At 69.5% G+C, this 56809-nt stretch carries 53 protein-coding genes and 1 pseudogene (2 of these 54 running past the window's edge); 29 read left to right on the top strand and 25 right to left on the bottom strand.

All coding sequences use genetic code 11. The features are described 5' to 3' along the window. The 5 genes from J2Z30_RS05890 to J2Z30_RS05870 all read left to right on the top strand — a co-directional run. A protein-coding gene (locus J2Z30_RS05890; protein ID WP_044578359.1) for a type 1 glutamine amidotransferase domain-containing protein crosses the window boundary here: on the top strand, positions 1–623 show its 3' portion. 82 nt of this gene lie to the left of the window's left edge; the window shows 623 of its 705 coding nt (coding positions 83–705); the start codon falls outside the window, past its left edge; it ends in the stop codon at positions 621–623. Positions 624–801: 178 nt separating this feature from the next. After that, entirely contained in the window at positions 802–1287 is a 486-nt protein-coding gene (locus tag J2Z30_RS05885) for a VOC family protein (protein WP_044578361.1), read from the top strand. Then, complete coding sequence (locus J2Z30_RS05880; RefSeq protein ID WP_044578362.1) at positions 1284–2303, top strand: YncE family protein; 1020 nt, start codon at positions 1284–1286, stop codon at positions 2301–2303. Before J2Z30_RS05885 ends, J2Z30_RS05880 begins: the two co-directional genes overlap by 4 nt. A 49-nt stretch (positions 2304–2352) precedes the next feature. Continuing rightward, on the top strand, positions 2353–2706 hold the full coding sequence (locus tag J2Z30_RS05875; RefSeq protein ID WP_044578364.1) for a nuclear transport factor 2 family protein: 354 nt from the start codon (positions 2353–2355) through the stop codon (positions 2704–2706). A 75-nt stretch (positions 2707–2781) separates the two neighbouring features. Continuing rightward, positions 2782–3687 (top strand): LysR family transcriptional regulator, encoded by a 906-nt coding sequence (locus tag J2Z30_RS05870; RefSeq protein ID WP_044578366.1) that lies wholly within the window; start codon positions 2782–2784, stop codon positions 3685–3687. 89 nt (positions 3688–3776) lie between these two features. Here the strand turns inward: J2Z30_RS05870 and J2Z30_RS05865 are convergent, their stop codons facing one another. Continuing rightward, a complete protein-coding gene (locus tag J2Z30_RS05865) occupies positions 3777–4352 on the bottom strand; it encodes a CGNR zinc finger domain-containing protein (protein WP_044578368.1) in 576 nt (191 codons plus the stop codon). Between the two features lie 291 nt (positions 4353–4643). After that, positions 4644–4844, bottom strand: a complete 201-nt coding sequence (locus J2Z30_RS49355; RefSeq protein WP_044578372.1) for a hypothetical protein — start codon at positions 4842–4844, stop codon at positions 4644–4646. On the opposite strand from J2Z30_RS49355, the gene J2Z30_RS51645 reads away from it, so the two are divergent. Further along, a complete protein-coding gene (locus J2Z30_RS51645; protein ID WP_372453238.1) occupies positions 4767–5114 on the top strand; it encodes an ATP-binding protein in 348 nt (115 codons plus the stop codon). The two genes, J2Z30_RS49355 and J2Z30_RS51645, sit on opposite strands and share 78 nt — an antisense overlap. Here J2Z30_RS51645 and J2Z30_RS05855 read toward each other — a convergent pair. The 5 genes and pseudogenes from J2Z30_RS05855 to J2Z30_RS05835 form a co-directional block, all read right to left on the bottom strand. After that, positions 5082–5771, bottom strand: coding sequence for a hypothetical protein (locus J2Z30_RS05855; protein WP_044578374.1), 690 nt, complete (start codon positions 5769–5771; stop codon positions 5082–5084). The genes J2Z30_RS51645 and J2Z30_RS05855 overlap by 33 nt on opposite strands. A gap of 163 nt (positions 5772–5934) precedes the next feature. Further along, complete coding sequence (locus J2Z30_RS05850) at positions 5935–7341, bottom strand: MFS transporter (RefSeq protein ID WP_078957036.1); 1407 nt, start codon at positions 7339–7341, stop codon at positions 5935–5937. A gap of 151 nt (positions 7342–7492) precedes the next feature. Further along, positions 7493–7573 (bottom strand): annotated as a pseudogene (locus tag J2Z30_RS05845) (RidA family protein); the annotation flags it as partial. A 21-nt stretch (positions 7574–7594) separates the two neighbouring features. Beyond that, the gene (locus J2Z30_RS05840; protein WP_245387597.1) at positions 7595–8818 is read right to left on the bottom strand and encodes a MalY/PatB family protein; all 1224 of its coding nucleotides are present in this window, start codon (positions 8816–8818) and stop codon (positions 7595–7597) included. Then, the gene (locus tag J2Z30_RS05835) at positions 8815–9279 is read right to left on the bottom strand and encodes a DinB family protein (RefSeq protein WP_044578384.1); all 465 of its coding nucleotides are present in this window, start codon (positions 9277–9279) and stop codon (positions 8815–8817) included. The genes J2Z30_RS05840 and J2Z30_RS05835 overlap by 4 nt, the downstream gene beginning before the upstream one ends. 419 nt (positions 9280–9698) lie before the next feature. Between J2Z30_RS05835 and J2Z30_RS05830 the strand changes: the two genes are divergently transcribed. Beyond that, positions 9699–10997: an HAD family hydrolase gene (locus J2Z30_RS05830; protein ID WP_044578386.1), complete on the top strand. Its 1299-nt coding sequence runs from the start codon at positions 9699–9701 to the stop codon at positions 10995–10997. A 49-nt stretch (positions 10998–11046) separates the two neighbouring features. Here J2Z30_RS05830 and J2Z30_RS05825 read toward each other — a convergent pair whose 3' ends face one another. Both J2Z30_RS05825 and J2Z30_RS05820 read right to left on the bottom strand, forming a co-directional pair. Beyond that, positions 11047–12213 carry an acyl-CoA dehydrogenase family protein gene (locus J2Z30_RS05825; RefSeq protein ID WP_044578389.1) on the bottom strand — a complete coding sequence of 389 codons (1167 nt, stop codon included), beginning with the start codon at positions 12211–12213 and terminating at the stop codon, positions 11047–11049. Beyond that, a complete protein-coding gene (locus J2Z30_RS05820; RefSeq protein WP_044578391.1) occupies positions 12210–13460 on the bottom strand; it encodes a CaiB/BaiF CoA transferase family protein in 1251 nt (416 codons plus the stop codon). The genes J2Z30_RS05825 and J2Z30_RS05820 overlap by 4 nt, the downstream gene beginning before the upstream one ends. A gap of 138 nt (positions 13461–13598) precedes the next feature. Between J2Z30_RS05820 and J2Z30_RS05815 the strand changes: the two genes are divergently transcribed. The 3 genes from J2Z30_RS05815 to J2Z30_RS05805 all read left to right on the top strand — a co-directional run bounded on the left by J2Z30_RS05815 (position 13599) and on the right by J2Z30_RS05805 (position 16486). Beyond that, positions 13599–14552, top strand: coding sequence for a LysR family transcriptional regulator (locus J2Z30_RS05815; RefSeq protein ID WP_044578394.1), 954 nt, complete (start codon positions 13599–13601; stop codon positions 14550–14552). 240 nt (positions 14553–14792) lie between these two features. Beyond that, the gene (locus J2Z30_RS05810; protein ID WP_044578396.1) at positions 14793–15662 is read left to right on the top strand and encodes an HTD2 family dehydratase; all 870 of its coding nucleotides are present in this window, start codon (positions 14793–14795) and stop codon (positions 15660–15662) included. Next, positions 15659–16486 carry an HpcH/HpaI aldolase/citrate lyase family protein gene (locus J2Z30_RS05805; protein ID WP_044578398.1) on the top strand — a complete coding sequence of 276 codons (828 nt, stop codon included), beginning with the start codon at positions 15659–15661 and terminating at the stop codon, positions 16484–16486. The genes J2Z30_RS05810 and J2Z30_RS05805 overlap by 4 nt, the downstream gene beginning before the upstream one ends. Positions 16487–16521: 35 nt before the next feature. On the opposite strand, the gene J2Z30_RS05800 is transcribed toward J2Z30_RS05805, so the two are convergent. Next, positions 16522–17439: a polysaccharide deacetylase family protein gene (locus J2Z30_RS05800; RefSeq protein WP_044578400.1), complete on the bottom strand. Its 918-nt coding sequence runs from the start codon at positions 17437–17439 to the stop codon at positions 16522–16524. A 27-nt stretch (positions 17440–17466) separates the two neighbouring features. Then, positions 17467–18792 carry an MFS transporter gene (locus J2Z30_RS05795; protein ID WP_308279779.1) on the bottom strand — a complete coding sequence of 442 codons (1326 nt, stop codon included), beginning with the start codon at positions 18790–18792 and terminating at the stop codon, positions 17467–17469. 331 nt (positions 18793–19123) lie between these two features. On the opposite strand from J2Z30_RS05795, the gene J2Z30_RS05790 reads away from it, so the two are divergent. Further along, entirely contained in the window at positions 19124–19921 is a 798-nt protein-coding gene (locus J2Z30_RS05790; protein ID WP_044578403.1) for an alpha/beta fold hydrolase, read from the top strand. A 43-nt stretch (positions 19922–19964) separates the two neighbouring features. Here the strand turns inward: J2Z30_RS05790 and J2Z30_RS05785 are convergent, their stop codons facing one another. Next, complete coding sequence (locus J2Z30_RS05785; protein WP_052701696.1) at positions 19965–20780, bottom strand: IclR family transcriptional regulator; 816 nt, start codon at positions 20778–20780, stop codon at positions 19965–19967. A 152-nt stretch (positions 20781–20932) separates the two neighbouring features. Between J2Z30_RS05785 and J2Z30_RS05780 the strand changes: the two genes are divergently transcribed. From J2Z30_RS05780 to J2Z30_RS05770, 3 genes are all read left to right on the top strand, one after another. Next, positions 20933–22075 carry a CapA family protein gene (locus tag J2Z30_RS05780; RefSeq protein WP_209468571.1) on the top strand — a complete coding sequence of 381 codons (1143 nt, stop codon included), beginning with the start codon at positions 20933–20935 and terminating at the stop codon, positions 22073–22075. Positions 22076–22143: 68 nt separating this feature from the next. Further along, the gene (locus tag J2Z30_RS05775; protein WP_044578407.1) at positions 22144–23037 is read left to right on the top strand and encodes a polysaccharide deacetylase family protein; all 894 of its coding nucleotides are present in this window, start codon (positions 22144–22146) and stop codon (positions 23035–23037) included. A 69-nt stretch (positions 23038–23106) separates the two neighbouring features. Further along, positions 23107–24270, top strand: coding sequence for a M20 family metallopeptidase (locus tag J2Z30_RS05770; RefSeq protein WP_044578410.1), 1164 nt, complete (start codon positions 23107–23109; stop codon positions 24268–24270). A gap of 24 nt (positions 24271–24294) precedes the next feature. Here J2Z30_RS05770 and J2Z30_RS05765 read toward each other — a convergent pair whose 3' ends face one another. After that, complete coding sequence (locus tag J2Z30_RS05765) at positions 24295–24930, bottom strand: GntR family transcriptional regulator (protein ID WP_209468570.1); 636 nt, start codon at positions 24928–24930, stop codon at positions 24295–24297. Positions 24931–25127: 197 nt separating this feature from the next. Here J2Z30_RS05765 and J2Z30_RS05760 point away from each other — a divergent pair, with 197 nt between their 5' ends. The 3 genes from J2Z30_RS05760 to J2Z30_RS05750 all read left to right on the top strand — a co-directional run bounded on the left by J2Z30_RS05760 (position 25128) and on the right by J2Z30_RS05750 (position 28958). Then, on the top strand, positions 25128–25550 hold the full coding sequence (locus J2Z30_RS05760) for a carboxymuconolactone decarboxylase family protein (protein ID WP_308279777.1): 423 nt from the start codon (positions 25128–25130) through the stop codon (positions 25548–25550). A 121-nt stretch (positions 25551–25671) separates the two neighbouring features. Further along, on the top strand, positions 25672–26574 hold the full coding sequence (locus tag J2Z30_RS05755; RefSeq protein WP_044578416.1) for an NAD(P)-dependent oxidoreductase: 903 nt from the start codon (positions 25672–25674) through the stop codon (positions 26572–26574). Positions 26575–26708: 134 nt separating this feature from the next. Then, the gene (locus J2Z30_RS05750; protein ID WP_078957037.1) at positions 26709–28958 is read left to right on the top strand and encodes a SpoIIE family protein phosphatase; all 2250 of its coding nucleotides are present in this window, start codon (positions 26709–26711) and stop codon (positions 28956–28958) included. Positions 28959–29003: 45 nt separating this feature from the next. On the opposite strand, the gene J2Z30_RS05745 is transcribed toward J2Z30_RS05750, so the two are convergent. Then, on the bottom strand, positions 29004–29792 hold the full coding sequence (locus J2Z30_RS05745; protein WP_044578419.1) for an AraC family transcriptional regulator: 789 nt from the start codon (positions 29790–29792) through the stop codon (positions 29004–29006). 84 nt (positions 29793–29876) lie between these two features. On the opposite strand from J2Z30_RS05745, the gene J2Z30_RS05740 reads away from it, so the two are divergent. After that, on the top strand, positions 29877–30689 hold the full coding sequence (locus J2Z30_RS05740; protein ID WP_209468568.1) for a sulfite exporter TauE/SafE family protein: 813 nt from the start codon (positions 29877–29879) through the stop codon (positions 30687–30689). 38 nt (positions 30690–30727) lie between these two features. Here the strand turns inward: J2Z30_RS05740 and J2Z30_RS05735 are convergent, their stop codons facing one another. From J2Z30_RS05735 to J2Z30_RS05725, 3 genes are all read right to left on the bottom strand, one after another. Beyond that, positions 30728–32221 carry an ATP-binding protein gene (locus J2Z30_RS05735; protein WP_052701698.1) on the bottom strand — a complete coding sequence of 498 codons (1494 nt, stop codon included), beginning with the start codon at positions 32219–32221 and terminating at the stop codon, positions 30728–30730. A 280-nt stretch (positions 32222–32501) separates the two neighbouring features. Further along, entirely contained in the window at positions 32502–33824 is a 1323-nt protein-coding gene (locus J2Z30_RS05730; RefSeq protein WP_063791002.1) for an ROK family transcriptional regulator, read from the bottom strand. 110 nt (positions 33825–33934) lie between these two features. Then, on the bottom strand, positions 33935–34852 hold the full coding sequence (locus J2Z30_RS05725; protein ID WP_063791004.1) for an alpha/beta hydrolase: 918 nt from the start codon (positions 34850–34852) through the stop codon (positions 33935–33937). A 181-nt stretch (positions 34853–35033) separates the two neighbouring features. On the opposite strand from J2Z30_RS05725, the gene J2Z30_RS05720 reads away from it, so the two are divergent. The 3 genes from J2Z30_RS05720 (at position 35034) to J2Z30_RS05710 (ending at position 40485) form a co-directional block, all read left to right on the top strand. Beyond that, complete coding sequence (locus tag J2Z30_RS05720) at positions 35034–35975, top strand: helix-turn-helix transcriptional regulator (protein ID WP_245387595.1); 942 nt, start codon at positions 35034–35036, stop codon at positions 35973–35975. Positions 35976–36038: 63 nt separating this feature from the next. Then, entirely contained in the window at positions 36039–37187 is a 1149-nt protein-coding gene (locus tag J2Z30_RS05715; protein WP_044578421.1) for an EstA family serine hydrolase, read from the top strand. 166 nt (positions 37188–37353) lie between these two features. Next, positions 37354–40485 carry a discoidin domain-containing protein gene (locus tag J2Z30_RS05710; protein ID WP_044578424.1) on the top strand — a complete coding sequence of 1044 codons (3132 nt, stop codon included), beginning with the start codon at positions 37354–37356 and terminating at the stop codon, positions 40483–40485. Between the two features lie 99 nt (positions 40486–40584). Here the strand turns inward: J2Z30_RS05710 and J2Z30_RS05705 are convergent, their stop codons facing one another. From J2Z30_RS05705 to J2Z30_RS05695, 3 genes are all read right to left on the bottom strand, one after another. After that, complete coding sequence (locus J2Z30_RS05705) at positions 40585–42000, bottom strand: amidase (RefSeq protein ID WP_044578427.1); 1416 nt, start codon at positions 41998–42000, stop codon at positions 40585–40587. A gap of 64 nt (positions 42001–42064) precedes the next feature. Then, positions 42065–42811 carry a hypothetical protein gene (locus J2Z30_RS05700; RefSeq protein WP_078957039.1) on the bottom strand — a complete coding sequence of 249 codons (747 nt, stop codon included), beginning with the start codon at positions 42809–42811 and terminating at the stop codon, positions 42065–42067. Positions 42812–43087: 276 nt separating this feature from the next. After that, complete coding sequence (locus tag J2Z30_RS05695; RefSeq protein ID WP_308279775.1) at positions 43088–43528, bottom strand: MmyB family transcriptional regulator; 441 nt, start codon at positions 43526–43528, stop codon at positions 43088–43090. Between J2Z30_RS05695 and J2Z30_RS05690 the strand changes: the two genes are divergently transcribed. Continuing rightward, the gene (locus J2Z30_RS05690) at positions 43472–44428 is read left to right on the top strand and encodes an aldo/keto reductase (RefSeq protein ID WP_044582231.1); all 957 of its coding nucleotides are present in this window, start codon (positions 43472–43474) and stop codon (positions 44426–44428) included. The two genes, J2Z30_RS05695 and J2Z30_RS05690, sit on opposite strands and share 57 nt — an antisense overlap. 63 nt (positions 44429–44491) lie before the next feature. Here J2Z30_RS05690 and J2Z30_RS05685 read toward each other — a convergent pair whose 3' ends face one another. Next, the gene (locus tag J2Z30_RS05685) at positions 44492–45142 is read right to left on the bottom strand and encodes a GntR family transcriptional regulator (RefSeq protein WP_044578431.1); all 651 of its coding nucleotides are present in this window, start codon (positions 45140–45142) and stop codon (positions 44492–44494) included. Between the two features lie 302 nt (positions 45143–45444). Here J2Z30_RS05685 and J2Z30_RS05680 point away from each other — a divergent pair, with 302 nt between their 5' ends. Both J2Z30_RS05680 and ilvD read left to right on the top strand, forming a co-directional pair. Beyond that, the gene (locus J2Z30_RS05680) at positions 45445–46821 is read left to right on the top strand and encodes an MFS transporter (RefSeq protein ID WP_044582232.1); all 1377 of its coding nucleotides are present in this window, start codon (positions 45445–45447) and stop codon (positions 46819–46821) included. Between the two features lie 59 nt (positions 46822–46880). Beyond that, the gene (gene ilvD / locus J2Z30_RS05675) at positions 46881–48536 is read left to right on the top strand and encodes a dihydroxy-acid dehydratase (protein WP_044578434.1); all 1656 of its coding nucleotides are present in this window, start codon (positions 46881–46883) and stop codon (positions 48534–48536) included. A gap of 62 nt (positions 48537–48598) precedes the next feature. On the opposite strand, the gene J2Z30_RS05670 is transcribed toward ilvD, so the two are convergent. Further along, positions 48599–49507, bottom strand: coding sequence for a LysR family transcriptional regulator (locus J2Z30_RS05670; protein ID WP_044578437.1), 909 nt, complete (start codon positions 49505–49507; stop codon positions 48599–48601). Positions 49508–49615: 108 nt separating this feature from the next. Between J2Z30_RS05670 and J2Z30_RS05665 the strand changes: the two genes are divergently transcribed. Next, a complete protein-coding gene (locus J2Z30_RS05665) occupies positions 49616–50704 on the top strand; it encodes a YeiH family protein (protein WP_245387594.1) in 1089 nt (362 codons plus the stop codon). A gap of 9 nt (positions 50705–50713) precedes the next feature. On the opposite strand, the gene J2Z30_RS05660 is transcribed toward J2Z30_RS05665, so the two are convergent. Then, positions 50714–52381 (bottom strand): tetratricopeptide repeat protein, encoded by a 1668-nt coding sequence (locus tag J2Z30_RS05660; protein ID WP_245387682.1) that lies wholly within the window; start codon positions 52379–52381, stop codon positions 50714–50716. Positions 52382–52426: 45 nt separating this feature from the next. Beyond that, positions 52427–53311 (bottom strand): NAD-dependent protein deacetylase, encoded by an 885-nt coding sequence (locus tag J2Z30_RS05655; RefSeq protein WP_044578440.1) that lies wholly within the window; start codon positions 53309–53311, stop codon positions 52427–52429. 92 nt (positions 53312–53403) lie between these two features. On the opposite strand from J2Z30_RS05655, the gene nthB reads away from it, so the two are divergent. Genes nthB through J2Z30_RS05635 form a run of 4 tightly spaced genes read left to right on the top strand, consistent with a single transcriptional unit; the run spans position 53404 to position 55755 of the window. Then, positions 53404–54075 carry a nitrile hydratase subunit beta gene (gene nthB / locus J2Z30_RS05650; protein WP_044578444.1) on the top strand — a complete coding sequence of 224 codons (672 nt, stop codon included), beginning with the start codon at positions 53404–53406 and terminating at the stop codon, positions 54073–54075. Further along, positions 54072–54674: a nitrile hydratase subunit alpha gene (gene nthA / locus J2Z30_RS05645; protein ID WP_044578448.1), complete on the top strand. Its 603-nt coding sequence runs from the start codon at positions 54072–54074 to the stop codon at positions 54672–54674. Before nthB ends, nthA begins: the two co-directional genes overlap by 4 nt. Continuing rightward, positions 54671–55060 (top strand): nitrile hydratase accessory protein, encoded by a 390-nt coding sequence (locus tag J2Z30_RS05640; protein ID WP_044578451.1) that lies wholly within the window; start codon positions 54671–54673, stop codon positions 55058–55060. The genes nthA and J2Z30_RS05640 overlap by 4 nt, the downstream gene beginning before the upstream one ends. 32 nt (positions 55061–55092) lie before the next feature. Then, positions 55093–55755 (top strand): O-methyltransferase, encoded by a 663-nt coding sequence (locus J2Z30_RS05635; RefSeq protein ID WP_044578452.1) that lies wholly within the window; start codon positions 55093–55095, stop codon positions 55753–55755. Here J2Z30_RS05635 and J2Z30_RS05630 read toward each other — a convergent pair. After that, positions 55733–56809, bottom strand: the 3' portion of a protein-coding gene (locus tag J2Z30_RS05630; RefSeq protein ID WP_209468567.1) for an HAD-IIIC family phosphatase. 45 nt of this gene lie beyond the right edge of the window; the window shows 1077 of its 1122 coding nt (coding positions 46–1122); the start codon falls outside the window, past its right edge; the stop codon is at positions 55733–55735. The genes J2Z30_RS05635 and J2Z30_RS05630 overlap by 23 nt on opposite strands.

Here is a 56809-nt window from a genome sequence, read left to right as displayed (position 1 = left end):
CGGAGGAGGTCGCCGCCTCCCACGAGGTGCTCGCCGCCGAAGGCGGGGACGTCGACCTGGCCACCCCGGGCGGGGTGCGCCCCACGGTCGACGTCCTCAGCCTCGACGAGCGCGGCGGCGTGAGCGACGAGGACGCGCAGAGGTTCCGCGGCTACCTCGACGGCATCGCCGATCGGTTGGCGGCGCCGCTCGCCCTGGCCGACGTGCGGGCGGCCGACTACGACGCGATCTACATCCCCGGCGGTCACGGCCCCATGGCGGACCTCGTCGACGACGACGACCTCGGCCGTCTGCTCAACGAGGCGGTTGCCCAGGGCAAGATCGTGGTCGCGCTGTGCCATGGAGTCGGCGCGCTGCTGAGCGCGAGCACGCCGGACGGCGGTTTCACTTTCGCCGACCGCGAGCTGACCGCCTTCTCGGATGAGGAAGAGCGCCAGGGCGGCCTGGGCGACAACATCCCCTTCTCCGTCGAGGGCCGCCTGCGCGAGCGCGGTGCGCGTGTCACGCCCGGCGCCCCGTGGAGCAGCACCGTGATCCAGGACGCCACCCTGATCACTGGCCAGAACCCGCAGTCCAGCGTGGCCACGGCCCGCAAGGCGCTGGCCGCCCTGGCCGCTCGGTAAGCCACCGCCCATATGTCCGGGCACGTATCGCGGTGCTGTCGCCCGGACATGCCGTACCGCCCCCGACTCGCGGCCCGTGGGCACCGCAGGTGCACAACCGGCCGTCCGCGGGCCGCGGAGTTCGGGAGCCGGTGGGCTCCCGCGGGCCCTCCAGTCGCGCATCCCCCAAGGAACACATATGACCAGCCCCGTTTTGAACCGTGGTCTCGACCACGTCGCCGTGCATGTCTACGACCTCGATGCCTCGGTGGACTTCTACACCCGCGCCCTGGGTTTCCGCTTCGTTCGCGAATGGAGCGTCCCGGCCGGCGGAGTGCACCGTGCCGTCTTCCTCGACGCCGGTGACGACCGGCTCGTCGAACTCTTCGATGCCGCTTCGACCCCGCCGGGCGGCTCGCCGCAGGGGCTCGACCCCGCGCGACGTCATGACGATGACGAACGCAGCCGCGTGGCCGCTCTGGTGCACTTCGCCGTCCGTACCGATGACGTCGTCGGCCTCTTCGACCGGGCGGTCGCCGCGGGCGCGCGTCCGCTGGCAGCCCCGAAGAAGATCACCACCGCTGGGGACGATCCGATGACCCTCCAGGTGGCGTTCGTCTACGGGCCCAACGACGAGGTCATTGAGTTCATCGACCGCGAGACCACGAACGGAGACCGGCGGTGAACCAGACCCCGGCCCGGCGACCGGTTCTGGCCGTGGTCACGTCCACCGGCGAGGCGATCCGCTTCTTCGACGGTCTGAACTACGAGCCGCTCGGCACCCTCCCAGTGGCCGCCCAGCCCCACGAGATCGCCGTCGACCACACGGCAGAGCTGTTGTACGTCTCGCACACCTACCGCTCCGGTGTCTACACCGACCCCGGCGAGAAGGCACACGAGATCTCGATCGTCGACGCGTTCCGCCGCGAGCTGGTCGACGTCATCCCGCTCGCTCCCGAGGAGGCACCCCACGGCCTCGCCCTCGACGCCGGCCGCGGACTGCTCTACGTGACCGTCGAGGCCGGCCCCGCAGGCGGGGGAGCGGTCGTCGTGCTCGACACGGCCAGTCGCAGGCCGGTCGGCCGCATCGAGGTCGGTGCCCATCGACCCCACTGGTTCGCCATCACTCCTGACGGACGTAAAGGCTATGCCACCAACAAGGCAGACCCCTTCATCTCCGTCCTCGACCTCGCCCGGGGCGAACTCGCCGGACGTATCCCCGCTCCTTACGGGACCGAGGAGGTCGCCGTCTCCCCGGACGGTGTCCACGCCTACGCCGCGGGCATGGCCCTCCACTACGACGGCGGTCCCGCGGGCCGGCCCCCGGCCACGCTGATGGTGATCGACACCGGCTCCGGCGAAGTGGTCCGCCACGTTTCGCTGGCCGCGCCCGGCTGCCCGGTCCACGTGGCCGCGGACGGCCGCGTCCTGGTCGGTCTCGTGGCCACGGACGCCGCCGGACACTCCGCGGCCGGGCGGCTGTCCGTCCACGGATCAGGGGGCCTTGAGCACCACTTCGACGCGCCGGTCGGAAAGGTCCCCATCACCATCCGCACCACCCCGGACGGCGCCCGTGCCTTCGTCGCCAACCTGTACTCGGGCACTCTCCATGTGATCGATCTCAACACCGGCACGGTCGAACGGGAGCTGGACATCGACCCCGGCGACCAAGGCGCCCACGGCATCGCCTACCTGGCGTGAGTCGCGGACCGTGCCACAGTTGTCCCGCCGACGAAAGGATCCGCACAAGATGGAACGCACCCCCGAAGAGACGTTTCAGGCTCATGTCCGCGCATTGAGCTCAGGGGACCTCGACGCCATCGCCGCCAATTTCGCCCCGGACGCCGTGTTCATCACTCCATCCGGGATCCTGTGTGGCCGCGACGGCGTGAAGCGGGGCATCGGGGCGGTCCTCACCGACCTCCCGAACGCCCGATGGGAGCCCAGGAACCCGAAGTTCGCCGATGACGTCCTGTTCCTGGAATGGGCTGCCACCGCCGACTCCACCCATGTGGACGACGGCGTGGACACCTTCGTCTTCCGCGACGGCCTCATCCATGCCCAGACCGTGCGCTACACGCTGCTCACCAGCACCGCCTCCTGACGCACGTCCGGCGTCTTCACCCTGCTCGAGGATGTCTCCTCCCCCTTGGTAACGCTCTCTGAAAAGTGCGGTCGCGTGCCGAACCTTGATCTGTTGTTGACGTTTCTGGAGATCTATCGGACCGGATCGCTGTCCGCGGCGGCGCAACGCCTCGGTGTGACGCAACCCGCGGTCACCGGACAGCTCGCGCGCCTGGAGCAGCAGATCGGCGAGCCGCTGTTCGTGCGCTCTCCCAAGGGGGTCTCTCCCACACAGCGGGCAGCCGCTCTCGCTTCCCGCGTCGGCCTCCACGTGGACGAGCTGCGCGGCGCCCTGGACTCCGCCGACGCGCCACCCGCGCTGCGGGGCACGGTGAGAGTCGGAGGGGCGGCCGAGGTGATGAGCCTGCGGGTCCTGCCCGCACTGAGTCCACTGACCCGCCGGGGACTGTGTGTGCACGCGACGCTGGGGCTGGCCGACGACCTGTTGTCCCTGCTGGTCTCCGGTCGGCTCGACCTCGTCGTCTCGGCGGTGCGACCCGCCCGTGCGGCGCTGCTGGCGGTCCCCCTGATCGACGAGGTATTCGTGCTCGTCGCGCCTCCCGCAGTGGCTCACACCGTGGACCCGGAGCGCCTCAAGACCGACCCGGTGGAGGCGCTGGCACATATCCCCATGGTCGGATACGCCGAGGAGCTGCCTATCGTGCGCCGCTATTGGCGCACCGAGTTCGGCCGCCGACCGCCCAACCCCGTCGCGATGATCGTGTCCGATCTGCGCGCCGTCCTGGCCGCGGTGGCCGCGGGAGCCGGGATCTCCGTTCTGCCGCGCTACATCGCCGACCCGGCCCTCGCCGCGGGGGAGGTTGTGCAACTGCACCGGCCCGAGGTAGCGCCACTCAACACGCTCTATCTGGCCACCCGGCGCGGGGCCCCCGCCAACCCGGCCCTCACGGTGCTCCGGGACCACCTTCAGCGGGTCGCGGGGGAGTGGAACGACCTGTGACCGCCGCTCATGTCGTCCGGTGACAGCCTTCGCGACCAGTACGCGAAGGCGGCCGCCCGGCGCTCTTCAACACGCCCCCACGTCTGCCCTCAGACAGCGGCTTCGACCGTGGCCTGCTTCTTCTTCCGCCTCCGGTAGCTGGCGGCCTTGTGTTTGTTCCCGCACTCGGCCATCCCGCACCATCGTCGGGCACCGGAGTGGGACAGATCGACGAAGAGACGCGTGCAGTCCGGGTTGGCGCACTCCCTCATCCGCGCGAAATGGGCCGAGCTCAGCAGGTCCACCGTGTCGCGGGCCACCGCACCGAGTACCTCGTCCACACTGCCCGTCCGGGTCAGCCGACCCGACACCTCGAGCTGATGCTTCGGCAGCGGCAGCCGGGCCGCTTCGTTCACTTCCGCGAGGACTTCACCGACATCGGCATCCGGGTGGTCGCCCGGAGGCCAGGAAGTGGCGAGCGTGTAGACCGCCTCACGCAGACGACGCAGCCGCTCGAACGCGCGGGCGTCCACCGGGCCCGGATCATCCAGGAGCTCCGCCTGGCGAACCCAGCGCCGCATGTCATCCGGGGAGTTCAGCAGCTCCGTGTGAAGACTCCGACGCCACAGCCTGGTGCCCGCCAGATCGAGGCACAGCCGACCACTCACAAAGACGAACTCATCCACGCGTCCATACTGACAGGTGACGCCTCCCGTGTCGATAGCGGGCCGCGGACGAGGCACCCCGCAAACAGGCTCAGTCTCTGGCTTCTTCCCCTTCAACCCGCTTCGCCTTCGTCACCCTATTGACAGGTGACAAATCGGGAGGAAGGATGGCACCCAGAAGTAACTGCACAAGCTGGTGACGTAGAGGTTGTCGATCGATCCGGCTGAGCTGTCGAAAGTCCCTGGAGTTCGGCTCCGTTCCGAATCGGATTTCCCATGTTTGTTCTTTCAGCCCCCGGCGTGACGCATTCGTCACCCCACGTATCCGATGGTCGGGGTCAGCTCCGCGGGGAACCCCAGCAGGCGGCGATGACCCTGCCGGCCGAGCCCTGCCGGGTTCCGGAGGCGCGTCGGTTCGTCGGTGTTCAGCTCGACCTGTGGGGCGTGGCCGACGACGACCTGCACTCCGCGGTCCTCGTGGTGAGCGAGCTCGTCGGTAATGCGGCCGTGCACGGAAGGGCCAGCATGTGCGTCTCCCTGCGTCTGGACGCCCGGCGGCTGAGTCTCGAAGTCATTGACTGGGGCGCGCCAGCCGCCCGCCCACCGTCCGCGACGGGCCGATCCGACGAGTGCGGAGACGAGCACGGACGGGGGCTGTCCATCGTCGAGCACCTGACCGAATGGATCGAGTGCCGCGAGACGGCCGACTCCCACACGGTCCGCGTCGGCCTTCGCGTATCGGGCCGGAACTCAGGGCGTCCAGACGAAGATCTCTTGGGCTGAGCCGGGCTTCCGCGACCGCCGTCCCTGGCCGGCTGACCGCTGCGCGTCGTCGTCCGACCGATGGCCGGTGTCGGTCGTCGGCTCCTTGTCGGCTGACGGCCGCACGAGGAAGGTCAGGACGTCCGCCCCGGACAGGCCGGCCACGATGTCGCGGGCGAGGCAGGCGGCCTCCTCGTCGGGTTCGGTCAGTGCCGCGGCGGCGAGCGGTCGTACGAACTCGGGCCACGCCGCCATCCTGACGACCCGCAGTGCTGCCGACCGGACCATTGCTTCGGGTGCGAAGAGCGCCGGAATCACGACTTCTCCCACCGCGCGGGAGTAGCGGTCGGGTACCACGGCGGCTAGGCCGTTCAGCGCCCGGACCGTCGCCCCACCGCTTGAGCCCCGCGCCAGGTCGAGGCAATCCGCGACCGAGAAGCAGGGGAAGGCCCGGACGGCGGCGGCCTCCGCGTCGGCCATCGCGCGCTGACACATCTCCGGCTCGTCCGCGCTCACCTCGGCGAACGGCACGGGCACCGGACCACCGGTGTAGAACCGTACGACGAGACCTTCCACCGTGTCCCACGTGTGAGCGGAGCCGAACCACTCGTGTTCCTGTGAGCCCGAGTACCACCATCCCTCCCGCGAGGCGAACTGGGCGAACTCGGCCTGGCTCACCCTTCCCTTGAAAGCCACCCTTCGCCAGCGCCACCAACGCCCCACAGTGCCCACCCTCCGATGTCGTCGATTGTCAGCACAGACGAGCGCCGGACCCCCGCGAGCAAGGTGGCTGTGCCGTGCTCGCGGGGCGGCGTCACGTCGGTCTTCGGATCCGGTGTCCCTATCCGGAGATGTCTTCCAGGACGGTGTGCTTGGTCTCGGGCAGCAGCGCCACGACCACCGACGCGGCGATGAGGAAGAGGGCCGCGCTGACGGTGAAGACAGCAGTGGCTCCGGCCGCGTTCAGGATGATCGGAACGAGAGTCGGGCCGAGTACCGCGCCGAGCCGGCCGGCGGCCGTCGCGGTTCCCATCCCGATGCCCCGGCTGCGGGTGGGGAACAGTTCCGGGGTGTAGGCGTAGAGCGCGGACCACATTCCGAAGAAGAAGAACTGGAGGATCGAGCCGGTCAGGATCAGCTCGGTCCGGTCGCTCGCCTGTCCATAGGCATAAGCGGCCACCGCGGAGGCCACGGTGTACCCCGCGAGGCAGAACTTCCGTCCGACGCGTTCGACCAGATAGGCCGCGGACAGGAAGCCGGGGATGCCCCACAGGGCCATGAGCAGGACGTATTGAATGCTGTGAACGACGTCGAGGCCGCGTTCGGTGAGGAGGTTGCCGAGCCAGGTCGTCAGTCCGTAGTAGCCGAGGAGAACGCAGAACCAGACGGCCCACAGGGACAGCGTGCGCCGTCGGTACGAGGGGGAGAACAGGTCGCGGATTCCGCCGCGTTCCGGGCCGGACGCGGTGGTGGTGACGGGGCCCGCCGGTTCCGGCAGGGGCTTGCCGGTGGTGGCCTCGACGGCTCTCTCGATATCCGTGATGATCTGCTCCGCTTCGGCGTACCGGCCGTGAGTGGCCAGCCAGCGCGGCGACTCGGGGATGAACCGCCGGATCACCAGGGCCCAGAGGGCCAGAGACGCCTCGATGACGAACATCGCGCGCCAGCCGAGTGGCTCAACGATGAAGTACGCCAGCGTGCCCGCCAGTACGAAGCCGACCGGCCATGCGCCTTCCAGGATCGCCGCACCGCGTCCGCGCCGTTCGGCGGGCAGGAACTCGGCCATCAGCGCCGCGGCGACGGGGAATTCGGCCCCCATGCCGAGGCCCAGCAGGAACCGGAATGCCAACAGGCTGGAGAAGTCCCACGACAGAGCGAGGGCGATGCCGGCGACGCCCCAGACGACGATGCTCCACTGGAAGACTCGCCGGCGGCCCACCCGGTCCGCCAGTGCTCCGGCCACCACCGCTCCGACGAGCATGCCCAGGAAGCTCGTGCTGCCCACGAGGCCGGCCTGCGCGTGGTCGAGCGAGAATTCGGTGCTGATCGGCGACAGCATGAAGGTGAGCGACGCAAGGTCGATGGAATCGAAAAGCCAGGCCGTGGCCACCACCAGAAGCAGCTTTCGCTGATAGCCGGACCATGGCAGTCGCTCGAGTCTGGCCGCGAGCCGGCCGGCGTCGGACGTTTCCGCGGCCGGACGTGGCACTCGGTCTCCGGGCGGCGGAGTGAATGCGGTGTGGGTCATGGGGTTCCTCTGGGGACGATGGGCCTTGAGACCCATGAAGAGGCGTTCACATTGAACGTCACCTGGCTATCTGGTGACGATGGAAGTAAACATGCCGCCGTTCTCGACACCTGTCAATGCGGTGACGCAAATACCGTTACAAGGTTGCGGCTCACCCCGGGACGGCCAGGGCGTCGATCTCCACGAGGCATCCGGCCGGCAGGCCCACGTACACAGTCGTGCGGGACGGGGGTACGCCCGGCGCGCCGCGGCCTCAGCGCTCCTGGCGGGGGGCCAGCGCGGTGACGACGCCGTCGAGGACCTCGTCCAGCACCCGCGCCGAGGTGGCGAAGTTGAGCCGCAGATATCCGCCGGACTCCGGGCCGAAGGGTTCCCCGCCGTCGAGGAGCACCTTGCCCCGGCGGAGCACGTACTGGACCGGATCCTCCGTGAGCCGCAGCCGACGGACGTCGAGCCAGGCAAGGTAGGTGGCTTCGGGAAGCCAGTGGCGCAGCGCCGGCACCCGCTCGCGCAGCACGTCGTGGACGCGGTGGCGGTTGCGGTCCAGGACGGTCAGGAGCTCCTTCTGCCAGGGGTCCCCGTGCCGCCAGGCCGCTTGGGTGCCGATGACACCGAGGGTCGAGACGGTTCCGTAGAGGTCCGGTGGCTGGGCGTCGCGGGTGGCCAGCAGCCGGTCGGGGCCGTAGTGAGTGACGGTGCAGCGCAGGCCGGCGAGGTTGAACGCCTTGGTCGCGGAGGTGATGGTCACCGTCCGTGCGGCGGCGTCGGGCGACAGGGACGCGAAGGGGATGTGCTGGTGGGGGGCGTGGCTCAGCTCGGAGTGGATCTCGTCGCTGATGACCAGCATGTCGTGCCGTCGGGCAACGGCGGCGATCTCCTGGAGCTCGTCACGGGTCATCACCCGGCCGGTGGGGTTGTGGGGGTTGACCAGCAGGAGCACCTTGCAGCCGTGGCGGGCCACGCCGTCGGCCAGCGCGGCGAAGTCCATGCGCCAGCCCTGGTCGGTCTGGATCATGGGCACCGGAACGGCGGGACGTCGCATCGTCTTCAGCGTGGCCAGGAACGGAGGATAGTTCGGCGTCTGGACGGCGACGGCGTCCCCTGGGGAGGTGGCCAGGTGGAGCAGGAGCTGCAGGCACTGTATGAGGTCTGTTTGTTCGCGGACGCGGGACGGAGCGGCCTCCCAGCCGTAGCGGGACGTCATGCGCTCGGCGAAGAGCCCGCGCAGCGGGCTGCCGTCGGGCCAGTCGGGATAGCCCAGGTCTCCGTAGGTGACGGCCTCGTGAAGAGCCTCTGCGACGGCCCGGGGGATCGGGTAGTCCATGTCGGCCACCCAGGCGGGCAGGACCGTTTGATCCACGCGGTGCCACTTCACCCCGGCCCGGTTGCGCAGCCAGTCCCGGTCGAGGTCGTCGAAGCCGGGGACGTGGCGATGGCCGGCGGCCGGGGCCCCCGGGGCGGGGGTCATATGAGTCATCGCACGTTTCCGTTCAGGAGGACGTCCCGGGTGATCTGTACCTGTCCGTGGTGCTGGGCGAGTTCCTCCAGCACGTGCAGCTGAACGCCGGCACAGCTCAGCGGGCGGTCGGGGCCTTCGAAGGAGGCGGGCGGTACGTTGCGGGGCGCCGCCTGTGCGTCGACTTCCCGCAGGTCGTCGCGGAGACGGTCGAACAGCGGGTCCACGGTGCTCTTGAGATCGGTGACCGTCCCGACGGCGGTGAACTCCGAGGCCCGGTCCCGGTCCACGGACCTGCCGGCGATGATGTGCCCGATCCAGTAATCGGCCACGCCCGTGCAGTGGTAGGCGACCGCGAACGGGCTGTTCGCCCCGGCCGGCGGGGGCGCGGTGTTGGCGAGCTCGTCGCCCAGTTCCTCCAGTGCGCTGATCATGCCGTCGAACGCCCGGCGCAGGAAGTACAGGTACTCGTTCAGTTCCATGGGTTCCTCATGAGAGTGCTGGTCAGGGCCATGTCGCGATACGGCCGTGGCGATGCGCCACGGTCGGGCGAGGACATGGGTGAACAGGGTGTCCGGGTGACACGGCCCTCAGCGGACGGCTGGTGACGGTCGCAGGCTAATCCGAGGCTGCGTAACCCGTCAAACAGGTGACGCTTTCGAGGCGCGACACCCCATGGACCGGTGTCCAGGGTCACCAGGTGCGGGGTGTGCAGCGATGTGGCGGCGACCGAGTTCGTGGGGCTTCAGGGCGCCCGGCGAGTCGCGCTCGCGGCCACTACGGTGACTCGCCGCCCAAAGGTGTACCCGGGTGATCGTTGCGCGTACGGTACGAGTCGTCCTGCCGTCCGTCGTACGAACGTTTCGTCCTCACCGTCCTCGACGCGAAGGAGAGTCACCGCATGCGCACCGCTTCCCTGGGTGCCGCCCTCGGGCTGGCATCGGTCGCCGTACTGACGTCCTTGGTTCCAGCGGGAACGACGTACGCGGCGGAGACCACCGCCGGACGAGCCCACTGCCCCCGTCTCTCCTCCTCGCTCGCGTGGTACGGCGACAACAGGGCGCGGCTTCAGCGAGTGATCGACGAGCACGGAACGTGCGGCAACCCGCATATGAGCCATGGCAAGCGGCCAGTCGCCGCCTTCGACTGGGACAACACCGTCACCAAGAACGACATCACCGACCTCGCCATCGCCTGGGCTCTCAAGCACGACAAGATCTTGCGACCGGCGCGCTGGTCCGACACCAGTCCCTGGCTGACCGAGGAAGCCGACCGCACACTCACCAAGGCGTGTGGCACGGACGTGCCCGTCGGTGCGCCACTGCCGACTTCCACCAACACCGCCTGTACGGACGAGATCTTCTCCGTCCGCAGTGAGGCCACCCTGATGAACGGCCACAAGGCATTCGCGGGAGAGTGGAACAGCCGCCGGACTCTTCCCCAATACGCCTGGGTGCCCCAGCTGTTCGCGGGCCACACCGAGGCCGAGGTCACCTCCTACGCGCGGAAGTCCCGGGCCGAGGCGCTGGCCGCGCCCGTCGGCGCCACACAGCGGGTCGGCAGCCACACCCTGCACGCCTACGCTCGCTACAACCCGCAGATCAAGGATCTGATCCGCGTCCTGAAGAAAGCGGGCTTCGAGGTGTGGGTGGATTCCGCCGGCAGCACTCCGGTCACCAACGCCTGGGCAGGCGGCGTCGGCGTCGACCGCCAACACACCCTCGCCATCCGCAACCTGCTCGACCGCCGGGGGCGCATCACCTACACCCAGGAAGGGTGCGGTGGTGAACCCGACAGCAAGGGCACGGTCATGCCGTACATCGAGGGCAAGCGATGCTGGCTCAACGAGAGGGTGTTCGGTGTCACCGGCCCCGCTGCCTGGAAGCAGCAGCCTCCTGAGAAGCGCCTGGTGATCGGCGCGGGCGATGCCGACACCGATGTGACGATGGTCGGCGACGCCACCGGTGCGGGCCTGGTCCTCAACCGGAACAAGAACGAGATCATGTGCCGGGCCTACGACAACGCGGACGGCACCTGGTTGATCAACCCCATGTTCATCGAGCCGCTGCCGCGCAAGGAAGCCGCCTACCCCTGCTCCACCACCGGATACACCAACCCCGACGGCACGCCGGGTCCGGTGCGCCGACAGGACGGCAGTGTCATCCCGGACAAGGAGGACTCGGTCCACGGGGGCCGGTAGGCGGAGCCGGGCTCAGGACAGCCACGTACTGCTCGGCGCCAACGCATCCTCATGCGTCCAGACCACCACGCTTGACCAGCTGACTTGCGATGACATTGCGCTGGATCTCGTTGGTGCCCTCGCCGACGATCATCAGCGGGGCGTCACGGAAGTAGCGCTCGACGTCGAACTCGGTGGAGTAGCCGTAACCCCCGTGGATGCGGACCGCGTTCAGGGCGATCTGCATCGCCGTCTCGGAAGCGAAGAGCTTCGCCATGCCGGCCTCCATGTCCACCCGGCGCCCGGCGTCCGCCTCCCGGGCCGCGTAGAGGGTCAGCTGGCGCGCCGCGGTCAGTGAAGTCGCCATGTCGGCCAGGTAGTTGCCGACGGACTGGTGCTGCCAGATCGGCTTGCCGAACGACTCGCGTTCCCGTGCGTAGCCGAGCGCGTCCTCGAATGCCGCCCGGCCTACGCCGAGGGCGCGGGCGGCGACCTGGAGGCGGCCGGTCTCCAGGCCCTTCATCATGTGCGCGAAGCCCTTGCCCTCCACGCCGCCGAGCACGGCATCCGCGGGCGCCCGGTAGTCCTCGAAGGACAACTCGCAGCTCTCCACGCCCTTGTAGCCGAGCTTGGGCAGGTCACGCGAGACGGTCAGACCGGGGCCGTGCTCGGCGAGCAGGATGGAGATGCCCGTATGCGCGGGGCTCGCGTCCGGGTCGGTCTTGCACAGCAGGGCGATGAGCTGGGACCGGCGGGAGTTGGTGATCCACGTCTTCGCACCGTTCACCAGATAGCCGTCCGCATCCCTCCGGGCGACGGTGCGCATCGCCTGGAGGTCGGAGCCGCCGCCCGGCTCGGTCAGCGCCATGGTCGCTCGAATCTCACCGGTGGCCATCCTCGGCAGGTAGCGCCGCTTCTGCTCCTCCGTGCCGAACCGCAGCAGCAGCTTGGCGACGACCGTGTGCCCTCCCATCGCGCCCGCCAGACTCATCCAGCCACGGGCCAGCTCTTCGGTGATCAGCACATAACAAGGGGTGGAGACCGGGGTACCGCCGTACTCCTCCGGGACGGCGAGTCCGAAGATTCCGAGCTGTTTCATCTGCTCGATGAGGGCTTCGGGATAGGCGTTGGCGTGCTCCAGCGCCTGGACGACGGGCTTCACTTCCTTGTCGACGAAGTCGTGCACGGTGCTGACGATGAACCGCTCGTCCTCGGACAGGATGTCGAGTGTGCTCATGCTTGACGCTCCTCGTGGGGTGCCGTGGATGCCGTTGCCGCCTCGGGCCGTTCGATGGCGTGCTCGGTACTGAGACTGTCGATGTCGGCCGCGCTGTACCCCAGCTCGGCCAGGATGCCGCTGGTGTGTTCTCCAGCGGCCGGGACGACGTCCATGCGCGGGGCCATGCCCGCGAGGTCTACCGGTGGCAGCAGCGCGGGCACTGTTGAGCCGCCGGGGATCCGCACATTCCGCCAACGACCGCGGGCCCCGAGCACCGGGTGGGCCAGGAACTCCTCGATGTCGTTGACTCCGGCATTGGCCAGACCCGCCCGGTCCAGCAGGTCCATCGCTGTTCCGCTGTCGAGTTCTCCGAGGCGGGCGGCCACGATCTCGTTCAGCTCCGTGCGGTGAGCCACCCGGTCGGAAGTGGTGGCGAAGCGCTCGTCCTCGATGAGGCCGGGACGCTCAAGGAGCTCGCACAGGGCGGTCCATTCGCGCTCGTTCTGCACCGTGAACAGGACTTCCTTGCCGTCGGCGCAGGCGTAGGCACCATAGGGGGCGATGGTGGCGTGCTGGGTGCCGATACGCGGGGGCTGGGTGCCGCCGTGGCGGGTGTAGTAGGCGGGCTGGCTGACCCACTCGGCCAGAGCCTCGAACAAGGAGACCTCCACGGCTCGCGCGATTCCGGTGGTCGCGCGGGTGAACAGAGCGGTGAGGATGCCCGAGTAGGCGTACATACCGGCGGCGATGTCCGCGATCGACACGCCGACACGGGCGGAACCGTGCTCATTGCCGGTGAGCGAGACCAGGCCGGTCTGGCACTGCACCAGCAGGTCGTACGCCTTGCGGTCGGCCCATGGGCCGTCGGCCCCGTAGCCGGAGATGGAACAAGGGATCAGCGAGGGGAAGCGCTCTGCCAGGGCCTCGGTGCCGAGCCCCATCCGGCCGACCGCCCCCGGGGCCAGGTTCTGCACGAACACGTCCGCCCGGCCGAGCAGTCGCTCCAGGATCGTTCTGCCCGCGTTCGACTTCAGATCGAGCGTCATGGATTCCTTGGAGCGGTTGAGCCAGACGAAATAGCTGGACTGCCCATGCACAGTGGTGTCGTACCGGCGGGCGAAGTCACCGCCGCCCGGACGCTCCACCTTGATGACCCGCGCGCCGAGATCCGCCAGCTGGCGGGTGGCGAAGGGAGCGGCCACCGCCTGCTCGAGACTGACGACGGTGATACCGGAGAGCGGCAGACGTTCCGAGTGTTCGGTCATGGGGTGGCCTCCAAGGGGGTGCAGGTCCGGCACCGGGAGTACCATCATGAACACGCATTGACCGAAGGGTGAAATAGAATCTCGTGATACCCACATGCGTTCCTCGGATGCCGCGGAGGGTGCGGGAAGGAGGACACCTTGGACGTCAAACAGCTCAAGGCGATCGTCACGGTGGCCGAGGTGGGCAGTGTCACGCGCGCCGCAGAGCTGCTCCATCTGGTGCAGCCCGCCGTCACCCGGCAGATCCGCACCCTGGAGCAGGAGCTCGGTGTCGAGCTCTTCGAGCGGACCGGGCAGGGCATGCGCCCCACCGGAGCAGGGGCGATCATGGTCGACCGGGCGCGGCGCGCCCTGAACGAGCTGGAGCGGGCCCGCGCCGAGGTGCGGCCAACCCCCGGCAAGGTGGCCGGCATCGTCACTGTCGGCCTGCTGGAGAGCACCAGCGACCTGCTCGCCGAGCCACTGGTGACGGCGATCGCCCGCGACCACCCCGGCATCGAACTCCGGCTGATGACCGCCTACTCCGGACATCTCCAGCAGTGGCTGGACGACGGCGACCTCGACCTCACCCTGCTCTACAACCTGAACAGCACACCCTCCCTCAACGCTCGTCCCCTGGCGTGTGAGCGTCTGTGGGCCGTCGCGCCGGCAGCTGCCGGCCTGCGCGCCGACCGCCCTGTCCGCTTCACGGAGGCGGCCGAGCACCCACTGGTCATGCCGACCGCGGGCCATGCGCTGCGCAGTCTGATCGACGCGGCAGCCACGCGTGCCGAATCCGCCATGGACGTCGTCGTGCAGACCAACTCCATGCGCGTGCAGAAGCGGCTCGTTCTGGCCGGGCACGGCTGGACCGTCCTGCCCGGTATCGGCATCGCCGAGGACGTGGCGCAGGGCACCCTGAGCGCCGCGCCGCTGACCGAGCCCGACGTGTGGCGCTCCATCGTCCTCGTCACTCCGAGGGCCGGACGCACCCCTCCCGGCGTGGAGGTCGTCGCACAAGAGCTGGTCCATCAGGTCAACTCGGCGGTCACCCAGGGCAGATGGCCCTCCGCGCGGTTGCGGGGAGCCGAGGCTCCGGCCGGGCCCGAGTGATCTCGCGCATCTGCTCAGCCACCCCTGACCTCGACGACTGGTGTACCGGCGGCAGCGCGATCCCTCATGCGCGCTGCGCATGGAGAGATCAACTCTTTCTATTACCCCGTCCGCCTCATCAAACCCCATGATGGTGGTGGATCGGGCCGATCCCGCGGCGCGGCCGCCACCGAAGACCGCGCCGCTCTTCCGGCACCGGCCGGGACCCCGCAGCCACCGGACCTCAAGGACATACAGACCATGCCAGCCACCCCGCCCCCGCTCAAGTCCTACGTGGAGTCGTGGACCCCAGGACCGATCATGGCCGAGGACCCCCTGCCCACCGGCCCGGTGGAAGCCTTCTCGGCACTGCTGGACCTGCCGGGCACAGCCGCCGAGGCCGGTGACCCGATCCCTCCACTGTGGCACTGGTTCTACTTCCTCACCTGGCCCGCCCAGCGCGATCTGGGAGCCGACGGCCATCCGTCGCACGGGCACTTCCTGCCGCCTCTCCCCGGCCGGCAGCGCATGTGGGCCGGCGGGCGGTGCGAGATCACCGAGCCGCTCCGACTCGGCGAGCCCGCCGAACGCGTCAGCAGCCTCGGCTCGATCACCGTGAAAGAGGGCCGCACCGGGGAGATGCTCTTCGTCACCGAGCGGCGCGAGTTCCGCCAGCGCGGTCGCGTCCGCCTCGTCGAGGAGCAGGACATCGTCTACCGGTCCGGGCGCAGCGCTGGACAGCATCCGGTCGCCTTGAGCGAGTCCGCCGTCCCCCGCCCCGCCGACCCGTGGCAGCTCCAGCTGCGGCCCGATCCCGCGCTGCTCTTCCGCTTCAGCGCCCTCACGGCGAACGCCCACCGCATCCACTACGACACGCCGTACGTCCAGCGCGCGGAGGGCTACCCCGGGCTCGTGGTCCACGGCCCTCTCCTGGCTCTGCTCATGCTCGAACTGCCTCGCCGCCACTCCCCGGAAGCCCGGGTGCGCTCCCTGTCCTACCGGCTGCGGCGGCCGGTGTTCTCCGGCGAACACCTCGCGGCCTGCGGTGTTCCCGCTGACGATCGCGCCCAACTGCGCGTCGCCACCCACCGGGAGGACCAGCACGCCACGGCGGAGGTGACCTTCGCATGAGCACCCTCGCCGAGCGGATCGCCATCGCCAGAAGTCTCCTCTTCGTGCCGGGGGACCGGCCCGATCGCTTCGACAAGGCCGCCGCCTCCGGCGCCGATCTCGTCATCGTGGACCTGGAGGACGCGGTCGCGGCACCGGACAAGGACCGTGCCCGCGACAACGCCGCCGACTGGCTCGCCCACGGCAACCACGCGATCGTACGGATCAACCCGCCCGGCACCACCTGGGCCGAGACAGACCTACGGATGGCGGCAGAGCACGGCAGTCCGGTCATGGTGCCCAAGGCCGAGGATCCCGTCGCCCTCGCGGGCCTCGCCGCACGCGTTGCCGGACGGTGCGCTCTGGTCCCGCTCATCGAAACAGCACTCGGCCTCGAACACGCTCACGCCGTATGCGCCACACCCGGTGTCATACGCGCCGCGTTCGGCAACATCGACCTCGCCGCACAACTCGGAGTGGCCCCCGACGACCACACAGCGCTGACCTTCGCCCGCTCCAGGCTGGTCCTCGCCTCGGCCGCGGCCGGTATCGCCCCACCCGTCGACGGCGTCACCACCGCCGTACGCGACGCGGAAGCGCTGCGTACCGACACCGCCCACGCCCGGCGCCTGGGCTTCACCGGAAAGCTCTGCGTCCATCCCGCCCAACCGGGGCTCGTGGCCGAGGGGTTCGCCCCTTCGGCGGAGGAGCTGCGGTGGGCCCGTGCGGTGCTGGACGCCGGTGACTCCGTCACCACGGTGGACGGACAGATGGTCGACAAACCGGTACTGGAACGCGCCCGACGGACCCTGGACCGAGCACGCGAACCGTACCCCACCGCCTGACACCGTCCGCTGGATCCCGCAGTGGTATCCGCCGGTCAGACCGCGCGGTGCGCTCCCTCCCGCCGAGGGCTGCGCCATACGTGGTCGGCGATATCCGCGTGCGTCGCGAACCACACGCCCTCATGCGCTTGTATGTGCTCGACGAGTTGACGCAGGGCGAACATCCGCGAGCGGTGGCCGATGATATGCGGATGGCAGATCAGCTGGAAGACCGCCCCGTCGGCATAGGCGGAGTCGAACTCGTCCTTCATGATCTCGACCCAGGTGCGTGGCGAGGTATAGGGACGGTAGGGTCCGTAACGCGTCATCGTGAAATACGGCGCATCATCGCGAATCCACTCCATGGGCAATTCCACGATGCCGGTGGGCCGCCCATTTGAGAGGATCTCATATGGCATGTCGTCGGCCATGAGGGACGAGTCGTACCTGAACGCCAGTTCCTGCATGATCTCGATGGTCGAGTCGGAGAAGTCGGCACTCGGTGTCCTGATCCCGACCGGGCGCTGACCGGAAAGGCCCTCCAGGACATCCACACTGCGATGGGTGAGCTCACGCTCGTCCTTCGGACTCAGTAGCGCGTTCCGTTCGTGGATCCACCCGTGCGCGCCGATCTCGTGTCCCGCCGCGGCGTAATCCTTGGCTTCCCGCGGATGCAGCAGCGCGGACACCGCGGGGATGAAGAACGTGGCAGGGATCCGGAACTCGTCGAGCAGTCGCAGAATCCGGCGAGCTCCCACGCGCGACCCGAACTCACCCCTGGCCATCGCTCCGGCGGACGTTTCCCCGTCGCGGAGCGGGATTGTCTCGTGGTCGGGGTCGAATGAGAGGGCCACGGCCATGCGGGCACCGCCCGGCCATGTCCGCGGTGTCAGGTCGCGGCCCGCGCGGACGCGCTCAGCGTGTCCCCGCCACGTGTCCTCGTCCCACTGCCAGGGCTCTTGTTCGGTCGGCATGCATGCTCCTTCGGGTTGTCCAACTCATCAGTCGAGTTGTTCCTTCTTCGCGCCGTCGGGCATGGTCAGGATCGTGACCATGCCGATTATCGTCGCGACCACGATGTAGATCCAGATTTTGTCCTGGTGACCAATGCTGGTCAGCCAGGAAGTGAAGTAGGGTGCGGTGCCGCCGAACAGGGCGACGGCCGACGCGTAGGGAAGCCCGGTTCCGGTCGTGCGCACCGAGGTCGGGAACAGCTCGGCGTAAATGGCCGCCACGTTCGCCGAGTTGCCCACGAGCAGGATCGCCCCGATGAGTTCGACCAGCAGGAAGGTCCAGAAGCCGCCACCGTCGAGCAAGCGGTAGGCGGGCCATGAGTACAGCGCGAAGCCCACCAGGAAGAACATGAAGGTGGGGCGCCTGCCGAGGCGATCCGACAGCAGTCCACCGAGCGGCAGCAACAGGGTGAAGACGACAACCGCGAGGGAGTTCGCGAGAAGTGCCTTGTCCAGGTCGAGGCCGGTCATGGTGCTGGCATAGCCAGGCATGTTGGTGATCCACAGATAGTAGATGATGGTGCCGGGTATCGTGATTCCGACGACGCGAAGCAGGCTGAGCTTATGTTCGGCGAAGAGCGTCTTCACCGGATTGCTCGAATCACTGGATGATTTAGCGTTGTCGAAGTGCTCGGTTTCTTCCGTGCGGACCCGCAACCACAGGACCACCAGGCCCAGAGCAGCCGCGATCGCGAACGCGATCCGCCATCCGTACGTTTGCATCTGCTCGTCGTCGAGAATCGAGGTCATGGTGAGCGCGAGCAAGGAGGCAAGCAATATGCCGACCCCTGTCGACACCTGCTGAAAGGACCCCGCGAACGCTCGCCTTCCGCGCGCCGCGTTCTCGACGATGTACGACACGGAACTCGGCCACTCGCCGCCCGCGGAGAACGCCTGCACGAGCCTGGCGACCAGCAGCACCAGCGGCGAGAACACTCCGATGCTCTCGTAGGTGGGGCACATGGCGATGGCGAATCCACCGGCCGACATCATGCCGACGGTCAGCGTCAAGGCCTTCTTGCGGCCATGACGGTCGGCATAGGCGCCCAGGACGATGCCACCGAGCGGACGTACGAGAAATCCCACGGCGAAGATCGCCAGCGTGGACAGGAACGCGGCGCCGGACTCACCTTCGGGGAAGAACTGACTCGCGAAGACCGGAGCCAGGGACGCGTATATTCCCCAGTCCACGTACTCGATCGCGTTCCCGATCGATCCGGCGAAGATCGATTTCTTCTGCTTCAGGGTTGTTCTGGTCGTCGGCGAGTCGCTGCCTTCGCTTCCGATCACTGCCAGTTGGTTTTCTGCTGACACGGCTTTTCCTTTGACTCGAGATGAGGAAGGCAGCCCGGATAGGGCTGATGAGTGCCGCGACGTCGTGTTCCACGACTTCGGATGGCTCGTTACCCGGCCACCGATGCGTAGCCATGAGGAGCTCGGGACCCCGGGCTTGCTGTGTTCCTTCGCTTGCCCGGCCGGTCCACCATGGCCTTAGACTGGAGTATCGTATTACGGTAATCTTGTCTGTCAAGATGCCGTGTGGCAGTCGTACGGCTCACTTCCTCGGCGGTCAGCCTGGGCAGCCGGGCTCCACATGAACCATGATGCGATACAGTGAATCACGATGCGGCACAAGGAGCCTGCGATGTCCAATGCAAGTGGGACGACGACGCGTGTAGTCCAGCGTTCGAGTGACACGACGATCCGGTACACGATCAGTGGTCCGGCCGACGGACCGGCAGTGGTCTTCGTCCACGGCTGGGGATGCGACCGTGATGACTTCGGCGAGGTGACGGCCTTCCTCCCCGAGCACTACCGCGTCCTTGCGGTCGATCTCGCCGAGCACGGTGAGTCGCGGTCCGCACGAGATGTCTGGACGATGGAAGAGTTCGCCCGCGACGTGGCGGCGGTGGTGGAGGCCGAGCGGGTGGACAGCTGCGTCGTGGTCGGGCACTCGCTCGGCGGCGCGGTGGCCGTTGAAGCCGGCCGGCTCCTGCCCGATGTGGTCTCGCACGTGGTCGCGCTCGACGCCTTGCACTATCTCTCCCTGTTTCCCGTACAAGACGAGAGCCAGATCCAGGCGATGCTGCGGTCGTTCGGCGAAGACTTCCCCGCGGGGGTGCGGGGCATGGTCGAGGCGGGTTCACCTGCCGGCACCGATCCGGCGTTGAAAGACGCGTACTTCGAGAAGATGGTGTCCGTGCGGCAGCCCGCGGGCTTGGCGTCACTCGAGGGCCTGGTGCGCTGGCACATGGATGACGTGCTGCGCGAGGTGAAGCAGCCGATCACCGTATTCGCGGTGCGTGAGATCCTCACGCAAGAGGCGATCGACCGCTACGGCGATCGCGTCCGCATCGTGCCCGTCGACTTGGGCAGTCATCACTTTCACCGCGAGTCGCCTGAGGGCACGGCCGAACTCGTGGCCCGAGTGGTAGCCGAATAGGACCACCACCGGACCACTCCGCTCGTGGCCGCTGCCGAGGCTGTCAGGCGGATGAGATCAGTCGGCTGATCTCATCCGCTGCCGCGATGACCAGTTGCGCCAGATCCTTCTCCCGTGCGCTGTCATAGCGGATCTCCGGCATGGAGAGCGTGAGCGCCGCGATGGGTCGTTCGGCCGGGTTCGTGACAACCGCGGCGATCGAGGAGACATGCGGGCGGTACCACGACGACGAGATGTTGAGCGCGTATCCGCGTTCGGCGGTCCGGGCGATCTCCTGCCGGAGTTCATCCGCGTCCGGCATGGGGGACTCCGCGAACTCCTGAAGTTCGCGCCGCAGCAGTTGATCGACCTCCGCGGCCCCGAGGTGCGCCATGATGGCGACTCCCGCCGAGGTGGCTTGAAGCGGCAGGCGCGTGCCAATGTCGAGAAACACTCGAACGACGTGTGTGCTGTCTTCTCTCGCGACGACGACGTAATCCTCACCGTCGCGGAGGCCGAGGTGGACGGTCTCGTCCGTCTCGGCCGCGAGACGCTTGATGACGGGCCCCGCCACCTCTCGGAGGTCCTGCTCCCCGGCGCCCCGCAGTCCGAGGGCGAGAGCTTTCATCGTGACACCCCATCGCGCGTGCTCGGGGTCGACGACTCGTAGCCAGCCTGCCTGCTGGAGTGTCACCAGGCATCGCTGTACCGAGCTCTTCGGAATGCGTGTCTCGCGGGACAGCTCCGAGACGCCGATCGGCTGTCGTAGGGCGACTTCTTCGAAGACGCGGAGTGTGCTCAGCACGCTGTTCATCGATCGGACGCCGGCGCTCCGTTTGTCCTGGCCGGAGGCGTCCTTGTCGCCCTCTTCTATGCGCATAAGGCAAAGACCTTACCACCCGGTGTGACCTCGTTTCGGCGCGCATCGGCCCGGCGCGCACCTGCCCGATCGACACCTTCCGCTTTACGGATACACTCGAACTGGATTACATTGCGACACGATGTGTCGCAATGTGGAACGAACGGAGCTCCATGGATCTCAACGTCGTAGGAGATGTCGTCGTCTCGGGGTTGCCGCGGCGCCCGGTCCGGGATCCTGCCCGACCGGGCGACTCGGCCTTCGGGCTGCTCCAGGGCGGTGATCTGACGATCGGCAACCTCGAGGTACCGCTCACCGCGTCCGGGCAGCGTGCCGAGAAACTGGTCGCGATGCGCGCTCCGATGTCGGGCGCGGCGGAACTGGCCGCTCTCGGCTTCGACGTCATGTCCCTGGCCATGAACCACGCCATGGACTATGGCGCCGAGGGCATGCGCGACACGGTGCGGGCACTGGATGCCGCCGGAGTCCTGCACGCCGGCTTCGGCGAATCGATCTCCGAGGCGACTCGTCCCCGTGTGGTGTCCCTCGGCGAGAGCAGTCTGGCCTTTTTCAGCTTCTGCTCCGCGCTCCCACTGGGCGCCAACGCCACTGCCGACCGGCCGGGCATCGGAGCGATCCGGGTGCGCCAGAGCTTCGAGTTCGACAGCGGTTTCATGGACGAGACACCCGGTACGCCTCCCTTCGTGCACTCGAGCGCGCACGAGCCGGACGTTCGAGCGGCCGAGGCTCTGATTCGCGAGGCCAAGAAGCGCAACGACTTCGTGGTTGTCGCGCTGCACTGGGGCGTTCCGTTCTGCTACCTGCCGACGGCGCAAGGGCCGCTGGCGCAGTACCAGCAGCCCTTGGCGCGGCGCTTGATCCACGCCGGAGCGGACCTCATCATCGGGCACCACCCGCACTGCCTCCATCCGGTCGAGTTCTACGAAGACGGCCTGATCCTCTATTCGACCGGGAACTTCGTCTTCGACTGGTGCGACGGGTGGAGCCCGGACTCGATGGTCGCGAAGGAAGACGCTCATCCCTCCGCTCCCTATCGGCCGGCCTTGCTGAAGGGGCCTTGGTACGAGAGCGCGGTGTTCCGGGTGCGGCTGGGCGGGTCCGAGGGGCCCGAGCTTCGCCTGGACCCCATCGAACTCGACGCGGACAGTCAGCCGATCATTCCGGGGCCCGGGGCAGCGGCCTCGATCCTCGCCCGGTTCGCCGAGGCATCGCGGGAGTTGGATCCGTCCATCGTGGTGGACGAGGACGGACACGTGCGGCGCCGGGTGGCTGCCGAGCCGGACGCCGACGCCTAGGCGTACCGCCCGGCGGAGTGCCTTTCGCGCCACTGGCGACATTCGACGTAGATCTCCTTGGAGGAAGCATGACCGAACAGCAGCCGTGGCAGTGGGATGAGCCGACCTGGCGTGGGCACGTCGGACGCGTGCGCGCCGGGCGCCGGCTGCGGCCCAAGTCGTGGCCGGGTGGTGCCCAGGTGGCCGTGACCCTGTCGTTCGACTCCGACCATGAGACGCCCGCGCTGCGCGATGGCGAAACCCTCCCGGGCAAGCTCGCGCAAGGCGAATACGGCGCCCGCGTCGGTGTACCGAGGATCCTGAAACTGCTTGAACGCTTCAACGCGCCGTCGTCGTTCTTCGTGCCCGCCGTCTCCGCCCTGCTCCACGAAGGCGAAGTCAAGTCCTATGTGGATGCCGGACACGAGGTCGCGCTGCACGGCTGGATACACGAGCGCAATACTCAGCTGCCACCCGAAGCGGAGCGCGACCTCGCGTTCCGCGCGATGGAGACGCTGGAGAATCTCGCCGGGACGCGGCCGGTCGGCATCCGCACCCCGTCATGGGACTTCTCGCCCCACACGCTGGAGATCACCCGCGAGCTGGGCCTGAAATACGACTCGTCCTTGATGGCCGACGACGACTGCTACGAGATCGTGGCCGATGGCGAGCCGACCGGCATCGTCGAGCTGCCCCCCGAGTGGATCCGCGACGACTTGGCGTACTTCACGATGGACCGGTTCACCTCGCTGCGGCCGTACACGCCGCCGCGCGGGGTGCTGACGATCTGGCGTGACGAGTTCGACGCCGCCTACGCCGACGGCGGGATCTTTCAGCTCACCATGCACCCCCACTGCATTGGCCATCGCTCGCGGATCGCCGTCCTCACCGAGCTGCTCGACCACATCGCCTCGCACCAGGGCGTCTGGTTCGCCACGCATGCCCAGGTCGTCGACCACGTGCTCACCGAAGCGGAGAAGTGACGCGGGACGTCCCCGTCACCGCCGGAGCAAACGGCAACACCCCTCAACCCCCGGAAGGAAGGTGCGACCATGACGGACACCAAGGGACGCGTCAAGCGCGAGTACGAGAAGAACCTGGACCTGGTCACCGAGCTCTCGCACAGGATCAACGCCAATCCTGAGCTGGCTTTCGAGGAGTACGAGACGTCGGCGGCGATCGTCGCGGCTCTTGAGAACAGCGGTGAGTTCACGGTCGAGAAAGGGGTGGCCGACCTGCCAACGGCGTTCGTGGCGTCGGCCGGATCCGGTGACCTGGTGTTCGGCGTCTGCGCGGAGATGGACGCCCTCCCCGACATCGGTCACGGCTGTGGTCACAACGTCATCGCCGCGTCGGCGGTGGGTGCGGCGCTGGCGCTGGCCCCGTTCGCCGACGAGCTCGGGCTGACGGTGCGGGTCTTCGGCACACCCGCCGAGGAAAGCGGGACCGGCAAGGAGATCATGGTGAACCGCGGCGTCTTCGACGGGACCCACGCGGCCATCATGGTTCACCCCTCGCTGAAGGACGTCGTCACCCCGCAGCTCCGTGCCTCGCGGTCCTGGCGCATTACGTACACGGGTCGTGGAGGGCATGCCTCGCGGCCGTGGAGTGCGCTGAACGCCGCCGATGCGACGATCGTCGCCCAGACCGCCATCGGCCTGCTGCGCCAGCAACTGCGCGACGGCATCAGGGTGCACCACGTCGTGAAGGAAGCCGGGTCGGCCGTCAATGTCATCGCGGACCACGCCGTGGTCGACTGCATGATCCGCTGCGACACGATCGACGAAGTCGACGAGGTGTGGGAGCGGGTGCGACGGTGCTTCGATGCCGGAGCCATCGCCACCGGGACCGGTGTGGAGTTCACCTCCCTGCCCTCCATCTACCGTGAGTTCCGCCACGACCAGGACCTGGCCCCCATCTTCGAGTCCAACGCGAAGGCCATCGGCCGGACTTTCCCCGACTATCCCGACAAGATGTTCGGGTCGACCGACATGGGCAACGTCTCACTGCGGATCCCCGCGCTGCACCCCATGCTTTCGTTCGATCTTCCGACCGAGGAAGGCAATCACACCGCCGCCTTCGCGGCCGCCGCGGCAGGCCCCGACGGCGACCGGTTCGTTCACGACGGCGGACTGGCCATGGCACTGACGATCGCGGACGTCGCGCAGTCGGAGCCGATCCGCGCGGGACTGATCGCGCGGGCCTCCAAGGGCTGAAGAAGTATCCCAGCCGACGGTGGGTTACTGATTCTCGAGCTGCCGGGCGGAGAGTTCGCGGAGCGTGGTCGCCGCGGCATTGCGGACGTGGACCTCGCACGCCTCACGAGCGGCGCCGGCATCACCACGCACGGCCGCGGCGTCGTGGATGGCGGTGAGTTCCCGAATGGTCTCCGGCGCACGTCCCTCAGCCTGCATGGACAACCCACGCAGCATCTGTACTCGGGCGTGGATGCCACGCAGGGTCGAATCGATGACCGGATTCACCGCCCCAGCGATGAGGATGGTGTAGAACTCGTCCTTCATCGCCAGCCGCTCGGCCAGGTCGGCCTCACCGTAGGTGCGCGACATCCGCTGAAGTACCTCACCCAGGTCTTCGCGCTGCTCGGCTGTGGCCCGTTCGGCAAAGAGGGCCCCGGCCAAGCCCTCCAGGGCACACCGCACCTCGAAGAGAGCCTTGACGTCGAAGGGCGTCAACTCGGTGACGACCGGGCCACGGTTGGGCACCGTGGTCACGAGCCCCTCGGATTCGAGCTGCCGCAGAACCTCGCGGATGACTGTCCGGGAGACCTCGTATCGCGCGCACAACCGCGCTTCGACCAGCCGTTCACCTGGTTCGAATTCCGACGCCAGCATGTCCTCACGGAGCAGTTCGAGCACCTGGGACCGTAGCGGCGCGGCCACGCGCTGAACCCGTCGCGCTACCACGCGACTACCTCCCTTTCAAGTCAACTTTATATAACACTGTAATATACCACGCCCCCTGTCTGGATCCAGCTTCGCGGTTCGAGGGATCTCGGGGGCTCATGTAATACTGTATTACGGTAGTAGTGTCGTTGCTGATCTAAGGAGTGCACGTGACCACTGTTCAGGGGCCGCAGCAGTACATCGACGACATGGCGCGCAAGCGGGGCTATGTCCTCGACTACCACAAGGTGATGGCCAAGCAGGATTTCGATGTACTGCAGGCCGCCAACGGTCTCGTCGGCGCGGCGTACCTCGACCAGCGAACTCTGGACCGCAAGACGAAGGAGCTCATTTTCATCGTCAGTCTCACGGTGATGCGTGCCTCTAAGGGGCACATCCAGAGCCACATCAAGGTCGCGCTCGGCCTGGGTCTCAGCCCGCGGGAGATTCTCGAGGCGATCGAGATCAGCCTGCCCGAGGCCGGCATTGTGGCTTTCCAGGCCGGTTTCGAGGCCTGGCGTGAGGTCGTCGGAGCTGACGGTCTGGAACCGACCGTGGAGGTCTTCCAGGGCGGTTCCGGCAGCGCCGCCTGACCGTGCGCGAACTCGTCGGCCCCGCGGCGATCGGCCGCGGGGCGATCGGCCGCGGGGCGGTCTCGCCGCGCACGAGGTCCTCTCCCTGGCTCAGACCCACGACTCGAAAGGTGGAACAGCCATGACGAACACTGTCACCTTCATCGGCCTCGGCACGATGGGGCAGCCCATGGTCCGCAACCTCGCGCGATCCGTGCCGGTGGCGGTCTTCGACGTCGACCCGAACGCGATCGACGCCGCCGCCCGGAACGAAGGTGTGACGGCATTGGCCGGTCTCGTCGGCGGGGCCGAGGGCGATGTCGTGATCCTCATGCTTCCGAACAGCGCGATCGTCGAGCGCGTCCTCGGCGACCCAGGAGACACGGAGAGCTTCGCCGGCCGCCTGCGTCCGGGCACGCTGGTCATCGACATGGGCTCGTCGGCACCTCTGGCGACTCAGGAGATGGCCGCCCGGCTCAGGGAGCGCCATGTGGCGATGATCGACGCCCCGGTTTCCGGCGGTCCCCGCAAGGCCGCGACGGCTGAGTTGACCATCATGGCCGGTGGACTGGCCGAAGACTACGAGCGGGCCCTTCCGTTGCTGCGCGCGATGGGCTCGTCAGTGACGCACGTCGGCCCGGCTGGATCCGCGCACGCGCTGAAGGCTCTCAACAACCTGCTGTCGGCCATCGGGCTGGTCGGGGCACTCGAAGTGCTCACCGCCGGAACCAAGTTCGGTCTGGACCCCCGGACCATGCTCGACGTCATCAACCGGTCAACCGGCCGCAACCAGTCAACCGAGGTCAAGGTCGGGCCGGAGGTGTTGGACGGACGGTTCCAGGTCGGGTTTTCCCTCCCGCTGACCGTCAAGGACATCACCACCGCTCTGGAGTTGTCGGCGTCCATGGGCCTGTCACTGGAGGTGTCAGAGGCCTGCGTCCAGTTCTGCCGGGCCGCGCTTGCCGACCTTGGTGGGCAGAACCCGGATCAGTCCGAGATGGCCCGCTACCTGGCAAAGGCGACCGGCGTCAACCTGACCAGATGACCGCGCCGCCGTGAAAACGGTTGGTTCACGGCCGCGGCGAATACGAATGCATGGATATGTATCGTTTGGAGCCCTGATAGAGCTGTATGGGATGATATACGGGAGAGGCGTGGATCTCTTCGAGAAGGTACGTAATGGACCAGCAGGCGCCTGGGCCGGGTGGTCCGGGGGCGAACGGACCGGCGCGCCGGAATGAGGTCATGGCCGCGGCGCTGCGGCGGCTCCACACCCGCTTGCGTGCGAGTACGAGCACGGTCTACCTCGTGACGGGTGACGGCCGGGAATTGGCCGCCGCCGTGTCGGTGGACAGCCCCTTGGGGTTCACGGTGACACCGCGAATGTCCGTTGATGACCGTTGGCGGTCCGCGGCGTCAGCGCACCGCACGGGTGAGCGGGTGATCATGCGTAACGCGGACTACGAGAAGCTGATCCGTGATGATCCGGCCCTCGTGCTGTACATGCCGTTCCCCCTGCTCGTGGTCTCGGTCCCGCTCCGTACCCAGGAGCGTCGATTCGGGGCCTTGAACCTGCGCTGGATTCCTCCGCGCCGGATCGACGCGGAAGAGTTCCGGTATCTGGGGACGGTCTCGGACGCTCTGGCGCTCGACTTGCAGACGTTCACCGAACAGGGCGTCACGGTGGAGGCGCCCTTCGTGCCGCTGTTCGTCGCCGCGGACGAACCCGCCGCCCCGGCGGTGACAGCGCCCACGGTAGCCGGGCGGGACGACTGGCAGGCGGCGGTCGGCTCATCGGTCGCGGCCAGTACGTTCGTCTACCAGCTGCTCGAACTCGCCTCCGAACTTACCGCGGCGGTGCGCCCGCGCGATGTCGTTTCGACCGCATGGACCCAGGTGGCGCGGCCCTTGGGCGGGCGGGCGGTGATGCTGTGCCTGGTGGAAAGCGCGCGACTGCGGGTGGTGGGATCGGCCGGCTTCCCCAAAGAAGCCGTGCGCCGTGTGAACGGGCTTCCGCTGTCCCGGCACGCACCGGAGGCCGAGACGGTGGTGAAGATCGCTCCCATGTTCTTCGAGACGGCCCAGGATCTGCGCGCCTCCTACCCCGGCCTCGAACGGGACGAGGAGGGGCGGTCCTGGGCGTTTCTGCCGCTGATCGCGGGCGGGCGGGCCATCGGGTGCTGCGTCCTGGTCTTCGACCGGCCCCGCAGGCTGCGATTCGAGGAACGCGCCCTCCTCATGCTCATGCTGGGACAGGTGGGCCAGTCCCTGGAGAAGACCCGGGCGTACGAACTCGAGCACGCTCTGGCGCAGGGGCTGCAGCGGGGCCTGCTGCCGCGGAGCCTGCCGCACTTGGCCGAGGTCGACATCACCGCGCGCTATCTGCCGGCGACCGCGGGACCCGATGTGGGGGGCGACTGGTACGACGTCGTCCCGCTGCCCGGCAGGGGCGTCGGATTCGTCATCGGGGACGTGGAGGGACACAGCCTCGAGGCGGCTGGGATCATGGGGCAGATCCGTACCGCGGTGCGGTCCTACGCGGCCGAGGGGCACGATCCGTCCATCGTGCTGAGCCGCAGCAACCGCCTGATCACCGAGCTGGACACCGACCTGTTCGCCACCTGCTGCTGCCTCTGGCTGGACCTGGACACGGGCGGCGCCGTGGTGGCCAGCGCCGGTCACTCCCCTCCCGTCCTCAGCGACAGGGACGGCCTGACAACCGTCCCCGACCTGCTCGCCGGACCTCCGCTGGGGGTCGATCCCGGAGCGGTCTACCCCCAGACAGAGACCGAACTGTCACCGGACGGAATGATCGCCCTGTACACCGACGGTCTGCTCGACGCCCGGCACATCGGCCCCGACGCCGCCGCCGAGCGACTCTCCCGCCACCTGTCCGAGGGCCGCGCGCAGAACCTGGAAGTGGTGGCCGACCAGCTCATCGGCGTCTCCCCGCCACAGGCGCTGCGCGAAGACGACGCCGCGCTGCTGCTCCTGCGCTACGAAGGAGCCCCGGAGCGCCCTCACCGACGCGTGGCCCGCGCCTTCGTACAGCGCCATGACCTGCAACGGGTGGGGCACATCCGCCATGTGCTGCGTGACCTGCTCCATGACTGGGATCTCGATGTCCTCACCGACGGTCTGGAGCTCATGGCCTCCGAGGTGGTGACCAACGCCTTGATCCACGCCCACAGCGAGGTGGACGTCCGGTTCCGGGAGTACCCCGACCGCCTGCGCGTGGAGGTCCGGGACAGCGACCCCCATCCGCCCGTCCCCGTCGCCTTCGTCGGCCCCGACGAACCGGGCAACCAGGAGGCCGAGTCCGGGCGCGGGCTGCTCATCGTCGATGCCCTGGCCTCCGCCTGGGGAAGCTCACCGGCCGGCCGGGGAAAGACCACCTGGTTCGAACTCGAGATTCCGCCATCGCCATAAGATCACCAGCCCAATCCACCGGTCCAGGGCGCGTCGTCAGGCACGTCAGGCGCGGCTGGGGCGACCGCCTTGGCCGCCGGCGGTGAAACGGGACGGCGGCAGGCCGAAGGCACGGGTGAACGCGGCGGTGAAGGCGGCGGGGGAGGCGTAGCCGAGGCGTCCGGCGGTCTCGGTGACGGACGCGGTGCGCAGCAGCGGGACGGCCGCGAGCAGGCGGGCGCGGGCCCGCCAGACGGCGGGGCTGTCTCCGGTCTCCGCGCGGAAGCGCCGGGTGAAGGCCCGTTCGCTCTGCGCCGTCCGGCCGGCCCAGACCGCGTTGGTGATGCCGACGTCCGGTGCGGCCAGATACTCCCGGCACAGTTCCGCCAGGTCGGTGGAGGGCGGGATCGCGACGTGGAAGGGGAGCGGGGTGCGCCCGGAGATCTCGTGCAGCAGGAGCGCGGCGATGCACCCTTCCCGCCCCGACAGGCTGTAGTCGGCCTCGAACCCGACGGCGCTCAGGAGGAGTTCGCGAAGCAGCGGGGTGACGTCCACGACCGTGCAGGTGGCGGGCCACCAGGGAACGGCGTCCGGCTCGATGTAGAGGCTCCGGGTGCTCACCCCCAGCATCCGGACCCGGTGCCGGGTGGCGGCCGGAATCAGGACGGCGCGCTCGGGCGGGACGGTCCACGTACCGGCGCCGGTGTCGACGACCATGACCCCGGTGGCGCCGTAGAGGAACTGCGCGCGGCGATGCTCATGCCAGTCCAGTACGTGTCCCGGCGGATAGTCCGTGCCGATCGGCAGGACGACCCGATCGACGTGGTCGATGGCGTCCAGGGGGACGTTTCTCACCCCACCACCGTACCGGCCGAGACGCGAAAGAACCGTGCCGGTCTTCGCATGCGGGAAGGGCGGCGGCCCTGGTGGGGTGGTCCCGTGGACATCGCGATGTTGATCGGGATCGGGCTCCTCACCGGAGTGACGACGGTTTTGTTCGGGTTCGGCGGCGGGTTCGCCGCGGTCCCGGTGGTGGTGTGGGCGGACGCCGCGCTCGGCGCGGACGCGATGCGGGTGGCGACGGCCACCTCTGCCCTGGTGATGGTGGTGAACGCGGCGTTCGCGACGGCCGTCACGGCCCGGCGTGTGCTCGGCGCCCTCCGCGGCAGCACGGGGCTGCTCCTCCTGCTGGCGGCCGGCGCCACGGCCGGTGCGCTCGCCACCCGCCTCGCCCCAGCGGGGCTGGTCCGCTGGCTGTTCGTCGGGTATGTGGCCATCACCATCGTCGACCTGCTGCTGCGCCCCGGGTTCCTGCGCCCCCGCGCACATATCGAGGGACCGGCAGACGGACCGTGGCCGCTGCCGGCCGTCCTCGGCGCCCCCATCGGCGCGGTCGCGGCGTTCCTCGGTGTAGGGGGCAGCGTCATGACCGTCCCCGCGATGCGGCGCGCCGGGCACACGATGCACGTGGCGAGCTCGCTGGCCAACCCCCTCACCTTGGCCATCGCGCTCCCGGCCACCGCGGTCTCGCTCGGCGGCACCGCGCTCCCGGCCTCCGCCGGTGCGCATGTCCACCTGGTGGGCCTCGTCGACCCCGGTGCCGCCGCGGCCCTGCTCGCCGGTGCCCTGCCGGTCGTCGGGGTGCTGCGGCGGCGTCCACCGCGCATCCCCGACCGGATCCACGCCTGGGCGTACATGGGGCTGCTCACCGTCGTGGTGGCGGCGATGTCGCTGTCGGGCGTCCCACGGTGACGGCGGTGACGGCGGTGACGGTGCCGGGCACGGGCTGGTCATGGCCTGACGGCAGGCAGCGTTCGCCCGTTCCGCAGATGCTGGATGATGCCGCGCAGCAGAAGCAGCCGGGCGAGCAGTTCCGGGTGGTCCCGGCCGTGCTCCAACTCCACCGCCTCGTCGGCGTAGCGGAACGCGGAGTCGCCGTCGGCGTCCCCTGCCGCCAGCGCGGCCGCCGCCGCCAGGGCGACAGTGCGGTAGACCGAGTCCGGCGCGGTGCGGTTGAGGGCGTATGCCACCAGGCCGGCGGTGCCGGTGACCCGTCCGTCGGCCGTCTCGACCGCGGCGAGCGCACTGGCCAACAGCAACTGGCGTTCGTCCGTACCGGACTGCAGCCGGTGCAGGGCATGGGTCAGGTTGGTACGCTCCTTCGCCAGCCGTTCCAGCGTGGCGGAGGGGACCACGGCCTCACCGTGCAGCGGCAGGCACATCGCGGCCAGCCAGCTGACCAGCCGTTCATACGTCCCGGTTTCCTCGCCCTCGGCGATGAGCCTGTCGTGCCCGAAGCAGCGCATCGACTCCAGGAGCCTGAACCGGGTGGGACCGCCGGTGTCGGCCAGTGCGGTGATGACGGACTTGGCCTCCAGGCTGATGAGGAGCCGCGGTATCGCGGCGGCCGGACCGGGTAGGTCGGAGGCGACCGCCGCGGCGGCGTCCGGTCCGAAGTCGCCGGCCAGCACCGACAGCCTGCGCAGCAGCGCCTGTTCCTCCGGGCTCAGCAGGGCGTAGCCCCACTCCAGGGAGGCGCGCAGGCTCTGGTGCCGGTCGTCCGCGAGCCGCCAGCCGTTGGTCAGCAGGGCGAGCCGGTCCTCGAGCCGGGTCACGATCTCGGCCGGCGGGAAGACCCGGATCAGCCGGGCGGCCATCTCGATGGGGAGCGGCAGCCCGTCCAGCCGGGCGCAGATCTCGCCCACGTGTACCGCGTTGTCGTGGGTGAGCCGGAAGCCGGGCATGACGGCGCGGGCCCGGTCCACGAAGAGCGTGACCGCGTCGGAGCGCAGGCACGCGTTGAGCACAGTGTCGGACCCGGCATCGGGCAGGGCCAGGCCGGCCACCGAGAAGACGGTCTCACCTGGCAGTTGGAGCGGCTCGCGGCTGGTGGCCAGCACACGCAGCCGCGGCCGGTCCGGCAGCAACTCGGTCAGCAGCCTCCCGCAGACCTCCAGCACGTGTTCGCAGTCGTCGAGCAGGAGGAGATGGTCCCGGCCGGTGTTCTCGGGGCGGTCGGGGGCGGCGGCAGAGGCGGCGACGGAGGGTGGCGTGGCGCCGGGCGTCTCGCCGAGCGCGGCCAACACCTGCCGCCGGATCTCGTCGGGCTCGGTGCGGGGGCCGAGCCGCACCATGGACACGACGGGGCGTTTGCCGCGGACCTCCTGACCGACCAGTTCCAGCGCCAGCCGGCTCTTGCCGGCCCCGGCGGGGCCGGTCACGGTCAGCAGCCGTACCTGGCGCAGCAGCCGGGCCAGCTCGACCAGCTCGTCGGTGCGGCCCACGAGGCTGCTCAGCTGGGTCGGCGGTCCACCGCCCGGCGCGGTGTCCGTGCCGCCCGCCTTCTGCCGTGACCGATAAGCGCGCTGTCGGCAGGCGTTGGAACAGTAGCGTGCCCGGGGAAGGGGCCTGCCGGACTGTGGGGGTCTGGACAGCGGTTCACCGCAGGTGCCGCATCTGACAGCGGACAATGGTCACCCACCTTCGGGGTCAACGGTCATGGAGGTGCGGGGGAGGGCCGGGCGGCAGGTGCGCGTCCGGCGTGCCCGCGCTCAGGGCCGCCTCCTACAGCCGCTCGGGAGTGCCGAACCGCCGGCGCACCGCGGTACGTGCCTCCCCGTACCGGTGTCCGCGCTGGGGCACGTGCTCTTGCCCTCTCTCGTGCTCAGACGATGAAACCGCCAACCGGTCAACCGCGTAATTTCTACGCTTTTCGCGCTTCGCACGGCTGCCGCCGCACAGTGTGATGTCTCCGGGGGGCCAGGGCGCCATGCGGACGATGGCGCCGAGCGCGGCGGCGGAGTCACCGAGTCCGGCCGGACGCACTGTCGGCCGCCCATCCGAGCCGCGCAGCACGCCCGTGTTCAGCGTGCGTTCGATCGACCGCATCAGGGCCGGACCGGCGTCGACCAGCTCACCGCCTACGACGATCACGCCCGGACCCACGGCGTGGCTCACGGCGTCCAGCACTCTGCCGATGTGAGCGCCGGCCCGCTCCAGGACCGCATGTGCCTTGCGGTCGCCCGACCTGACCGCGGCCACCAGCTCCGGCACGTCCGCCGCGGTACCTCCGGCGGCGCGGTAGGCGTCGAGTACGGCCCCGATCGAGGCCACCGTCTCCAGGCATCCGGTACCACCGCACTCGCAGGGCGCGCCGTCCGGTTCCACGGTGATGTGGCCGAACTCTCCGGAGCGGCCGTGAGCGCCGCGGTGGAGTGCGCCGGCCACCATGAGTCCGCCGCCGACGCCATGCGACAACCGCAGGTACAGCACGTCCTGTTCACCGGCGGCCGCGCCCCAGATCGTCTCGGCCAGTGCCGCCAACCGGGTGTTGTTGTCGATCAGCACCCGTGCGCCGAAGCGCTCGCGGACCAGCTCCGAAACCGCGTTGTGCCGGGATGCCCGCATGGGGCCGTGATCCGGCGGGCCGACCGGTCCGACCACCCCGACGCCGACCCCGTTCGGCGCGCAGGATCGCAGCGTCCCGCTCGTCAGGGTGTCCGCCAGCCGCCATGCGATGTCGACGCGGGCCTGCCACGGGGTGTCGGGGCCGTGTGCCTCCCCCACGGCGCCGACGATCTCGCGTGACGCGTCCATCGTGGCCACCCGCACCGCCCGCCGCGCGAACTCGATGCCGAGCAGCAGGCCGGTTCCGGGGTTCAGGGTCAGCACCTCGGCCGGGCGGCCCCGCTTGCGCCGGGCCGCTTCCGGTATCGAGGCGAGGACGGTGCCGTTGTCCATGAGCGCTCCGACGGCGTCATGGAGCACGGTGCGGGACAGGCCGCACAGACTCCCCAGCTCTCCCCGCGTCAGCGGGCCGTGTTCGCGCAACAGACGCAGCACCAGGCTCTTGTGGGAGGCGGAGGCCCGTGTCCTCTCGGTCAGCATGGCGGAAGGGTCCCCTCTTTGAACGCACCTGTGACGTGGGTAGGACACCGGTGAGTCGGTCGCTTGTGACCCGGGAGGCTAGAGAGCGTTTCTGTGGGAATTCTGTGGGTTTACGAGGCGGTGCGTTCATGGCTGCCCGGACCGGGTCGGGCCCCGGCCGTCCGCGACCGGTCATGCCGGTGTATCGCCCGGTGCGCCACGTGAATGACATCCGCGAGGGCGGTCGGCCGCGAGAGGAACGGTGAGTGCGAGGAATCCATTTCCACAACCGTCGTCGGCTGGGCGGAGATGGCGTCGATTTCCCGGATCATGAGGCGCTGCAACGTGGGCCGTATGGCGTTGTCCCTGGTGCAGACGACGTAGCTGTGCGGGATCGAACCGTACCGTTCGGCGGTCACCGTGATCGGTTCGGAGGGGACGCCGGCAGGTGCGTCCGTGGTCAGCAGCGAGATCGCCGCCTCGGCGGTCACCTCGTCGGTGACGTCGTTGTAGAACGTCTCGCGGATGACGGCCCGGCGATCGCTGTCGCCCGTGTCGTAGCGCAGCGCACCGACCGACGCCGGGTCCGCCGAGAGCCCGCTCGCCACCATTTCTCCCGCGTTCTCCGGCATGCGGAGGTACTGCGCCGTCGGCGCCCCACTGACCGGGGCGAACGCCGTCACGTACATGAGTTCGGCGAACAGTTCCGGCGCCTGTTCAGCCGCGGCGGTCGCCACGGTGCCGCCCATGCTGTGCGCCACGACCAGACACGGCCGGCCGCTTCCGATCCGCCGCACCTGCTCGACCAGGCTCGCGGCCGCGGAGGACGCCGTGATCCCGGCCACCGGCGAGGGCTCCACGGCGAACGCCTCGGCATCGAACGGACGCCCCCATCGCGACCGGGGTGAGCGACTCTTCAGACCGTGTCCGTCGAGGTCCACGGCGACCGAGGCGACACCACGGCTCGCGAGTTGCTCGCCGACCAGGCTCCAGCACCAGCTGCCATGCCAGAAACCGTGAACAAGAACGACAGGGGTCGTGGCTTCCACGCTTTTCCTCGTTTCATCCTGCATCTCATCAACCAACTGGGACAGCAGGACCATAGACATGCGCGGGAGACGGGCAAACAGCTCAGCCACGTACTGACGACCAGTGGATAAAACGGGCGGCGCTCGCGGCGCCGATCAGCCCATGTGCACAGGGCACGGACCCGATGCGACGATGCACCTCATGAAGAGCCCTCTCGACGCGGCCCACGGTCCGGTCGCCAGTGCGGACCCGGGCTGGAGGCCCACCCCGGGGACCCAGATGACGGACCGGATCCAATTGGGGGACTTCCTCCGCCGTCGCCGGGCGGCCCTGCGCCCGGCGGATCTCGGCCTCGCCCCCGGCACCCGGCGCAGGACTCCCGGGCTGCGCCGCGACGAGGTGGCGGCGATGGCCAACATGTCCACGGCCTACTACGAAAGCCTCGAGCAGGCACGTGGCCCCCAGCCGTCGGTCGCGATACTCGCGAGCCTCGCGACCGCCCTGCGACTGACACCCGACGAACGGCATCATCTGTACCTGCTGGCCGGGCACGCGCCGCCGACGACGGCCGAGCCCCCGGACTACCTCGACCCGGGACTGTCGTACACACTCGACGCGGTGGCGGCCACGACACCCGCGCTCATCTCCGACGACCTCTCCAACGTCCTGGCACAGAACCCTCTGAACGTCGCCCTGTTCGGCACCTTCGCCGACCGGCCCGGCCATGAGAAGAACCTGACCTGGCACTGGTTCACCTCCGCGCACTGGCGTTCCGTACTGCGCTCGGCGTCGCCGCAGGAGGAAGAGGCGACCAGCCTGTTGTACGTGGCCGACCTCAGGGCCACGGTCACCCAGCGCGGCCACGATCCCGCCGCCGCGACACTGGTCTCCGATCTGTGCGAAGCCAGTGCGGAGTTCGCCGGGATGTGGGACCAGCACCGGGTGTCGACGCTGCACTGCTCGACGAAGTCCGTGTTCAACGAGCAGGTGGGGCGCCTTGATCTGGACTGCGTCATCCTCGCCAGCCCGCTGTCCCGGCAACGGCTGCTCCTGCTTCAACCCGTGCAAGGCACGAAGACCATGGACCGCCTGAGCCGCCTCCGGCTGTCGATCGGCGGCGAGCGATCCACCCGACTCATTTAATCCGGGTGCCGCCCGCTTTTGTCCAGCTCCTTGACGTGGCGTCAGGTGTTAGCGTGAGCCGCCATGAGCAACATAGCGGGAAGGCACGACGCCCGATTCGACACCGTCCGCGCCAAGTTCGAAGAGAACGTGGCCTCCGGCGAGGAACTGGGCGCGTCCCTGGTCCTCGACATCGACGGCGACGTCGCCGTCGACCTGTGGGGCGGCTTCCGCGACCCGGCTCGCACCGTGGCGTGGGACGAACACACCATCACCAATGTGTGGTCGACCACGAAGGCCGTCACCAGCCTGGCAGCGCTCATGCTCGTCGACCGCGGCCAACTCGACATCCACGCACCGGTGGCCGAGTACTGGCCCGAGTTCGCCGCCAACGGCAAACAGGGCGTCGAGATCCGCCACCTTCTTTCGCACACCTCCGGGGTCGCGGGTCTCGACCAGCCCGCCGTGCTCGAGGACCTCTACGACTGGCAGAAGTCCACCGCCCGGCTGGCCGCTCAGGCTCCGTGGTGGGAGCCGGGAACGGCCTCGGGCTACCACTTGACGAACTTCGGTCACTTGCTCGGCGAGGTCATCCGCCGCGTGAGCGGAAAGCCCCTGAAGCGGTTCGTCGCCGAGGAGATCGCCGGCCCGCTGGGCGCCGACTTCCAGATCGGTGCCGCCGAGGAGGACTGGGGCCGGATCGCGAACGTGACACCGCCGCCCCCCATCCGGATCGACGCCGACACCCTGGGAGCGGACAACCCGGGCGTCAGGGCCGCGACCGGACCGTTCATGGAGGCGAACGACGCCAACACACCGGACTGGCGCCGCGCGGACATGGGCGCGATCAATGGACACGGCAACGCTCGCTCCGTCGCACGTATGCTGTCCGCGATCGCCCGCGGTGGTGAGGTCGGCGGCATCCGGCTGCTCGGCCCGGACACGATCGATCTCATCTTCGACGAGCAGGCCGACGGTGTGGACCTGGTCCTTGGCATCCCGCTGCGCTGGGGTGTCGGCTATGCGCTGCCCAAGAAGGACACCATCGCCTGGATCCCCGACGGAAAGATCTGCTTCTGGGGAGGCTGGGGCGGGTCAATGATCATCATGGACCTCGATCGGCGCATGACGATCTCCTACATGATGAACAGGATGGCCCCCGGCATCATCGGCTCCGACCGAAGCGGCGCCTATGTCACGGCCATCTACGACGCGCTCCGGAACAACGTCTAGCGCTGGTCCGGAGCCGGGCCCGCGGCCGAGATGTGCGAGGCCCCCGACGCGCTGCCGGTGGCGTTTTGACGCCTGTGTGGTCACACCCGTTGACGCGCGGACCAGGACCGCCGAAGAATGTGCGACACGCTCTGACAACGTTGTCCAGCCTTCGAGGTGTCGTTCCGTGTCGCACCGATCCCTGCCCCTGGGCCGCCGCCGCTTCCTGCACCTCGCCGGTCTCACGGGCGCACTGGCCGCCCTGCCCCCGCTGACCGGAGCCGTGAGCGCCCACGCGGCGCAGGGCCGCACGGACCCGCCGCCCGACGCCGTCGCGGCCACCTACCTGCGGGTGCTCCTGGACCACACCCGGTGGTCCGAGACGCAGTGGGACGAGGCCCAGGGCCACTACCGGGCCAAGGACTTCGGGTTCGCCGTGGTCCTCGGCAACGCGGTCCTGCTCACCCACGGCAGCTACGACGCGGAGCGCGCGGGCACCGACCGGGAGACCCTCGAGCGGCGCACGCTCGCCACCATCCGTCACTTCGCCGCGTCGAACCGGCTCACCGGCGGCGACGAGTGGGGCCGCACGCTCTTCTTCGACACCACCTTCCAGTCGTACTTCGTCCTCGCCGCCCGGCTGCTGTGGAAGGACCTCGACACCGCGACGCGGAGAGACGTCGAGACCATCGTCCGCGAACAGGCCGCCTACACCACCTCGTTGGGCAGCGGCGACGACCCCGCCTCGGGCGACTGGACGCCGAACGGCCTGAGCGGCGGACACGTCGGCGACACCAAGCTGGAAGAGATGGGCCTGTACGCGCAGACCCTCGCACCGGCGCTCGCGTGGGCCCACGACGACCACCGCGCCGCCGACTGGGCCACGTGGTACGGCATCTGGTCGCGCAACGAGGCGGGGCTGCCGCCCGCCGACCTCGCCAACCCCGCCCGCGTGGACGGCGTCGCCGTCTCCGAGAACACCGCCCGCAACCTGTACGACACCTTCATCGTCGAGAACCACGGCTCCTTCGGCCCGCACTACCAGGAGGAGCTGTGGCGCACCTCCGGCCGCAACGCAGCGCACTTCCTGGCCGCCGGACGCCCCCTCCCGCAGGTCCTCGCGCGGCAGCCGAACGCCCAGCCGCTGTGGCGCACACTGCTGGGCGTCATGAGCGACGCGGGCGAACCGCTGATGCCGATGGTCGACGACCGCCAGCACCTCTACGGCCGGGACGTCATCCCGCTGGCCTTCCTCTCCCAGGTGATGCGAGACGGGGCCGCGGCGCGGGCGGAGCAGGAACTGGCGGCACGGCTGGAGGCGTACCAGCAGTACCCGCCCGAGCACCGGATGGCGAAGTTCTCGGGGGAGCCGAAGTACGAGCCGGAGGCACGCGCCGAGATCGCGATCAGCTATCTGCTGCATGTGTGGGCGGCGGAGTCCGGGCGGCCCGTCAAGGCGCTGTCGCGCGACGAACTGTTCGCGCGGGCCTCCGGTGTCACGGACTTCGGGACCGGCCCCGGACTGGTGTCGCACCAGTCGCGAACCGCGTGGGCCGGTGCCGTGACGAAGCCCGGGTTCGTGAAGTTCGCCTGGCAGCCGGACCACGACGACTGGCTGTTCCGGCTCAGCGGCGCGACTCCGATGTTCCTGCCCACAACCGCCGCGAAGGTCCAGGGCCGTACCGTGCGCGTGTACGAGTCCCCGCGCGACGGCTTCGACGGCAGCGCGACGCTCCTGCGCCTCGACGGCGGCTGGGCCGGGTTCGCGACGCTCCCGACGGGCTCGATCGTCTACGCGAGCGGCGGTACCGCCGACGCGGAGGGCCACCTCGAGGTGCACAACCTGACGATGCCCGGCATGCCGGGGCTCGACGGCGCGCGCACCTACCACTTCGAGGAGGGCGAGGCGACCGTCCGCGCCCGCGACACCTCCGCCGAGACGCCCGCCGGACGGGTCGACGACCTCGGCTTCACACCCACGACGGTGCGCCACGTCCGCATGCTCGGCGTGCGGCCCGACCCGGCCTACGGATACTCCCTGTACGCCTTCGAGGCGCGCGACGGCGCCCAGGGCGCGGACCTCGCGCGCGGCGGGTCCGCCACCGCCTCGTCGGCCGACGCCGGGAAGGGCGCGCCGCTCGCGGTCGACGGCGACTCGGCCACCCGCTGGGCGGTGTCGAAGGCCGACCGTCCGCGCGCCGACAGCTGGCTGGCCGTCGACCTCGGCGCCGAGCGCCGGATCGACCGGGTCACCCTGCGCTGGGAGTCGGCGGCCGGCCGCGCCTACCGCGTCCAGGGGTCCACGGACGGCCGGGACTGGCGGGACCTGGCGACCGGGCCGAGGCCGGCGGTGAGCAGCCGCGGCGGCTGGCTCGACGTCGATGGACGCGCCGGGCTGGTGGTGCGTGACGGCCGGAACCCGATCGGCGTCTACGACGACAAGATCGTCCTCGGCGACGGCCCGGCGGCACCTCTCCTGGTCGAGGGCTTCCCCGGCACGTCGGCCGGAGAGCTGCGCGCGATCGCCCGGAGGACCGCGCCCACGGCGGAGGCCACCGAGGTGCGCACGACGCTGACGGACGGACACCTGACCCTGTTCAACCTCTCCGGCGAGTCCGTCAGGACGCGGATCACGATTCCGCGCACGGGCACGGACACGGTGGTCTTCGAGGGCACGCAGCGGCTGACCGCCGACGGCACGTCCTTCGAGGCCGCGCTGCCCGCCGCCACGGCGGTCGTGCTGGCCCCGCGCTTCACGCTCACCCCCCTCACCAGCCGAGGCCTGCCGTCGGGCCTGCGGGTCCAGGTCGTCGACGGCGCGACCGTGCGCCTGTCCGGGGCCTCCTGCGCCCTGCGCGTCCGGGCCCAGGGGCGCAGCAGCGTCGCCGTCGTCGACGCGGACCGGACGATCACCGTCGTCCTGGACGGCGCGGCCGCCCACCCGCACGACGACCTGGCCCTCGGCAGGACCGTCTTCCCCACGAGCCCGCTGCCGGAGGGCATGTCCGACCCCGCGGCGGCGGTGGACGGCGACGCCCACACGGCCTGGAGGCCGGGCGCGCGCGGCCGCATGGTCGTGGACCTCGGCGCGGCCCGCCCGGTCCGCCTGGTGGAGACCGAGTGGACGGCGGGCACGGCGCCGGGCGCGAAGGTCGGCTTCAGCACGGACGGCATCACCTACCGGGACGCCGGGACCCTCACCGGCCGGGGCCGCGTGCGTCGGCTGACCGCCTCCGAGACGGCCCGCTACGTCAGCCTCGAGGTCGACGGGTCGGCGCATGCGGCGGTGCCACGCCTGCGGCGCCTGACGGTGCGCTGACCACCGACTCCGCCCCCTCCGGGCCATGTGGGGACGGCAGCCCACAGGTGAGCGAGGGGGCGGTGGGGCGAGGCCCCTCCGGATGGATCGGCAGCCGGGTCAGGTGAGGTCGGGGTGGCGGTGCCGGACCGGGCTGATCTCCTCCAGGGCCGCGCCGAGCCGCAGGATCGTCGCCTCGTCGTACCAGCGGGAGACGAGCTGGACGCCGATCGGCAGTTGCCCGCCGGTGGCTCCGAAGGGGAGGGAGAGCGCGGGCAGGCCGGTGAGATTGAACGGGACCGTCGCGCGCATGATGCCGCGTGCCGGGACGGTGACGTCGCCGACCTCGAATGTCTGTCGGGCGTGCGGCGGCGCGGGGATGGGGCATACGGGGCACAGCAGGACGTCGTAGCGCTCGAAGTACCCGGAGAACATCGAACTGAGCGCCTCGACCCGTTGCTGGGCGGCGACATAGTCGGTCAGCGTCACGTCCGGCGCGGTCAGCGCGCGCCGGATGACGCTGTGCAGCTCGGACTCGCGGCCGGCGACCACCTGCCGGAAATACGGCACGACCTCGGCGGTGAACAGCACCGCGCTCAGCGCGGTCGCGTCGAGGGTCTCCAGCTCGGGGAGCGGGGCCGGTTCGACCACGCAGCCCAGGCTGCGCAGGGCGTCGGCCGCCGCGGTGACGGTGGCCGCCACCTCGGGGTCCACCGGGCCGAAGGCGGGCTCGGTCGCCCAGCCCACCCGCAGCCCGGCCACGTCCCTCGGTCCGGGCGGGTCGGCGGGGTGCGGGTGGTGCCGCCGCACGTAACCGTCGACACCGTCGGGTCCTGCGAGGACCCTCAGCGCGGCCGTGATGTCCCGCACACTGCGGGCCATTGGACCGACGTGCCAGTAGCGCCGGGGAACCTCGGGCCAGTGGCCGGTGGCCGGGACGCGGCCCCGGGTGGCCTTCAGCGCGACGATGCCGGTGTCGTGGGCCGGTCCCCGGACCGAGATGGCGACATCGCTGCCCAACCCGAGCGGGGACATCCCGGCGGCGATCGCCGCTGACTCCCCGCCACTTGATCCGCCTGGAGTCCGCTCGTGGTCCCAGGGGTTGAGTGACCTGCCGGTGATGACGTTGTCGGTCTCGGTCCAGTAGGAGAACTCGGGCAGGTTCGTCTTGGCCAGCGGAATCCCGCCCGCCGCCCGGAGTCTGGCCACCGCGGTCGCGTCCCTGGCCGGGACATGGTCCCGGAACAGCGCCGAGCCGCGTGCGGCGACCACCCCCGCCACATCCAGCGAGTCCTTGACCGTGAACGGGACGCCGTGCAACGGGCCCAGAGCCGTGCCGGACCGCACGGCCCGGTCGGCGGCGCGCGCCGCGTCGAGTGCCCGCTCGGCGGTCACCGTCACGGCGTTGATTTTCGGGTCGACCGCCGCGATACGGTCCAGATGCGCCTGCACCACTTCCACGGCGGACACCTGGCGTCCTGCGATGAGCTCCGCCAGCTCGGTCGCGTCCCGGTAGTACAGCTCACTCTCGCCCACAGGCCGGCCCTTCCGCCGTCAACAAGATGCACGACGCATCTACATCCGCAGCGTAGGGGATGACTCAGCCGCGTATGGTCACGCCGTGGCGTGTGCGCAGCCGGTGCAGCTCCCACAGGGAGAGCCCGGTCACCGACAGCGGCCCGCCGAACAGGGAACAGAACTGGGCCCATGTCGGCCCGTTGGGCATGCCGCTCCCGGTCAGGTTGAAGACGGCGATGATCCAGACCATCACCACGGTGAGCACGGCCGGCAGCGCGGCGTGCACATAGGCGGTGTTGAAGGCGGAGCGTGCGACGTAGGCCGATGCCAGGAAGAAGAACGGCAGCCCCCACAGCACGAACACGAGCGCCGGGACCGCGGCCACGAACAGCCACACCCCGTGCAGCCCTTCCAGCACCCCGGGGTTGGCCGAGATCCCCCACAACGTGGCGGCGAGGACGGCCACGGTCAGGACGTACCAGCCGACGGTCTTGGCCGGGACACTGAGCCGGGAGCGCAGCAACCGCCGCCGCTCCGCGGGCGCGTAGCGGATGAAGAGGGCGATGACCACCGGTCCGGCGATGAGGAGCAGCACCGGGGTCACGAGGAGTTGGGCGGCACTCTCGCTGGCCTGATCCTCCAGGTCGCCGTCCGATCCGTACATGTAGTAGAGGGCGAGCGTCGCGAGTACGCCGAGCACCGTCCGGGTGATCTGAACGCGGTCGACCACGGGGTCGTGGACGCGCCCGCCGCCATCCTGGTCGAACAGTTTCCGCGCGGGCCGGTGCGCCAGGCGGAGCAGGGGGATGAGGAAGGAGAGGAAAGGCACCCGCCGGTACCAGCGCCGGCCCCTGGGCGTCGGCCGGTAGGGCCCGGGTGGCGGGGGCGGGGGCGGGGGCACGTACGGACTTGGTGTCGGCGGTGGCCCGTACGGATCCGGTGTCGGCGGCGGCCCGTAAGGACCAGGCGCCGGCGGCGGTCCCCAACGGTTGCCTCCCTGCCCGGGGCCGTTCGGCAGACCCCATCCCCCCGTTGCCATCGTGGCTCCTCCCCGCCCATGCGTGTCGACCACTCATTTTTCGCCAGCTGGCCGGGGAATTGTAGGTCACGAGGACGAACCACGTCCTGCCCGGTAGTTGGGCGGTTCGGCCTCGGCCGCGCGGGCGACCCGGGAATGGTCAGGCTGGTACGGGGGACCGCTCCAGCCGGCGAGGAGAGCCAGCCGGTCCGCGGAAGGCGAACCGGGTTCGGCGGTGTAGATGCCGAGGGTCTGGTCCGGGTCGTCGGTAGCGGTGAAGGACTCGTAGCCCAGGACGAGATCGCCGACGAGGCAGTGGTGGTAGCGCTTGATGCCGTGAGTGCGCTGGAAGACATCGTGATCGGCCCACCAGCGGCGGAAGTCGGGGTCCTGTGCGGAGAGCTCGCCGACGAGTTCGGCCAGGGCGGGATCGTGGGGGTGGCGTCCCGGAGCCAGTACGCGCTCGGCACGATGATGTTCGGCGCGATGGGCAACACCGACCACGGTGAGTGCGTCCGCATGATTCACACCGCGCTCGATGCCGGTATCAACATCATCGACACGGCGGACGTGTACTCCGGCGGGGAGTCGGAGGAGATCGTCGGCAAAGCCCTCGAGGGCCGCCGCGACGAGGTCGTGCTGGCCACCAAGTTCGGGCTGGCCATGGGAGACGACGCCAACCGGCGCGGCGGCTCGGCTCGCTGGATCCGGCGCGCCGTCGAGGAGAGCCTGCGCCGCCTGGATACCGACCACATCGACCTGTACCAGATGCACCGCCCGGACCCGAACACCGATATCGACGAAACCCTCGCCGCCCTCTCGGACCTGGTCCGGGCCGGGAAAGTGCGCGCCGTCGGCGGCTCCTTCTTCGCGCCCGAGGAGACGGTCGAAGCCCAGTGGACCGCCGAGCGCCGCGGCCACCGCCCCTTGCGCACCGAGCAGTGCCCCTATTCCATCCTCACCCGCGGTGTGGAGAACCGCGTGCTGCCCACCGCCCGGCGGTACGGCATGGGCGTGCTGACCTTCGGCCCGCTCAACTCCGGCTGGCTCTCCGGCCGGGCCGACCCCACCACGGGGCACCGCAACGCCGGGCTGGGCGCGAAGATGTTCGACCTGTCCCAGCCAGGCGTCAGGGCCAAGGCCGAGGCCGTCCAGAAGCTCACCGCGCTGGCCACCGAAGCCGGTCTGCCGCTCGCCCATCTGGCCCTCGCCTTCGTCCGCGCCCACCCCGCGGTCACGTCCGTGCTGATCGGTCCGCGCCACCCCGAGCACCTCACCGATCTCCTGGCCGGGGCCGACGCGGAGCTCGATGACGACGTCCTCGACCGGATCGACGAGATCGTCGCGCCCGGTGTCGACGTCAACCCCGACGACTTCTACATCGACCCCACCCCGCCCATCACCGACAAGCGGCTGCGCCGCCGCTGACCCACGCCGTTCCGCCGGGGAGGGGCGATCACCCTGTCGGTTGACGACGGTTTCGTACGGGTCCTAGGACGTGCGTCGGGCATGGAGGCGGTCCAGCAGTTCCGCGGCGTTGGTCATGTGGTCGCCCACTGCCTTGATCACCGCTGCGACGTCCGCCGACTCGATCGCGCCCACGATGTCGGCGTGCTCGTCGACGGCCTCTTGCGGTATGGAGTAGTGCCCCTCGAGCCGGGCCAGACACATCCGCGTTTCGACCAGGAGCGTCCTGCTGGTGCGCTCGAGGCGCTGATTGCGCAGGCAGGCCACCAGCATCTCGTGGAACCGCATGTCCGCCGCCGTCAGCTCGGCCGGGTCGCCCGCCGTGACCGCGGCCGTCATGGCGCGGTGCTGCTCGCGAAGGCTCGCCAGCACCGCCGGATCCTGGGTCTCGGCCAGCCGCAGCGCGGCCGAGGTCTCGATCGCGCGTCGCGCGTCGTAGATGTCGTCGAGATCCTCCGGCGAGAACGTGGTGACGAAAACACCGCGGTGTGGGATGGCGGTGACCAGCCCCTCCTGCACCAGCCGCTGCAGCGCCTCGCGCACCGTGGGCCGTGAGGCGCCGAACGAGGCGACGAGATCCGGCTCGACGAGTTGCTCTCCTTCGGTGATCTCGCCATCGGCCAGTGCCTGCCGCAGGCGTGCGGCGATCATGTCCGGCCGCGACGGCACCGTCATGGGGTGCGTCGCAAGCGTCGCACGGCCCCTCTTCGCACCAGCCATCCCGCACGGACCTCCTCGTCCTCCTCGGCATACCGAGGATACCGTCAGTCAGATCGTTTGACGATCTGACGTTCCTTGGGTACTTTCGCCGCAGTGGGTGGAGGCATGGCTCATAAGGCCCCTGTTCCGCACTGATTCCTCTCGCGTCGACACGCGACCGCCCCCGCACTCCGCCACGCCACCGGGCGTGGGTGCGTGGCGGAAGGGGGCCGATTCAGACGTCCGCAATGAGGCGGGCCGTGAAGGAGTTGACGTCCATGAATCCAGCACCACCAGGCGCGACGGGGGAACTCGTCCGGCGCACCGCGATGCGCAAGACGATGTGGCGGATCCTGCCGTTCCTGCTCTTCGCCTACCTCGTCTGCTACCTCGACCGCGTCAACATCAGCTTCGCCTCACTGGAGATGAACGCCGACGTCGGCATTTCCGACAGCGCCTACGGGATCGGGGCGGGGGTCTTCTTCGTCGCGTACTTCATCTTCGAGGTGCCCAGCAACATGGCGCTGACCAGGTTCGGGCCCCGGCTGTGGATCGCGCGGATCATGATCACTTGGGGGGCCGTCGCCGGCTGTATGTCATTGGTGCAGGGGCCCGTCAGCTTCTATGTGCTGCGCTTCCTCATGGGGGTCGCCGAGGCGGGCTTCTTCCCGGCGATGATTTTGTATCTGACCCGGTGGTTCCCCCGGGAGAAGCGGGCCCAGGCGACCGCGACCTTCTTCATGGCGGTGCCGCTCGCCGGTCTCATCGGCTCACCGCTGTCGACCTGGCTGATGACCGTGTTGCACGGAGTGGCGGGCCTGCGCGGCTGGCAGGCGATGTTCGTCATCGAGGCCGTTCCCTCCGTGCTCGGCGGGATCGCGTGCCTGTTCTGGCTGGTCGACAAGCCCTCCCAGGCCACGTTTCTCACCGAACCCGAGCGGGCCTGGCTGGTGGCCGAGCTCGAATCAGAGACCGGCGAAGTCTCCGCCGCCCACCGTCCTCAGCATTCGATCATGCGGACGCTTCTGCGGCCGGCGGTGCTCTACCTGGCCCTGATCTATCTCGGCCTGGAGTTCGGCGAGTACGCGCTCGGGTTCTTCCTGCCGCAGATGGTGCAGTCCTTCAGCGATCAGTTCGGCACCCATCTGTCGCTGATGCAGATCGGTCTGATCAGCGCGATTCCCAGCGCGGTGGGTGTCTGCTGCATGATCTTCTGGGGCCGCCGCTCCGATCGCGCGCAGGAACGCACATGGCACATCGTGATTCCCACCCTCATCGGCGCGGCAGCCATCGCGGCATCCCCGTTCTTCTCGAACTTCTTCATCGGCATGGTGCTGGTGTCGGTCACCGCCGCCGCCATCTACTCCAGCATCCCGGTGTTCTGGCAGCTCCCGTCCCGCTATCTCGTGGGCACCGCGGCCGCGGTCGGCGTCGCCGTCATCAACTCCGTCGGCAACCTGTCCGGGATCATCGCCCCCTCCCTGACCGGCCTCCTCAAGGACGCCACCGGCACCTATTCGGCCGGCTACATCCTCCTCGGCGTGTTCCTGCTGTTCGCCGCCGGCGGAACACTCGCGCTGCACCGCGCGACACACAGGGCCCCGTCCGGCGAACCGGCCACGCCGGTGGCGCGGGCCTCGCGGACCGAGGTCTGACCCCGGTGTCCACCACTACCCACCAGCGTTCACCGTCCCACACCACCGAAAGGGCAGATATGCGCAGCAAGGACCAGTTCCAGGGCATCCAGCGTTCGCTCCAGCGTGCCTGGATCAAGGGAGCCGGCTTCACCGATGAGGAGCTGGACCGCCCGCTCATCATGATCGCCAACACCTACCAGGACTTCTCGCCCGAGAACGCCCACCTGCGGACGCTGGCCGACGCGGTCAAGGCGGGGGTGCGGATGAACGGCGGCACACCGGTCGAGTTCAACACCTTCCACGTCACCGACAGCGAAGCGTTCGCCGCGCGCAGCATGCGCTACGTTCTGCCCAGCCGGGACATCGTCGCCGACTCCGTCGAGCTGATGGCCGAAGGCCACGGCGCCGACGCCCTCGTCCTGCTCACCGGTGGCGACAAGCCCACTCCGGGCATGGTCATGGCGGCGGCCCGGCTCAATCTGCCGACCATCCTGCTCTACTGCGGACCCACCAAGTACGGCGAGTACCGCGGCAAGCACCTGTTCCTGGAGACCGTCTACGACGGTGTCGGCGAGGCGGTCCGCGGCGCCATCAGCGAGGAGACGCTGAAGGACTGGGAGGATGAGCTGTTCCCGGGCCCCGGCGCCGGCGACACCCTCACCAGCGGCAACACGGCGGGCATCTACACCGAGGCCCTCGGGCTGTCGCTGCCCGGCTCGGGCACGCTCGCGGGCGGGACCAACAAGCAGATCCGCGCGGCCAAGTACACCGGGATGCGCATCGTGGACCTGTTCCGGGAGAACGTCCGGCCCAGCGACATCCTCACCCCGGCCGCGTTCGAGAACGCGCTGCGCGTCGCGCTGTCGGTGTCCGGCTCGACCAACCTCGTACTGCACTTCATCGCGATGGCCAAGGAAGCCGGTGTCGAACTCGACTTCGGCTTCATCGACAAGATCGGCCGGGAAACCCCCACCCTGGCCAAGCTGGCGCCCTCAGGTCCCTGGGGCGTGACCGAACTGGGCGAGGCGGGCGGTGTGCCGGCCGTCCTCAAGGAACTCGGCGACCTCATCCACGGCGACACCGTCACGGTCTCGGGCAGGACCACCGGCGAGATCGCCGCCGCGGCCGAGAACACCAACCCCGAGCTGCTCGCCACCCGCGCCGAGCCGAAGGCTCCCGAAGGCGCGATCTACATCCTCAGCGGCAGCCTCGCCCCCGGGGGCGCGGTTGTGAAGGCCTCCGGCGTCACACCGGCGATGTGGGAATTCGAGGGCACCGCCCGCGTCTTCGAGAACGAGGAGGACGCGATCACCGCCACCCTGGCCGGCGAGATCGAACCCGGCACGGCGATCGTCATCCGCAACGAAGGGCCCAAGGGCGGCCCCGGCATGCGCGAGATGCTCGGCGCCACCTCCGCCGTCGTCGGCATGGGCCTGTCGGAGACCGTCGCCCTGATCACCGACGGCCGCTTCTCCGGCGCCTCCCACGGTCCCGCGATCGGCTACGTCGGCCCCGAAGCCGCCAGCGGTGGCCCCATCGGCCTGGTGCAGGACGGCGACACCATCTCCGTCGACCTCAACGCCCGCCGACTCGACCTCGCCGTCGACGAGGCCGAACTCGAACGCCGCCGCGAGGCCCGGGTCGCCCCCGCCCCGAACGTCACCCGCGGCTACCTCGCCTTCTACGCCCGGCATGTCGCCCCCGCCAACCAGGGAGCGGTCATGCCCCGCTGACCTCCGGCCGCCGACCTAGTCGCCGGCAGACGGCGCCGATGTCGCGTCGGCCCCGCAGCGCCTCATGCCTTCTTTCCGCGGCGTCTCGTCACGGCCAGAAGTTCCGCCGCGGGGCCGACGGGGGCGCGCCCCGAAGCCCAGACTGCTCGCAGGGCACGGCGTAGTTCGAGGCCCTCGACCTCCACCGACACAAGGCGGCCATCGGTGAGATCGGCTCCCACCGCGAGCTCACTGATCACTGCGGGGCCGGTTCCGGCGATCACGGCATTGCGCACGGCGGTCGCCGATCCCAGCTCCAGCAGGGGCAGCGGTTCGCCCATGCCGACCTTGCGCAGAGCCTGGTCCAGGGTCTCCCGGGTGCCCGATCCGCGTTCGCGCAGCACCAGCGGCGCGGCCACCAGCTCGGCGACGCTCAGCGGGCGGCGGCGGCGCGTCCAGGGGTGCCCCGGGGCGACCACCACGAGCAGCCGGTCGTGGGCGACCTGCCGGGCGGACAGCCCCGCCGGGGCCCGCGGTGACTCGACGAACCCCAGGTCCACCGCTCCGCTGCGCAGCAGCTCCGGAACGTGTTCGCTGTTGGTCACCTGAAGGCCGACGTACAACTCGGGCCGAGTGCGGCGCAGCTCGCCGATCCAGCCCGGTACCAGACACTCGGCCACCGTCATGCTGGCCGCCACCCTCAGCTCGGCGTCCCGCTTCGTACGCAGCGCCTCCGTGCCGGTCAGCAGCCCCTCCAGCTCCTGCAGGACCCGCTGCGCCCAGCCCGCCACGGCCCGGCCCGCGTCGGTGAGCTGCGATCCCCGCCGCGTCCGGTCCACCAGCACCAGGCCCAGCCTGCGCTCCAGCGCGGACAGCCGCTTGCTCGCCGACGGCTGCGTAAGACCGAGCTGCGCCGCCGCACCGCTCAGGCTCCCGACGTCTCCGACCAGGACGAGCAGCCGCAGTGATTCCGGATCCGGCAACTGGCTCATGGCTCCAGGGTATGGGCCGGGCCCGGTCGGCAGTCATGCCTCTTGGCTATGACCTCCTCACGATCTCGGGGCTACAACCGTGGTCCGGAGCGCATCAGAGTCGAGGCCATGAGCGAAGTCGAGGCCATGAGCGAAGATCTGGACTATCCGGTCCACCCGCGGCCGGCGGCCGAACCGGCGCGGTCGTCCCGGCCCGCCGTGGCCTCTCTCGTACCCGGTCTGGCCCTCGTCCTGGCTCTCGCGGTGGCGGGCACGGCGGTGGGGAGGATGTTCCCGCTCGTCGGCGGCCCGGTGGCCGGGATCGTCCTCGGTGTGCTGCTGGCCGCCCTGAAGCGGCCAGGAGCACGGTGGGGTCCCGGCATCGGCTTCGCGAGCACGTGGGTCCTGCGGGTTTCGGTCGTCGTCCTGGGCTCGCAACTGTCGCTGGCCCAGATGGTCCAGGTGGGCGCCGGCTCGATTCCGGTGATGACCGGCTCGTTGGTGGTCTGTCTGGCCGCCGCTTACGGCATCGGCCGGTGGCTCGGCATCGTCGGGGACCTGCGCACGCTGATCGGCGTGGGCACAGGGGTCTGCGGCGCGTCGGCGATCGCGGCGACCGCTCCTGTCATCGGCGCGGCCGGGGCCGAGGTGGCCTACGCGGTCTCCACCATCTTCCTGTTCAACGTCGCCGCCGTGCTCACCTTCCCGCTGCTCGGCCACCTCCTGGGGATGAGTCAGCACAGCTTCGGCCTCTTCGCGGGGACGGCGGTCAACGACACGTCCTCAGTGGTCGCCGCCGCCACCAGCTATGGCCGGACCGCGGCGGACTACGCGGTCGTCGTCAAGCTCACCCGCAGCCTCATGATCATCCCCATCTGCTTGGGGCTGGCCTGGCTGGTGAGACGCCGCGACCGTGAAGCGGCGGAGGCCACGGCCCGTCCCCGGCCTCGGGTGGTCGAGCTGGTGCCCGTGTTCCTGATCGGTTTCCTGCTGATGGCCACGGCGAACAGCCTGGGTTTCATCCCGGCCGCCGCCCACCACGGACTCGGCGAGCTCTCGGTCTTCCTCATCACCGTCGCGCTCTCCGCGACGGGCCTGTCCACCGACCTCGCGGCGCTGCGCCGCACCGGCCCCCGGCCGCTCGTCCTCGGTGCCTGCCTGTGGGCGGTGGTCTCGGCGACCAGCCTCGCTCTCCAATTCCTGACCGGTTCCCTGTGAGCGGGGTGCTCAGTCGCTCGTGGCACGTCCCGCGCGGCACTCTTCGGCTTCGCGCGGCCGGCCGAGGAAGATGAGCAGTTCGGCGAGGTCTTCAGCCGCGTAGGGGTCGCCCAGATCGATGGCGACGCGGTAGAGGGACACGGCTTCGTCCAGGCTGCCCATCTTCTGCGCGAGCGTGGCCAACGCGTGCGCCGCGTGCTTCGAGCCGTTGTTCAACGCCCGACGGTACAGTGCGGCGGCCTCCGCCAGACGCTCCGCCCTTTCCAGCAGAGCGCCGAGATTCAGCGCGGCGTAGGGATCGCCACTCCCGAGCGCACTGCGATACAGGGCCTCGGCCTCGTCGATGCGGCCCTCCTTCTCCAAGAGAACGGCGAGGTTGTTCGCGGCATCGAGATGGCCTTTGCCGAGCGCCTGACGGTACAGCGATTCGGCTTCCTGGACCCGGCCGAGCTCACCCAGCAGGAGCGCGAGGTCGTTCGCGGCGTACGGATTTCCCGCGTCCGCCAGGGGCCGCCAGGCCTTTTCGGCGGCATGGGGTGCGACATCCTGGGCGTTCCTGGCGATGACCCATCGATCGGCGTCGGCATCCGTATGGGCCAGCGCGACTTCCCAGACCTGGTCCGGAATCTTCGTATCCGCGTGGTCGACCAGATAGTCGAAGGCCAGCCATTTCTCCGTGCCCGCCGGAAGGAGGAGGCTGGTCACTCCATGGCGCACCTTCGAGGCCCAGTCGAATGCCGTGTCCAACGGTTCGAGCCGCGATATCGACCCCTCGGCGGGCAGGTACCACTGGTGCGCGTCCTCCAGTAAGGCCCTGGGATAGGGGCCGCGCAGACCGCAGCGGGTGAGGTCGACGGCCGCTCTCACCAATGCCGTCCCGCGGGCGTGGCCGTTCCCGGGTCCGGCCCGGCGCCATTCCCGCAACAGGGAGGGTCCCGCCGCCAGATATTCGGCGACTCCGTACGTGCCGTGGTGGGTGAGCGCGTCGAGAATACGAGGGTCGTCACAGCGCTCGGCGCGGGAAAGCTCCCCCTCGCTCCAGAGCCGGTCCAGATCGATGACCCCGGCTGCCCGCAGGAGTTGGGCCCCGGATCCGTGGTCGCGTGCGGCACTGAACGATTCGAACGGCTTGAGCCGCATCGTCGCGACGACCGGCACCTTCAGCCGTGTCAGCGCGGCCAGCACGTCGATTTGCATCCCGCCGGGCCGCAGATACCGTTCCAGGTCGTCCAGCCACACCACGCATGGCGAACCGCCGCGCTCGATGGACAGCGGCACACCGGTCAGATCGTTGTCGGCCGACGGCGCGCATACGCGGTACGCCGGCAACACCGCCCGTACCGCCTCGAACGCCGCCCGGGTCTTCCCGGCCGTGGAGTCGCCCACCACGAGGACCATGCCGCCGTCCCGCTCGGCTTCGGCGACGCGCCGGCGGATTGGCTCGTCGGCGTCGCGTGCGATGTACGGCGGCACATCACCGTCCCCGCCGCCGGTACCCGGGCGGGACGGGTGTGTGCCCGCCACCAACGCCTCCCACTCACCGGCGAGTGGCCAGTCCCTCGGGTCTTCCGGGCAAGGGGGCGGATTCGCGCAGGACGATGTGATCGTGAGGTTTTCCAGGTTGCCCGCCTGCACCGCCGCGCCGAAGCATCCCCCGGAGATTTCATGGCTCCCCATGCCGGTCACAATAACCGCGGCCGCGAGGACGGACCACGGATCCGGCTAGTGACCGGGGATGCCCAGTCGGCCGGCCACGGCGGCGAGGGCCGTTCCCAGCGGGAGCGCGACCCGGGTGACGGCGTGCCGGTCGCCCCGGGTCGGGTCCAGGTTGACGATCAGTACCGGCTTTTCGGTCCGGGCCGCCTGGCGGACGAACCGGAGCCCGGACATCACCGTCAGCGAGGAGCCCAGGACCAGCAGCGAGGCCGCCTCATGGACCAGCTCGCGGCAGTGCTCGACCCGCTTCGGCGGAACGGCTTCGCCGAAGAACACCACGTCCGGTTTGAGGATGCCGCCGCAGACCGTACAGGGCATCACGCGGAAGTCCCCGACCTGTTCGTCGGTGAGGTCGGCGTCGCCGTCCGGGTTGATTCCGGCGGCCACCGGCTCGAAGCCCACATTGGCCTCCTCCAGCCGCCGGGCGAGTTCGCGGCGCGGGCTGAAGGTGCCGCAGGAGAGGCAGACGACCCGGTCCAGGCTTCCGTGGAGTTCCACGACGCCCTCGCTGCCGGCCGCCTGGTGCAGGCCGTCGACGTTCTGGGTGATCACGCCCGAGAGCAGGCCGTGCCGCGCGAACGCGGCCACGGCCCGGTGCCCGGCGTTGGGACGGGCGCGGCCGAAGGTGCGCCAGCCGAGGTGGCTGCGAGCCCAGTACCGGCGCCGGGCCCGGCCGTCGGCTGTGAAGTCCTGGTAGGTCATCGGGGTGTGTCGGCTCAGGCTCCCGCCCACGCCCCGGTAGTCGGGGATGCCCGACTCCGTGGAGATGCCCGCCCCGCTGAGCACCAGCACACCGCCGGTGCTCAGCGCGTCGGCGACCGGTGCCAGATCCGTGCTGCCCGGCGGCGGGTCCTCGGCAGGGGTCCAGCTCAAAGTGGGGCGCATGCGCATGTCGCCAGAGTACGGAACGCGGCACGGATGACACCTGCCGTATACGATTCGGGGCATCTAGTCCATTATGTCCATGTCTGGGGAGTGGTGCCGTGGAGGGGATTGCCGATATGGGCGGTACCCCGGGATGGGGTCCCGTTCAGCCGCCGAGGCGCGATGAGCCGGTCTTCGAGGAGCCCTGGCAGAGCCGGGCATTCGCGCTGGCGACTCTCTCCGGCCGCATCGCGTACGGCGGCGTCAACCTGGACGCCTTCCGGCACGCGCTCGAGCGGCTGGACCGAGCCGCCTACCTGAACGACGGCTACTACGGGCGATGGCTCAACGGCGCGGAGCTGATGCTCACCGACAGCGCCATCCTGGCGCCGGGTGCCATCGACGCCCGAGCCCGCAACCTACGGGGCGAACGCGTGGCGGAGCCGCCGATCCCCGAGCCCGCGGTACCCGACTACGCGGCGACCGCCGAGGGCTCGCTGCGCCCCGTTGCCACCGCCCCCGCCTTCGCCGTCGGCGAGCGTGTACGGGCCAGGGCCACGCCGGTGCCCGGACACACCCGGCTGCCGGGCTATGTACGGGGACACACCGGGATCGTCGAGATCGTGCAGCCCGCCTTCGTGCTGCCGGACACCAACGCCCACTTCCAGGGCGAGCATCCACAGCACGTCTACTCGGTGCGATTCGCCTCACGCGAGCTGTGGGGCGCCGACGCCGAACCCTTCGCGCTCACCGTCGAGCTGTTCGAGAGCTACCTGGAGACCACCTCATGACCACCACCGACGGCGGGGCGGGCGGGACCCTTCCCGCGGCCCTGCGTACCGAGGCACTCGAGCAACTGCTCACCGAACGGGGCCTGATCGACCCGAAGGTGCTGGACGGGGTGATCACCACCTACGAGACCAACGTGGGCCCGCTCAACGGCGCCAAGGTCGTCGCCAGGGCCTGGACCGACCCGGAGTACCGGCGGCGGCTGCTCGACGATGGCACGGCGGCCATCGAGGAGCTCGGCTTCTCAGGGCCGCAGGGCGAGCACATCGTCGTGGTGGAGAACACCGCGACCACCCACAACGTGGTGGTGTGCACCCTGTGCTCGTGCTATCCGTGGCCGGTGCTCGGCCTGCCGCCGAGCTGGTACAAGGACCCTGCCTACCGCGCACGGGTGGTGAAGGAGCCCCGCACGGTGCTGTCCGAGATGGGACTCGAACTCGACGACGACGTGCGGATCACCGTCCACGACTCCACCAGTGAGGTGCGCTGGTTCGTACTGCCCGAGCGTCCGGCCGGCACCGAGCACCTGTCCGAGGAGCAACTCGTGCCGCTGGTGACCCGGGACGCGATGGTCGGCGTGGCCAAGGTGGTGGCGCCATGACCGTGCCGCTGGACATCGAGGGCCCGGCCGCACCGCCGCGCTCCAACGGCGAGTTGGTGTTCGCCGAGCCCTGGGAGGGCCGCGCCTTCGCCATGGCCGTCAGCCTGTACGAGGCGGGCGCTTTCACCTGGCCGCGATTCCAGGCCGCGCTGATCGCCCGGATCGCGGCCCGGGAGACCGCTATGACACCGGACGAGCCATTTCACTACTACCAGCTCTGGCTGGCCACCCTGGAGGACGTGCTCATCGGTATGTGCGTCGTGTCCACGGACGAAGTGAGCGCACGCACCCATGCCCTGGCGCGACGTCACCCGGGCCACGACCACCGGGACGACCACGACCACGACCACGTGTTCAACTTCAATGGCGCGACAATGCGTTATTGAGTCCCGGTGAAATCTCATCTACCATTTTCGGCATGGCGAATCAAATTGCGGCCGGGTCGGAACTTCTCGCATATATGAGGGACTTCTCGCTCAGGGAAGATGAGATTCTGCGCGATCTGCGCCGGCTGACTGCTGAGCTGCCCGGTGGGGAAGCGATGCAGGTCATGGCCGAAGAGGGGCAGTTCCTCGCGTTTCTGGTCGCGGCGACCGGTGTCACGGACGTGTTGGAGATCGGCACCTTTACCGGCTACAGCACCCTGTGCATGGCTCGCGCTCTGCCGCGCCACGGGAGGCTGGTCACCTGCGACATAACTGATCGGTGGTCGGAGATCGGTGCCGATTATTGGCGGCGGGCGGGAATTTCCGAGCGGATCGAGGTTCGTATCGGTCCGGCGACCGAAACTCTCGAGAAGATGCTCGCCGACGGTTGTTCCGGCGGTTTCGGTCTCATTTTCATCGACGCCGACAAGGCGAATTATCCGCGGTACTACGAGCTGGCGTTGCGGCTGGTGCGGCCGGGCGGGCTGGTGGTGGTGGACAACACGCTCTTCTCCGGCCGGGTCATCGACCCCCTCGCCGACGACGCGGACACCGCCGGTGTTCGTGAGGTCAACGCGATGATCCGGGACGACGAGCGGGTGGACGTGAGCATGCTCCCGATGGCCGACGGCATCACTCTGGTCCGCCGGAGGTGACCGGTGCCCGGCGGTCGGTGAGGTCCGGAGCGATGAGCCGGGCCATCGTGGGGGCGGCTCGCCGCCCGGGGACGAGGTGCAGCAGCTGGACGTCCTCGCCGGAACCCCCGGAGACCGGACCCCGGCAGCCGCAGGGCCGCTCGTCGAAACCGGCGAACCGATAGGCGATCTCCATCATCCGGTTGCGGTCGGTGGGGCGGAAGTCCGCCAGCAGATGGACACCGGCCCGGCCGGCCTGGTCGGCCAGCCAGTTGAGGATCATCGTCCCGGCGCCGAACGCCACCACCCGGCACGAGGTGGCGAGCAGCATGAGGTGCCATGCCTCCCTGTGCTTCCCCAGCAGCAGCACACCCACGGCACCGTGCGAGCCGAAGCGGTCGGTGAGCGTCGTGACCAGCACCTCATGGCCGGGGTGGGCGAGGAGTGCGCGCAGCGCCCCGTCCGGGTAGTGCACCCCGGTCGCGTTCATCTGGCTGGTGCGCAGGGTCAGTTCCTCGACCCGCGACAGCTCGTCCTCCGTGGCCCGTTCGATGCGCATCACCATGTCCAGCGAGCGGAGGAAGTCCTCGTGCGAGCCGGTGAACCGCGCCTGCTCGGCCGTGCGCCGGAAGCCGGCCTGGTACATCTTCCGGCGCTGACGCGAGTCGACGGTCACCGACCTCGGGCTGAACTCGGGCAGGCCGAGCAGCGTCGCGGCGTCCTCCGCCGGGTAGCAGCGCACCTCCGGCAGATGGTAGGCGACCTCGGCCCGCTCGGCCGGTTGGTCGTCGATGAAGGCGATGGTGCCGGGAGCGAAGTTCAACCGCTCGGCGATCCGGCGTACGGCGTCCGACTTGCGACCCCAGCCGATCTCCGGCACGACGAAGTAGTCGGCGACGCGGAGCGCCTCCAGCTGTGCCCAGGCGAGGTCGTGGTCGTTGCGGCTGGACACCGACTGGAGAATGCCCCGTGCGTCCAGGCCGACGATGACCTTCCGGATCGCCTCGGACAGCACGACGTTCTCGTCCTCCAGCAACGTGCCGTGCCAGAGCGTGTTGTCGAGATCCCAGACCAG

The organism is Streptomyces iranensis (assembly GCF_017874715.1).
GTDB classification, from domain to species: domain Bacteria; phylum Actinomycetota; class Actinomycetes; order Streptomycetales; family Streptomycetaceae; genus Streptomyces; species Streptomyces iranensis.
This window is presented reverse-complemented; position numbering and strand designations above follow the sequence as displayed.

Excerpts from the sequence above, each read along its gene's own strand:
- J2Z30_RS05885 (WP_044578361.1), top strand. The coding sequence starts at position 802 with ATGACCAGCCCCGTTTTGAACCGTGGTCTCGACCACGTCGCCGTGCAT.
- J2Z30_RS05875 (WP_044578364.1), top strand. The coding sequence starts at position 2,353 with ATGGAACGCACCCCCGAAGAGACGTTTCAGGCTCATGTCCGCGCATTG.
- J2Z30_RS05850 (WP_078957036.1), bottom strand. The coding sequence starts at position 7,341 with ATGACCCACACCGCATTCACTCCGCCGCCCGGAGACCGAGTGCCACGT.
- J2Z30_RS05840 (WP_245387597.1), bottom strand. The coding sequence starts at position 8,818 with ATGACTCATATGACCCCCGCCCCGGGGGCCCCGGCCGCCGGCCATCGC.
- J2Z30_RS05835 (WP_044578384.1), bottom strand. The coding sequence starts at position 9,279 with ATGGAACTGAACGAGTACCTGTACTTCCTGCGCCGGGCGTTCGACGGC.
- J2Z30_RS05830 (WP_044578386.1), top strand. The coding sequence starts at position 9,699 with ATGCGCACCGCTTCCCTGGGTGCCGCCCTCGGGCTGGCATCGGTCGCC.
- J2Z30_RS05825 (WP_044578389.1), bottom strand. The coding sequence starts at position 12,213 with ATGAGCACACTCGACATCCTGTCCGAGGACGAGCGGTTCATCGTCAGC.
- J2Z30_RS05820 (WP_044578391.1), bottom strand. The coding sequence starts at position 13,460 with ATGACCGAACACTCGGAACGTCTGCCGCTCTCCGGTATCACCGTCGTC.
- J2Z30_RS05810 (WP_044578396.1), top strand. The coding sequence starts at position 14,793 with ATGCCAGCCACCCCGCCCCCGCTCAAGTCCTACGTGGAGTCGTGGACC.
- J2Z30_RS05805 (WP_044578398.1), top strand. The coding sequence starts at position 15,659 with ATGAGCACCCTCGCCGAGCGGATCGCCATCGCCAGAAGTCTCCTCTTC.
- J2Z30_RS05800 (WP_044578400.1), bottom strand. The coding sequence starts at position 17,439 with ATGCCGACCGAACAAGAGCCCTGGCAGTGGGACGAGGACACGTGGCGG.
- J2Z30_RS05790 (WP_044578403.1), top strand. The coding sequence starts at position 19,124 with ATGTCCAATGCAAGTGGGACGACGACGCGTGTAGTCCAGCGTTCGAGT.
- J2Z30_RS05785 (WP_052701696.1), bottom strand. The coding sequence starts at position 20,780 with ATGCGCATAGAAGAGGGCGACAAGGACGCCTCCGGCCAGGACAAACGG.
- J2Z30_RS05780 (WP_209468571.1), top strand. The coding sequence starts at position 20,933 with ATGGATCTCAACGTCGTAGGAGATGTCGTCGTCTCGGGGTTGCCGCGG.
- J2Z30_RS05775 (WP_044578407.1), top strand. The coding sequence starts at position 22,144 with ATGACCGAACAGCAGCCGTGGCAGTGGGATGAGCCGACCTGGCGTGGG.
- J2Z30_RS05770 (WP_044578410.1), top strand. The coding sequence starts at position 23,107 with ATGACGGACACCAAGGGACGCGTCAAGCGCGAGTACGAGAAGAACCTG.
- J2Z30_RS05755 (WP_044578416.1), top strand. The coding sequence starts at position 25,672 with ATGACGAACACTGTCACCTTCATCGGCCTCGGCACGATGGGGCAGCCC.
- J2Z30_RS05750 (WP_078957037.1), top strand. The coding sequence starts at position 26,709 with ATGGACCAGCAGGCGCCTGGGCCGGGTGGTCCGGGGGCGAACGGACCG.
- J2Z30_RS05730 (WP_063791002.1), bottom strand. The coding sequence starts at position 33,824 with ATGCTGACCGAGAGGACACGGGCCTCCGCCTCCCACAAGAGCCTGGTG.
- J2Z30_RS05720 (WP_245387595.1), top strand. The coding sequence starts at position 35,034 with ATGAAGAGCCCTCTCGACGCGGCCCACGGTCCGGTCGCCAGTGCGGAC.
- J2Z30_RS05715 (WP_044578421.1), top strand. The coding sequence starts at position 36,039 with ATGAGCAACATAGCGGGAAGGCACGACGCCCGATTCGACACCGTCCGC.
- J2Z30_RS05690 (WP_044582231.1), top strand. The coding sequence starts at position 43,472 with ATGATGTTCGGCGCGATGGGCAACACCGACCACGGTGAGTGCGTCCGC.
- J2Z30_RS05685 (WP_044578431.1), bottom strand. The coding sequence starts at position 45,142 with ATGACGGTGCCGTCGCGGCCGGACATGATCGCCGCACGCCTGCGGCAG.
- J2Z30_RS05680 (WP_044582232.1), top strand. The coding sequence starts at position 45,445 with ATGAATCCAGCACCACCAGGCGCGACGGGGGAACTCGTCCGGCGCACC.
- ilvD (WP_044578434.1), top strand. The coding sequence starts at position 46,881 with ATGCGCAGCAAGGACCAGTTCCAGGGCATCCAGCGTTCGCTCCAGCGT.
- J2Z30_RS05670 (WP_044578437.1), bottom strand. The coding sequence starts at position 49,507 with ATGAGCCAGTTGCCGGATCCGGAATCACTGCGGCTGCTCGTCCTGGTC.
- J2Z30_RS05665 (WP_245387594.1), top strand. The coding sequence starts at position 49,616 with ATGAGCGAAGTCGAGGCCATGAGCGAAGATCTGGACTATCCGGTCCAC.
- J2Z30_RS05660 (WP_245387682.1), bottom strand. The coding sequence starts at position 52,381 with ATGGGGAGCCATGAAATCTCCGGGGGATGCTTCGGCGCGGCGGTGCAG.
- J2Z30_RS05655 (WP_044578440.1), bottom strand. The coding sequence starts at position 53,311 with ATGCGCATGCGCCCCACTTTGAGCTGGACCCCTGCCGAGGACCCGCCG.
- nthA (WP_044578448.1), top strand. The coding sequence starts at position 54,072 with ATGACCACCACCGACGGCGGGGCGGGCGGGACCCTTCCCGCGGCCCTG.
- J2Z30_RS05640 (WP_044578451.1), top strand. The coding sequence starts at position 54,671 with ATGACCGTGCCGCTGGACATCGAGGGCCCGGCCGCACCGCCGCGCTCC.
- J2Z30_RS05635 (WP_044578452.1), top strand. The coding sequence starts at position 55,093 with ATGGCGAATCAAATTGCGGCCGGGTCGGAACTTCTCGCATATATGAGG.